The 57,671-nt window shown below is 59.1% G+C and carries 43 protein-coding genes and 4 pseudogenes (2 of these 47 only partly in view); 17 read left to right on the top strand and 30 right to left on the bottom strand.

Annotated features, from left to right (window positions below; translation table 11 throughout):
* From FHT28_RS29200 to FHT28_RS29185, 4 genes are all read right to left on the bottom strand, one after another.
* On the bottom strand, positions 1 to 557 hold the 5' end (the start) of the coding sequence (locus tag FHT28_RS29200) for a glycosyltransferase (RefSeq protein WP_246704975.1). It extends 667 nt beyond the left edge of the window; the window shows 557 of its 1,224 coding nt (coding positions 1-557); its start codon is at positions 555 to 557; its stop codon lies beyond the left edge, outside the window.
* A gap of 201 nt (positions 558 to 758) precedes the next feature.
* Complete coding sequence (locus FHT28_RS29195) at positions 759 to 2,120, bottom strand: O-antigen ligase family protein (protein ID WP_052212692.1); 1,362 nt, start codon at positions 2,118 to 2,120, stop codon at positions 759 to 761.
* Positions 2,121 to 2,375: 255 nt separating this feature from the next.
* Positions 2,376 to 3,683: an ATP-binding protein gene (locus FHT28_RS29190; RefSeq protein ID WP_246704977.1), complete on the bottom strand. Its 1,308-nt coding sequence runs from the start codon at positions 3,681 to 3,683 to the stop codon at positions 2,376 to 2,378.
* A gap of 2 nt (positions 3,684 to 3,685) precedes the next feature.
* On the bottom strand, positions 3,686 to 4,363 hold the full coding sequence (locus tag FHT28_RS29185; protein ID WP_037200454.1) for a response regulator transcription factor: 678 nt from the start codon (positions 4,361 to 4,363) through the stop codon (positions 3,686 to 3,688).
* Between the two features lie 740 nt (positions 4,364 to 5,103).
* On the opposite strand from FHT28_RS29185, the pseudogene FHT28_RS29180 reads away from it, so the two are divergent.
* Together FHT28_RS29180 and FHT28_RS29175 are read left to right on the top strand one after the other, a co-directional pair.
* Positions 5,104 to 5,967 (top strand): annotated as a pseudogene (locus FHT28_RS29180) (glycosyltransferase family 25 protein); the annotation flags it as partial.
* Positions 5,967 to 6,809 carry a glycosyltransferase family 25 protein gene (locus tag FHT28_RS29175; RefSeq protein WP_168598110.1) on the top strand — a complete coding sequence of 281 codons (843 nt, stop codon included), beginning with the start codon at positions 5,967 to 5,969 and terminating at the stop codon, positions 6,807 to 6,809. The pseudogene FHT28_RS29180 and the gene FHT28_RS29175, both read left to right, overlap by 1 nt.
* Before the next feature lie 608 nt (positions 6,810 to 7,417).
* Here the strand turns inward: FHT28_RS29175 and FHT28_RS29170 are convergent.
* The 3 genes from FHT28_RS29170 to FHT28_RS29160 all read right to left on the bottom strand — a co-directional run bounded on the left by FHT28_RS29170 (position 7,418) and on the right by FHT28_RS29160 (position 12,766).
* Positions 7,418 to 9,049 carry a hypothetical protein gene (locus FHT28_RS29170; RefSeq protein WP_168598109.1) on the bottom strand — a complete coding sequence of 544 codons (1,632 nt, stop codon included), beginning with the start codon at positions 9,047 to 9,049 and terminating at the stop codon, positions 7,418 to 7,420.
* 383 nt (positions 9,050 to 9,432) lie between these two features.
* Complete coding sequence (locus tag FHT28_RS29165) at positions 9,433 to 10,680, bottom strand: hypothetical protein (protein ID WP_168598108.1); 1,248 nt, start codon at positions 10,678 to 10,680, stop codon at positions 9,433 to 9,435.
* A gap of 28 nt (positions 10,681 to 10,708) precedes the next feature.
* Positions 10,709 to 12,766, bottom strand: coding sequence for a hypothetical protein (locus tag FHT28_RS29160; RefSeq protein ID WP_047640994.1), 2,058 nt, complete (start codon positions 12,764 to 12,766; stop codon positions 10,709 to 10,711).
* A gap of 891 nt (positions 12,767 to 13,657) precedes the next feature.
* Between FHT28_RS29160 and FHT28_RS29155 the strand changes: the two genes are divergently transcribed.
* Positions 13,658 to 19,537 carry an S-layer family protein gene (locus FHT28_RS29155; RefSeq protein WP_210255905.1) on the top strand — a complete coding sequence of 1,960 codons (5,880 nt, stop codon included), beginning with the start codon at positions 13,658 to 13,660 and terminating at the stop codon, positions 19,535 to 19,537.
* 156 nt (positions 19,538 to 19,693) lie between these two features.
* Here the strand turns inward: FHT28_RS29155 and FHT28_RS29150 are convergent, their stop codons facing one another.
* Positions 19,694 to 20,383 carry a gamma-glutamyl-gamma-aminobutyrate hydrolase family protein gene (locus FHT28_RS29150; RefSeq protein WP_168598107.1) on the bottom strand — a complete coding sequence of 230 codons (690 nt, stop codon included), beginning with the start codon at positions 20,381 to 20,383 and terminating at the stop codon, positions 19,694 to 19,696.
* Positions 20,384 to 20,617: 234 nt separating this feature from the next.
* Entirely contained in the window at positions 20,618 to 21,142 is a 525-nt protein-coding gene (locus FHT28_RS29145; RefSeq protein ID WP_168598106.1) for a DUF6428 family protein, read from the bottom strand.
* A 42-nt stretch (positions 21,143 to 21,184) separates the two neighbouring features.
* Between FHT28_RS29145 and FHT28_RS29140 the strand changes: the two genes are divergently transcribed.
* The 7 genes from FHT28_RS29140 to FHT28_RS29110 all read left to right on the top strand — a co-directional run bounded on the left by FHT28_RS29140 (position 21,185) and on the right by FHT28_RS29110 (position 25,747).
* Positions 21,185 to 21,541: a metalloregulator ArsR/SmtB family transcription factor gene (locus FHT28_RS29140; protein ID WP_047558914.1), complete on the top strand. Its 357-nt coding sequence runs from the start codon at positions 21,185 to 21,187 to the stop codon at positions 21,539 to 21,541.
* On the top strand, positions 21,538 to 22,068 hold the full coding sequence (locus tag FHT28_RS29135) for an arsenate reductase ArsC (RefSeq protein ID WP_112442871.1): 531 nt from the start codon (positions 21,538 to 21,540) through the stop codon (positions 22,066 to 22,068). The genes FHT28_RS29140 and FHT28_RS29135 overlap by 4 nt, the downstream gene beginning before the upstream one ends.
* Positions 22,068 to 22,763, top strand: a complete 696-nt coding sequence (locus FHT28_RS29130) for an MIP/aquaporin family protein (protein ID WP_037197594.1) — start codon at positions 22,068 to 22,070, stop codon at positions 22,761 to 22,763. Before FHT28_RS29135 ends, FHT28_RS29130 begins: the two co-directional genes overlap by 1 nt.
* Positions 22,760 to 23,182, top strand: coding sequence for an arsenate reductase (glutaredoxin) (gene arsC, locus FHT28_RS29125; protein WP_037197596.1), 423 nt, complete (start codon positions 22,760 to 22,762; stop codon positions 23,180 to 23,182). The genes FHT28_RS29130 and arsC overlap by 4 nt, the downstream gene beginning before the upstream one ends.
* Positions 23,157 to 23,882 (top strand): arsenical resistance protein ArsH, encoded by a 726-nt coding sequence (arsH, locus tag FHT28_RS29120; RefSeq protein ID WP_168598105.1) that lies wholly within the window; start codon positions 23,157 to 23,159, stop codon positions 23,880 to 23,882. Before arsC ends, arsH begins: the two co-directional genes overlap by 26 nt.
* A complete protein-coding gene (gene arsK, locus FHT28_RS29115) occupies positions 23,879 to 25,105 on the top strand; it encodes an arsenite efflux MFS transporter ArsK (RefSeq protein WP_168598104.1) in 1,227 nt (408 codons plus the stop codon). The genes arsH and arsK overlap by 4 nt, the downstream gene beginning before the upstream one ends.
* Before the next feature lie 219 nt (positions 25,106 to 25,324).
* Entirely contained in the window at positions 25,325 to 25,747 is a 423-nt protein-coding gene (locus FHT28_RS29110) for a DoxX family protein (RefSeq protein ID WP_173411522.1), read from the top strand.
* Positions 25,748 to 25,764: 17 nt separating this feature from the next.
* Here FHT28_RS29110 and FHT28_RS36445 read toward each other — a convergent pair.
* From FHT28_RS36445 to FHT28_RS29100, 3 genes and pseudogenes are all read right to left on the bottom strand, one after another.
* Positions 25,765 to 25,940 (bottom strand): annotated as a pseudogene (locus tag FHT28_RS36445) (ATP-dependent DNA ligase); the annotation flags it as partial.
* Positions 25,941 to 26,037: 97 nt separating this feature from the next.
* Positions 26,038 to 27,372 (bottom strand): FAD-binding oxidoreductase, encoded by a 1,335-nt coding sequence (locus tag FHT28_RS29105; RefSeq protein WP_168598103.1) that lies wholly within the window; start codon positions 27,370 to 27,372, stop codon positions 26,038 to 26,040.
* The gene (locus FHT28_RS29100; protein WP_162693776.1) at positions 27,362 to 28,378 is read right to left on the bottom strand and encodes a GntR family transcriptional regulator; all 1,017 of its coding nucleotides are present in this window, start codon (positions 28,376 to 28,378) and stop codon (positions 27,362 to 27,364) included. Before FHT28_RS29100 ends, FHT28_RS29105 begins: the two co-directional genes overlap by 11 nt.
* 274 nt (positions 28,379 to 28,652) lie before the next feature.
* Between FHT28_RS29100 and FHT28_RS29095 the strand changes: the two genes are divergently transcribed.
* Positions 28,653 to 29,585, top strand: a complete 933-nt coding sequence (locus FHT28_RS29095; RefSeq protein WP_037197600.1) for a M14 family metallopeptidase — start codon at positions 28,653 to 28,655, stop codon at positions 29,583 to 29,585.
* Between the two features lie 261 nt (positions 29,586 to 29,846).
* On the opposite strand, the gene FHT28_RS29090 is transcribed toward FHT28_RS29095, so the two are convergent.
* On the bottom strand, positions 29,847 to 30,632 hold the full coding sequence (locus FHT28_RS29090; RefSeq protein WP_047639972.1) for an AraC family transcriptional regulator: 786 nt from the start codon (positions 30,630 to 30,632) through the stop codon (positions 29,847 to 29,849).
* 400 nt (positions 30,633 to 31,032) lie between these two features.
* Here FHT28_RS29090 and FHT28_RS29085 point away from each other — a divergent pair, with 400 nt between their 5' ends.
* The 3 genes from FHT28_RS29085 (at position 31,033) to FHT28_RS29075 (ending at position 35,888) form a co-directional block, all read left to right on the top strand.
* Positions 31,033 to 32,400 carry an NCS2 family permease gene (locus FHT28_RS29085; RefSeq protein ID WP_168598102.1) on the top strand — a complete coding sequence of 456 codons (1,368 nt, stop codon included), beginning with the start codon at positions 31,033 to 31,035 and terminating at the stop codon, positions 32,398 to 32,400.
* Positions 32,401 to 32,412: 12 nt separating this feature from the next.
* A complete protein-coding gene (locus tag FHT28_RS29080; RefSeq protein WP_168598101.1) occupies positions 32,413 to 34,275 on the top strand; it encodes an adenine deaminase C-terminal domain-containing protein in 1,863 nt (620 codons plus the stop codon).
* A 410-nt stretch (positions 34,276 to 34,685) separates the two neighbouring features.
* Positions 34,686 to 35,888 (top strand): tetratricopeptide repeat-containing protein, encoded by a 1,203-nt coding sequence (locus FHT28_RS29075; protein WP_168598100.1) that lies wholly within the window; start codon positions 34,686 to 34,688, stop codon positions 35,886 to 35,888.
* A 167-nt stretch (positions 35,889 to 36,055) separates the two neighbouring features.
* Here the strand turns inward: FHT28_RS29075 and FHT28_RS36440 are convergent, their stop codons facing one another.
* Positions 36,056 to 36,322 carry a hypothetical protein gene (locus FHT28_RS36440; RefSeq protein ID WP_246704974.1) on the bottom strand — a complete coding sequence of 89 codons (267 nt, stop codon included), beginning with the start codon at positions 36,320 to 36,322 and terminating at the stop codon, positions 36,056 to 36,058.
* A gap of 482 nt (positions 36,323 to 36,804) precedes the next feature.
* Here FHT28_RS36440 and FHT28_RS29060 point away from each other — a divergent pair, with 482 nt between their 5' ends.
* Positions 36,805 to 37,488: a response regulator transcription factor gene (locus FHT28_RS29060; protein WP_047639995.1), complete on the top strand. Its 684-nt coding sequence runs from the start codon at positions 36,805 to 36,807 to the stop codon at positions 37,486 to 37,488.
* A complete protein-coding gene (locus FHT28_RS29055) occupies positions 37,481 to 38,824 on the top strand; it encodes a HAMP domain-containing sensor histidine kinase (RefSeq protein WP_168598099.1) in 1,344 nt (447 codons plus the stop codon). Before FHT28_RS29060 ends, FHT28_RS29055 begins: the two co-directional genes overlap by 8 nt.
* Here the strand turns inward: FHT28_RS29055 and FHT28_RS29050 are convergent.
* The 15 genes and pseudogenes from FHT28_RS29050 to FHT28_RS28980 all read right to left on the bottom strand — a co-directional run bounded on the left by FHT28_RS29050 (position 38,821) and on the right by FHT28_RS28980 (position 56,225).
* The gene (locus FHT28_RS29050) at positions 38,821 to 39,588 is read right to left on the bottom strand and encodes a cytochrome b/b6 domain-containing protein (protein ID WP_168598098.1); all 768 of its coding nucleotides are present in this window, start codon (positions 39,586 to 39,588) and stop codon (positions 38,821 to 38,823) included. The genes FHT28_RS29055 and FHT28_RS29050 overlap by 4 nt on opposite strands.
* 33 nt (positions 39,589 to 39,621) lie before the next feature.
* Positions 39,622 to 40,017, bottom strand: coding sequence for a cytochrome c (locus FHT28_RS29045; protein WP_168598097.1), 396 nt, complete (start codon positions 40,015 to 40,017; stop codon positions 39,622 to 39,624).
* Between the two features lie 314 nt (positions 40,018 to 40,331).
* Positions 40,332 to 40,570: pseudogene (locus FHT28_RS29040) on the bottom strand (transposase); the annotation flags it as partial.
* 70 nt (positions 40,571 to 40,640) lie between these two features.
* Entirely contained in the window at positions 40,641 to 41,723 is a 1,083-nt protein-coding gene (locus FHT28_RS29035) for an LLM class flavin-dependent oxidoreductase (protein WP_168598096.1), read from the bottom strand.
* The gene (locus FHT28_RS29030; protein WP_168598095.1) at positions 41,720 to 43,450 is read right to left on the bottom strand and encodes an ABC transporter ATP-binding protein; all 1,731 of its coding nucleotides are present in this window, start codon (positions 43,448 to 43,450) and stop codon (positions 41,720 to 41,722) included. Before FHT28_RS29030 ends, FHT28_RS29035 begins: the two co-directional genes overlap by 4 nt.
* Positions 43,429 to 44,277, bottom strand: coding sequence for an ABC transporter permease (locus FHT28_RS29025; protein WP_168598094.1), 849 nt, complete (start codon positions 44,275 to 44,277; stop codon positions 43,429 to 43,431). The genes FHT28_RS29030 and FHT28_RS29025 overlap by 22 nt, the downstream gene beginning before the upstream one ends.
* Entirely contained in the window at positions 44,274 to 45,284 is a 1,011-nt protein-coding gene (locus FHT28_RS29020; protein ID WP_168598093.1) for an ABC transporter permease, read from the bottom strand. The genes FHT28_RS29025 and FHT28_RS29020 overlap by 4 nt, the downstream gene beginning before the upstream one ends.
* A 39-nt stretch (positions 45,285 to 45,323) precedes the next feature.
* Positions 45,324 to 46,976, bottom strand: coding sequence for an ABC transporter substrate-binding protein (locus tag FHT28_RS29015; protein ID WP_168598092.1), 1,653 nt, complete (start codon positions 46,974 to 46,976; stop codon positions 45,324 to 45,326).
* A 194-nt stretch (positions 46,977 to 47,170) separates the two neighbouring features.
* The gene (locus FHT28_RS29010) at positions 47,171 to 49,495 is read right to left on the bottom strand and encodes a molybdopterin-dependent oxidoreductase (RefSeq protein ID WP_168598091.1); all 2,325 of its coding nucleotides are present in this window, start codon (positions 49,493 to 49,495) and stop codon (positions 47,171 to 47,173) included.
* Between the two features lie 231 nt (positions 49,496 to 49,726).
* Positions 49,727 to 50,329, bottom strand: a complete 603-nt coding sequence (locus FHT28_RS29005) for a DsbA family protein (protein ID WP_112442858.1) — start codon at positions 50,327 to 50,329, stop codon at positions 49,727 to 49,729.
* On the bottom strand, positions 50,313 to 50,906 hold the full coding sequence (locus FHT28_RS29000; RefSeq protein WP_168598090.1) for a TetR/AcrR family transcriptional regulator: 594 nt from the start codon (positions 50,904 to 50,906) through the stop codon (positions 50,313 to 50,315). The genes FHT28_RS29005 and FHT28_RS29000 overlap by 17 nt, the downstream gene beginning before the upstream one ends.
* 21 nt (positions 50,907 to 50,927) lie before the next feature.
* Positions 50,928 to 51,989, bottom strand: a complete 1,062-nt coding sequence (locus tag FHT28_RS28995; RefSeq protein WP_168598089.1) for a ketopantoate reductase family protein — start codon at positions 51,987 to 51,989, stop codon at positions 50,928 to 50,930.
* On the bottom strand, positions 51,986 to 53,230 hold the full coding sequence (locus FHT28_RS28990) for an acyl-CoA dehydrogenase family protein (protein ID WP_112442855.1): 1,245 nt from the start codon (positions 53,228 to 53,230) through the stop codon (positions 51,986 to 51,988). Before FHT28_RS28990 ends, FHT28_RS28995 begins: the two co-directional genes overlap by 4 nt.
* 115 nt (positions 53,231 to 53,345) lie before the next feature.
* A complete protein-coding gene (locus tag FHT28_RS28985) occupies positions 53,346 to 54,446 on the bottom strand; it encodes an LLM class flavin-dependent oxidoreductase (protein WP_037197622.1) in 1,101 nt (366 codons plus the stop codon).
* Positions 54,447 to 55,424: 978 nt separating this feature from the next.
* On the bottom strand, positions 55,425 to 56,225 hold the full coding sequence (locus FHT28_RS28980) for a CDP-diacylglycerol diphosphatase (protein WP_348645036.1): 801 nt from the start codon (positions 56,223 to 56,225) through the stop codon (positions 55,425 to 55,427).
* Between the two features lie 255 nt (positions 56,226 to 56,480).
* Between FHT28_RS28980 and FHT28_RS36435 the strand changes: the two are divergent.
* Positions 56,481 to 56,654 (top strand): annotated as a pseudogene (locus FHT28_RS36435) (IS6 family transposase); the annotation flags it as partial.
* Positions 56,655 to 56,750: 96 nt separating this feature from the next.
* Here the strand turns inward: FHT28_RS36435 and FHT28_RS28975 are convergent.
* On the bottom strand, positions 56,751 to 57,671 hold the 3' portion of the coding sequence (locus FHT28_RS28975; protein WP_168598088.1) for an SfnB family sulfur acquisition oxidoreductase. 297 nt of this gene lie beyond the right edge of the window; 921 of the gene's 1,218 nt are visible here — the last part of the coding sequence; its start codon lies off the right edge, out of view — the gene reads right to left on this strand; the stop codon is at positions 56,751 to 56,753.

The raw sequence follows: 57,671 nt of genomic DNA, 5'->3' as shown, positions 1-57,671 counted from the left end.
CTTCCGGCCTGGCGCAATCTGGTGAAGCCGTCAACATGCTGGGGTGGCTCGCTATATCGCGTTGCAACGACCAGATCTGCCGACGTGGTGCTTATCATACGAAACATCTTGGGCAAGCAGGTTTCGTCGTGTTGGAGATCGGCATCCATAACGGCGACAATGGGAGCGGAACTGGAAAGAATCCCTTCCAGGCATGCACCCGCCAGACCACGCCGGTTGACGCGTCTTATTCCCCGCACGCGACGGTCCTGCAGCGATATCCTGCGAATGATATCAATGGTATGATCTGCGGAATCGTCGTCAACGAAAATGACCTCCCATTCAATCCCAACAAGCGTTTCATGAAGGCGCCCCACCAAGGGGCGGATATTGTCCACTTCGTTGAACGTCGGGATAATGATCGACAGAGCAGGCGGGCTTGCATCCTCCTGCGCGTCTTTACGGACCGGCGGATCCTGGCTGAAGGGGGCATGCATCGTTTCTGGTTGTGACGAATTTATCCGCCTCGACCATTGTTCGCTTAGAGCAGGACACATGTCGTCGTTGAACCCGCTCAATGGCGTGCGCCTTGCAGACGGAACTGACTGGGTTGAAGCCAACCGGCTCCGGGCCGCCAAACAATGTGATGCATAAGGTTTCAAGCGCCCACGACTCTTTGTACTCGTGGAACTGACCATGAAAACCTTGACTTACGACAGGCTTATAGAACAGCGGCGAAAGCGAGGTTTGATTTTGTCGGAAAGGTGGCTCAGCGCCCTTCAAGCGATAGGGACTACCTCTCCGGATACGCCCAAAGGCGCGGTGCCCCCGTATGTTCGAATTTTTAACCGACATGCCAATGCAAAGGCGGCAGTCAAAATCGACAGGCTTTCCCCGCTGGCGAGCCGGTTATTCGAGTTGCTGAGGATGGTGAAGCTGAAAAAAAGGATGATCAGAAAGTAGGCATGCATCGCATGATTGGGGATAATCCTCAGGCTGGCCGCGCGCCGGACGTTAAAGCAAAAGCACGCCAGCATGACGCCTAAGAACGCCGCTCCGAAGAGCCCATATCGAATGAGGATTTCAAGATAGCCGTTGTGCATGAACGTATATCCCGCATTTGGATAATAGGTATGCGGCCAAAGCTCCAGCCACTCGCTCCCCCAACCGAAGATGGGTGCGGTGGAAAACAATTCCCAAGCATTTGCCCAGAGCTGAAGGCGCTGGTTCATGCCAATCGGCGTGGCGCCGCTGTCTATCGAATGAGAGACTGCGCTGCCGATCTGCTCGGTCGAGCCGGCGTCCTTGAGCATGGTGATAGTCGCAGCAATCGTCGGTCCGGCGGTGTGGACGACATTGTTCCTGACGATATACAAACCGCCGCCGAGCAACGCCACAAGGAGGAGCGCGACCGGGACCACCAACCGATGCTTCAAAGCACGCATAGCGATAAAACCGACTATGGGTAATACCGGAAGAAGCGAAAGCCAAACACCTTTCGATTTCGCCCCATATATCCCGAGAAGGCAGAGGGCGCAGATACAAGGAGACACGACGGAAGCATAAATCTTGATCGTGCGATTGCACGTATCCTCGGTAAGATAGTGTAGAAGCCAAAAGATGGCGCCAATGAGAATCACACCGCAGCAAACCGCTCCATGTATTTGATTATGCTGTATCAGGGGGATAACTGTCTCACCCTCAAGAATGGCGTTGAGGCGTAGGCTCAAGAGCAGAACTATGAGTGCAATGCCAAAATAGACAGCAACAAGCCTTTCGAGGTGAGACCAGCACCGGAATAGTACGAGCGCCAGCGGTGGAAACACCAATGGCATGAGAAAAAGCACATCATGGTCGCCAACCGGGTGGTCGGCTTGAAGCGCGAACTGTAGAACATATCGCAAAAATGCGTAGGTTCCCCATGCTAGGCAGAGCCAACCCTGCCAATCTATCGATGGTCTTGGCTTGGATCTCGCATACAGAATAAGCGACAATATCAACAGCAGCGTGCCGGCGTAGCGGTAAGCGTAGCTTTCGACCAGGGATGCTGACATGACAAAGAGCCAGAGCACATCTGCGGTATAGACCCATACTCTTGCAAAAGATGGGTTCGGACGGGAGGATTGGATGCGAACGTTCATGCTGTTACCTTGCAAATTCCCCTGCCGATCGGCGCTGCGTACGTTTCCGAACCATCATCATTCCGCTCGTTTAGTCAATTGAAGCTCGATCTCTGCTTTCGCGGAAATATACCAGGCGGCACTCCTCGTGAAGGTGGGCTTCGATAAGTTGCTGTGGCAACCGCCCAATTTGACGTTCATTGTCCCCGGCTTGGCATTGGACTTCGGCGATGCGAAAGCCGGGACGCTCCAATTCAATGGAGAAGGTATCGGCAACTAGAAGGCCATGGTTGCGACTGCTCCGCCAGACGGCAAGTTCGCCAGCACGATCCGTCCATCATGCGCGGCCATTGTCTCCCCGACAATGGAAAGACCGAGGCCTAAGCCATCTTCACGATCCGTCTTCCCCAACATTCCGATCTCTTCTCTTAGTCTCCCTTTCGTGAAGCCGGGACCTTGGTCGGCGACACTGATGCCGACGTTGAAGACTGTGATAGTGATCATTCCATTCTCAGGACTGTGATGCAGCGCGTTCTCGACCAGATTGCGAAGCGCTCGAAATATGAAGTCCTTGGCACCACTGACGAGAACGGGTCCGTTCTCGATCTTCAGCTCAATGTTGCGGCCGGCTCCCACGATCATGGGCGCCAGATAGCGGGCCACGTCGGTTGCTACTCCTCCCAGATCCACGATGTCGGCTGCTTCATAATGGAGTGTCCGCACGCGTACCCGATCAACCAGTTGTGTTATGACGCGTTCGACGTCTTCGAAATCCCTCTCTACTGCGCGTGCGATCTGATCCTGCGACAAGGATAAACGTGTCTTGGCGATGGCGAGCGGCGTGCGTAGTTCATGGGCCAATTGCCCAGAGAAGCGTTCCAGAGAAAGAAATCCGCCTTGAAGCCGGTCGAGGGCAGCATTTACCGATTTGACCAACGCCAGAACGTCGTTGGGCATACCACTCTCCGTTAGTCGTGTCGCAATGCTTGACGGGCCGATTTGTGCGGCCTCTTGTGCCGCTTTGCGCAATGGTCGTAGCGCAAAGCCCAGGACAGCGATGTTTGTCGCCAACAGCACCATCACGAACGGGATCCAGATCCAGGCAATATCGCGGACGAACTCTTCCAGGACACTGTCGAATGTGACGTGCGTTTTAGGGAAGGCAACCTGTATGGCCCCTACAGAGCCAGGCAACGCAATTGGAATGGATATGCCGAACAGCGTTTTCTGGTCGTCATGCGGTGGAAGTTCAAAATATTGAGCTCGATCACCAATATAAGGAATCAATGACTCCTGCAGGCCGGAAGAATCGATGATACGCCCGTCACGCCCCAAAACGGCATACTGACCGTGCAGCGCACGGATGCGCGCCTTGGCCGTCGTTGCACGGGAGCTCGAAAGTTTCGGGTCTACCGCCAGTTCCCGCCGCAGATCCTCTGCAAACGTTGAAAGCGTCTCCTCGCGGAACGTATCATTCGAGGCTTGAAAGCGGATGTACAGAAATACTACGCTTGCACAGATCGCGACGAAGGCAACAATCGACATTGCCAGGATCAACCGCTGCAGAAGTGTCAGACGCCACATCTTCAAGGACGCTTTTCCACAAGCATATAGCCGATGCCGCGCATGTTATGGATGTAGAGGACCGACCCAGCGCCTTGAAGCTTTTTGCGTAACCGATGCAGCAAAACCTCAATGGCGTTGGAGCTCAGTTCGTCGCCGAAGCCATAGATTGCCTCTTCGACCTCCGCCTTCGACAGCACATGATTGGGGCGTCGCAAAAAAAGATGCAGCGCGGCAAACTCGCGGCGGCTGAGGGCAAGCTGTGTCTTGCCGACGGAGGCGGAGTATTGGCTTGGATCGAAAGTAATGTCACCGTGCTGCAGGATGGTACCATGGCGGGGTTGGCCACGGCGCATAATCGCGCGCAGGCGAGAAATCAGCACTCCCATGACAAATGGCTTGCAAAGATAGTCGTCGGCGCCGCTGTCGAGCGCATCGATAATCGAGCTCGACGCATCGCGGGCGGTTAGAATCAGAAGCGGCGCCGACGGTGCCGTCCTTCGTAGCGGCTCGATCAGGGTCAGGCCATCGCGATCGGGCAGACCAAGGTCCAGTATGATGGAGTCGTAGTCGACCGTTGCGGCGGCCTCTTCGGCATCATGTGCGTTGGAGACGTGGTCGACGGTGAAGCCATAAGCGCGCATGGCATCATGGGTCACCGCGGCAAGTTTTGCATTGTCTTCGACCAATAATACACGCATGGCATGTCCTATCTATATTGCAACCGTGAGAACGGAGCGCCGTAAGGCAACAATGGTCCGGCAATAGGCCTGCTGCCTTTGGGCTTCGAGACCATTCAAGCGGTCCGGACTCTTATTGACCGCTGCACGTGACTCGCGGACGTCTCGCATGGCGCGACGGGTCAGCAGCGTTTTTCGCCTTATGAGCCCGGCGAAGCATTCGAATCTCAGGTTCGTCACGCCATCCGGAGCGTTCGAGCCAGGCAACCTGCCATTTGGGAAAGGGTGCGATTGTGGCGCGAGCGGCGCTTTAAAGCCCGCAGCGGGCGGCGATTGCGTAAACCGGCGGATCAAAGGCGATGTCGTGCCGGAAATCCCGGCGGGGACAATGTTCATCGATTGAATCATATGCCTGTGCGCTTTGTCTCAAAGAAGGTCGGCCGCTTTCCCGCAAGCTGCGTGCATGGAAATGACCTCGACAGCGCAACTCCTTCCTTTTGGGACGAAGCTTCGACCATCAGACCACGCGTTAGCTTAGAGTGCGTTACTGTCACCAGCCTGAAATGCTGCGGTTGCGATGCTGCTGGAGAAATGGTGACACTTGGAGCCACTCTCGTGGACAGGAATTCTGGGATGGGGTTGGCCAGTGAGTGAGGCCAGATTCCATCTTTTCGCCAGGATTTCGTAAGTGTCCCGTAAGTCGGGCTGAACATGGTCGCTTCCGATGCGGCGGTAATGCCGCTAGTTGGAGCGAATCTGGCATGATCGGTGCGAAGCCTGGGGAAGCGTCACTTAAGATATTTCTGATTAATCTCGATCGGGCAACCGATCGGCTGGTTGCGATGCAACAGAAGTTAGGGAGCATCGGCTTGTATTTCGAACGGGTGGCGGCGGTTGACGGCCGGGCCATCGAATTTCCGATACAGGGCTTCGACGAGTTTGCCTTTCGTTTCAAGCATGGCCGCAGGCGCAATCCAGCGGAAGTCGGCTGCTACTTGAGTCATATCGAATGTGCGAGACGTCTTCTCGCCTCGAACAGCAAGTTTGCTCTTATTCTGGAAGATGATCTCGAGTTTCCGGATGACTTCGTGGAGTTGCTGGATGCAGCGCTCGCACAGACCGAAAAATGGGATATTCTGCGCCTTTCCACGGTCAGCGACGGGCGAAAGTTCCGCTTCTCCCGGCTGACGGAAGGTAGAGATCTGGCGGTAGCATTAACCCGGGAGAAGGGTTCCGGTGCCTACATTATCAATCGTCGGGCTGCAGATTGGTTTGTCGACAGGCTCATGCCGATGCAACTGCCGTTCGACTTGGCGCTCGATCTTGAGTTCTTCGCCCAACTGAAATCGGCCTTCGTCGTTCCCATCCCGGTCAATCAGCAATTGGGCCTGCCTTCGCAGATCCAGGGACGGCGCCGAACCTATCACAGGTCCCGAGGGCACTATTTGACGGTAATGCCCTATCGGATCTTTATCGAGACCATGCGGTTATCGGCACGGCTCGCTCGATTGCTTGGCCATCTCACGAGTGCGCGGATGGAAGTTGCACTGCCCGGGACAGAAAAGGTCGAGGCAGGGGGAGTATCTCTTGTGAACAACCCTGCCAAGCAGGTTAGCGAGATGTGATGAAACTGGGGGTGTACGTCATCAATCTGGACAGGTCGGTCGATCGATGGGCTGTCGTGCATTCCAAAGCCGGTGAATGCGGCATAGACGTCATCAGGATGGCCGCCACGGATGGGCGCGAGCTGTCACAGAAGGATTTTCGGGACGTCGATTGGAAAGGCTTTGCTCGGCACGGCGGGCGAGCGCTCCTCCCGGGCGAATATGGCTGCTACCGCAGCCATATCGGATGCCTCTCCATTTTTCTCGAGAGCGATTTCGATGCGGCTCTGGTCATGGAGGACGACATCGACATCCCGGCCGATCTGGTGGAAAGGACGATCGCTATCCTTGAGGCTGTTCCAAATGCGGACGTCGTTAAACTCTTCAATCATCGAAGCAGCGGCTTTCTCGGTATCGCGACAAGCGTGTTTGGTGACGAGATGGGCCGTTGCCTGCATGGGCCGCAAGGTTCGGCCGCCTGTTACGTCATCACCAGCCGAGGCGCAGCCAAGGTTTTGCCGTTGCTGCGCATTATGAGCTTTCCCTTCGATGTCGCGCTTGAAAGAGGCTGGCACCACGGCGCGAATGTCTTGAGCGTCCGCCGCAACGTCGTGAGCTTGATGAACCACAGCCGTAACAGCCAGATCGGAAAAAGGGTGGACTACAACCGGGCCAAGTTCTTTGGTCCGAAGCGCTTGCCCACTCACCTTTTGCGGGCCGCCGAATATTGCCGTCGCGTTCGGTACGTGCTGGAGATTTGGGAGAGCCGATGGAGGCGGCCGTCTGCGGACAGTCATCGGCTTGACGCCCCGGCGCAATCCTCAGCGTTTGCCCGAAGTCAGCATCATCCCACGGATGCCTAGCGGCAAGCCGAGGCCCCTTCGAGACTGCGTCGGCTACTTTACGAAACTGTAAACTGTCGGACAGGAGTGGACGAGAATTGAACGTTAGCTCCGGCAAGGCCCGACACTAGAGCATTTCCAGGAAAAGTGCGAAGCGGTTTTCCATCTGGAATGCGTAAAGAAACAAAACGCTCTAAAGGCCCCAGCAAATGCCAATCATCGCGCTCGCGGCCGGTATTTATACGGCAAATGCGGCGCAGGCTGCGAGCGTGGTGCTGGTTGCCGAGCTGATCGGCCGCCGATGGGTATACTGCTGTCTGGAAAGATCGAATTTGGTTGGTCCGATTGCAGATCCGATTTCGGGCCCTGCCCAAGCGACTTATCCCTCCGGGCCTATTTTCGGCCCAGAGGGATAACAATTCCAGATAGCGCTCATGACGATTTCGGAGTCTTGTCGATGGGCAATCGCCTTCACGGAGGTCACGGCGGCGGATATCCGGCAGATCGTGCCAGCGACGGCGATGTCAACTTGCTCCAATCAGCACGTCCGCGGGCTGATTGGAATGGTCGCAGCTCATTTCTCGAAGGATCCTGCATAACCTTGATGAGTTGCTTAGATGACAAGCCCATCAGACAGCATGATACGCCGCGATGATTGCGCCAACCTGTCCCGAATCCAGCGCTTGCAACTGAGCAGTTGTGATCGCCAACAATTGATCACTCTTCAGGTTCGCGATATCCGTTGTCGACAACCCCGATAATGCCGTTCGATTAATGGCTGCGATATTGGCGGTCGACAATTCTGCAATATCTGCGGTCGTCAGGGCTGCGACCTGCGCCGAGCCAAAGGCTCTGACCTGTGCTGTGCCGAAAGCCCCAATCTGGCTGGAGCTCAAAGTGTCGATCTGGGCGGTGGTGAGCCCTGCCACGGACCTCGAGCTTAGGGCGGCGATCTGGCTGGTCGAGAGGGCTGCAATATTGTCGGTGGTCAGAGCCGCGACTTGCGCAGAGCCGAAAGCACCGATCTGGGCAGTGGTCAACGTAGTGACCTGGAGGGTGGTCAGCACTTTGACCTGGCTAGTCTTCAGGGCTGCGATTTGACCCGTCTTCAGGACGGCGACTTGGCCAGTAGAAAGTGCTGCGATGTTGGCCGCCGATAGTCCGGACATTGCTGCTGAAGTGATCGCTGCAATACTGGCGGTCGACAATTCGGCAATATCTGCAGTCGTCAGGGCCGCGACCTGCGCCGAGCCGAGGACTCCGACAAGTGCGGAGCCGAGAGCTTCAATCTGGCTGGAGCTCAAGGTGTCGATCTGGGCGGTGGTGAGCCCTGCCACGGACCTCGAGCTTAGAGCGGAGATCTGGCCGGTCGAGAGGGCTGCAATATTGTCGGTGGTCAGAGCCGCGACTTGCGCAGAGCCGAAAGCACCGATCTGGGCAGTGGTCAACGTAGTGACCTGGAGGGTGGTCAGCACTTTGACCTGGCTGGTTTTCAGGGCTGCGATCTGACCTGTCTTCAGCGCGGCGAACTGGCCAGTAGAAAGTGCGGCGACATTGGCCGCCGACAGTCCGGACATTGCTGTTGAAGTGATCGCTGCAATATCGGCGGTCGTCAATTCTGAAATATCGGCGGTGGTCAGGGCCGCGACCTGCACCGAGCTGAAAGCACCGATCTGGGCAGCGGTCAACGTGGTGATCTGGAGGGTGGTCAGCACTTTGACCTGGCTGGTCTTCAGGGCTGCGATCTGACCCGTCTTCAGGGCGGCGAGCTGGCCAGTAGAAAGCGCGGCGACATCGTCCGTCGACAGTCCGGACATTGCTGTTGGAGTGATCGCCGCAATATCGGCGGTCGATAATTCCGCGATATCGGCGGTCGACAAGGCCGCGACCTGCGCCGAGCCAAAGGCTCCAAATTGGGACGATGTCAAAGCCTCAATCTGTGAAGAATCCAAATCCTCGATTTGATTGGTGCTCAGGGCCGTGACTTGTGCCGTGCCAAGGCTCGCAATCCTGGTCGCGTCAAGAACGGCCAACTGGCTCAGACTGAGGCCCTTGATCGCGCTAACGGATATGGCACTGATCTGCCCGGTCGTCAGGATTGCGATATCATCGGTCCGCAAGGCAGCAATCTGAGCTGACGAAAGCGTCTTGACCTGCGTGGAGCTCAGCGCGGCCATGTCATTGGTGGTCAGAGACGCGATTACCGTGGTGGAAAGAGATCTGATCTGGTTGGCGGTCAGAGAAGAAATGATTGAGGTCATTAGCGTGTGGGCTCCGCAATATTAACCGATTTCAAATGTCACCTCTCCGCAACCGATGGTGTGAAGGGAGCACGCGGGTCTTTTGGCAACTGCCTTGGATGTGCTTGCTCCTGAAGTTCGCGTAACTGTTATGATCAGAAGCCGCTATTGGCATCGACCATTTGAGCGTCCCGTTAGACGGAAAGAGTGTTCCGGCGTCTAGGAATGCGAGTATCCCAAGAGTTGCAGCATCCGTTAATTTAAAATTTACCCTAGCGGGCTTCACGTTGATTCGCATTACATGGAGATTCTTTGGAGCGGAAATTTTAAAAGCCGCCAACATACCAACTGTGATGCCGCGCCGAGTGATCTGGGGTAGTTCAAGCACGCGAGAGGGGCGGGGGCTATTTTCTCCTTGCCTGCATCAAGGCACCGTAGGCATCGATCAGGCGGTCGACATCAAGTCCGTTTTCTTGCGGGCCGAAACTCAGATGGCTCACCATAAAGTCAGAATAGATAGCTGTAAGACGCCCCAGAAGCTCTGGTAAATCGATCGTCAACTGGGCCTCATCATCGCCCTTTGGCAGCGCCATATGCACCAAATCCTTCCCAAGCCAGGAAATAAAATTGATCGACTGGCGCCCTTTCCACTCAACAACCTGAGCAGGCAACGGCAGTCGCTTGTCATGGCTTTGCAAGAAGAAGTCATGGAGCTCAGTCGCGCGCTTCCCGCTCTGCCACAAGCTTCCACCAAATCCTCCCGGCGGATGTTCAAATTGGCCGAGCCGATCAGGAAGCGATCCTGCGACCTGCTGCCAGTACGCACACACTCCATTGTTCACGACATTGGCCGAAACGATGAAGTAGTTCGGGTTGCTCCGTCTAAATTCTATAAAGCCGTCGAGCTTATCGACGTCCACGTAGACAATGTCATCGTCACACTTCAAAAATACCGTATCCGAAAACCTCTGCAGCCTGGTTGCGTAGTAATTGTAGGCCTGCCAGTATGGGGGCCTCTCGTCCGGATTGCCGAGGAAACGCTGTATGCGTGAGCCGGAGTTGCCGAGCTCCAAACCGGCACCCCATCCTCCACGCACCATGATCGATGCGCCAAATGGCAAATTGATTTCCTGCCATTGGCCGACGAGCACGTGATTGACGTGTAGTTGAACACCGCCCGCGTCACTTTTGAGAACGATCTGATTAGGCATACCCGGAGAGAGAATACCAGGCGTTGACCTCGTCCATGTCGCCGAATCATTTGGACGTTCGGAATTCATCAATTCACTGCGCGGAAGTTTGCGCAGAGCCGTATACTGATTGTCCCAGCCGCCTATGACGATTTCGAAAAAGTGGTCGCTATCATCATGTGGCAAGATCGCAATATGAAGATCATTGGTGATCGACGCGCTCGCGCGGAACCAAGACTGGTTGGTAACGGCTCCCGCCAACTGATATTGGGCGCCGGATCCCATATAGCGCGCCGGGCCAAATTCGCGGCTGATCCATTCATGGTCGTTCTGTGAACGCGTGAAATCCCAAATATGCCACTCGTCTATTATTCCGCGATCCATCGCTTCGCGGATGTAGTCGTTCAGAATTTCCATTCTCTTCTGCCTGCCGGCAAATGTCACAAGTACAACAGGGGCCATACAATTCTCACTGCTTGAAATGAGTGCGTTAGTTACGGATTTGGAGTGGCAGCTCTGCCCACAGGCGGCCGTCGGGCGAGACTGGTGTATAGTCGTGCCGCTGGATCAACTTTTCGATGTATCGGTGCCTGTAAGTTCGGTCGTCTTGGAACTCCACATTCTCCAAAACGATCTCCGCCCCGATTTCGTAGTATAGGTCGAGATTACGCAAATCCGGCGTTGGAGTTTCACCACGCTCAGATTCGCCCTGCATTTGCCAGAACAACTGTTCAAGGCGCCGTGCCGTACCCGGCATGTCGCGCAAGGCGCTCGTGTCTCGCTGGCGTTGCAATGCTTCTCTGATCGCCCTTAACCGACCAGATTGCCGCGCAAGATCGATGGCCTTCGCCACATAATCATCCGGTCCGTGACAAATCAGTTCACCGACGCCCGCTGCAGAAACGATGCTGGCGCAGAAACGCGCGGCGAAGCCTCTCCCGGGAAAGGTAAGAACCGGCAAGCCCATCGTCAGAGCATCTGATGCCGTAGAGTGAGCGCCGTAAGGGAAGGTATCGAGGAAGAGGTCGGCCAACCCAATTCGAGCAAGATGGTCTGGGTTGGCAGCCTTAGGCGCGAAAATTAGGCGTTCGGCGGCAACGCCATGTTGCGCTGCTATTTGGCGCAGGCGCTGATTGACATCGTCATCGCCGCCAAGCAACCACAAAACGCTGTCGGGAACTGCCGAAAGTATCGTCATCCAGCGAGCAAAGCATGCGGCGGTGATTTTCTGCATGCCGTTAAAGCAGGCAAATATAAAATTATTCTCAGGCAGTCCTGCTTCCGGGCGGCTTGGCCGGGAGCCTATGAGCCGTTTGCGATCGACAGGTTGATCACACGCGATCCGCAGCACCTTTTCCGTGAAATAGATTTCATTTTCGGGCGGAATGATTTGGTCGTCCGCAATGATATATTGATGATAGGGGCTGCCCATGGAACCGGGGTAGCCGCAGAAATTGACGATCACCGGGGCTGGGCGGAAGGCAAAGATTCCCGTTCTCGCATGCTTTGTATAGCCGTTGACGTCGATGAGGATGTCGATTTCGTCCGCACCAATCTGTGCGGCCGCATCGATATCGCTGAGCCCGGTAATATCACGCCAAGAGTCGATGGCGATTTTGATCCGTTCCTGTGTCGCATCGTTCGTTCGCGGCTCACCGCAATAATAAGCGAAAACTTCGACGCTACGCTTGTCATGTAGCTCGAGAACCTCGCTGAGCGCGAAGCCCACAGCGTGATCCCGCAAATCTGACGATACATAGCCGACACGCAAGCGCTGTTCGGTTCCGGTTTTCATCCGTGGCTGCTTGCGTGGGAAGTTCTTAAGATCGGGTTGTCCGACCAGTTGCTTATTGTAGCGATAAGCTTTGGCAAGCTGAAACAAGGGATCGTCGACGTGGCAGGCAAGCGTCAACGGAGACATCGCGTCGAGCAATTGTCGTGTTGAAACATGATCCGAGCCAACCAATGTTGGCCATTTGCATTGGCGCTGCCGCAGTGACGTCCAATGCTGAGCTGATTCGGTTTTGTCCGGCCGCAACTCGATAGCTTGCCATAGCGCCGTTTCTGCCTTTTCGAAATGACCTGCGTTTTCGAGAACGCGGCCGACATGCTGCAGCATCATCAAACGATGACCTGCTCGTTCCGCCGTGATTTCATTCGTGGCATCCAGGTAACTGTACCATTGCTGGACTGCCTGGCCGGTTGAACCGCAATCTTCGAGTGCCCGACCAAGGTTGATGTGTGCCTGCCCGAATCGCGGATCAATTTTCAAACAGGCGCGCAGCGCGTGAATCGCTCCAGCCACATCCCCCAACTGCCGCAAAATGACGGAGTAATTGAAGTAGACAACGTGCAGCAACGGATGCGTGTCGTTGAACGCGATCCACGTTCTGTAAAGCTCTGACGCCAGCCGTGCTTGACCCGTCTCGCTGAGGCTCTCAACGAGTTGCAGTAACTCGGAAAGGGATAGGTGCTGATTTCGCGCCCTGTTCAGGAGCTCTACGAGCGGAGGCGGAACATCCGGGGCAACTGCATTGTTAACGAGCATATGCATCCTAGCAGTAAATGGTCTTCCGGTCGGGTTCGAAGCCGGAGGAAGTGGCATTGCTCTCGTGTATCGATGCTAGCTTGCTTTGAGCTTGTCACTATTTCGCGCATGTGCGGTCAATATTCGATTTTATTAATTAATTATTGTATCAATAACGAACAAATGATCTTATTGGGCGGCGCGATATGTATAACTCAGATAAACCAAGGAAATTTTTGCAATTAAAATGTGATATTTTTTATGCGTTATGTAAATATGTGAGATTTATAGAATTATTTTAATGTTATATGCCATATATTGCGGGATATAAACAGTTATATTGAAAAAGTAATGCGTATTTCCCAAAAGTTAATTTGAATTTGCCGTAATGATTGATTTCTTCGCGCGGAATACAGGAATTAAGCTTGTATGTCCGCAAGCTCTCTCGCGGATTGTGGATTAATATAAGTATATCCCCGGTTGTTTTTCGTGGCTTCTGGTAAAAGTTGTGCCACGTTAACCGTAAATTAAAGGCGGCCCATTAATTCTCTGGTTAAGACACGGGCTGATGACGCAACATTAGCGTGTGCTGAAGTCAAGATTTTGATCAAACGGCTCAGCGCTAGCGAGACGTTTATACGAAGGCGTTGGGATCAGGGTCGTTACGGACCCTGCGTGCATGAAGCCCTTCCAGCGCTTCGGCTTTCGCGAGCCATGTTTCTCACAACATTCTTTCCGTCCGGCAGGACACTTGAGTGGCAGGCGCAATAACCGCCTCTGACCACGTGGGTGTCGGGGTTTCGGCGCGACCTGCGTCCGAAGCCCCGGTCAAGAGACAGGCGCGCTCTTTTACGCTGTCGACGTCAGAGAAATGGCATCAGCTATAGGTTAACATTAGGGGCCCCCACACCAATGACCTCAATCATTTCTTCTTTGACCGTCAATCAGATCAAATCTCTTTCCACCACCGTCATCGCATCTCTCACGACCAGTGACGTGGCAGCATTGAGCACCACGCAAATCAAAGCGCTTTCCTCATCACAGATCAAAGCGCTGCAGACCGACGAGGTCGCAGCCCTGACGACCGATCAGATGAGCGCGGTATCCGCCAGCGCGATCAAGGGTCTCAGCCTGAGCCAATTGGCGGTTCTCGACACGACAAAAATAGAAAACCTGAGCACAGAGCAGGTCGCCGCCTTTAGCGCGGATCAGATTGGGGGATTTGGCTCGTCGCAGGCTGAGGCTTTGACCACCTCACAGGTCCACGTCTTGAGCTCCGCCCAGATCGGCGCCTTGTCGACGGATGACATTGCCGGCTTCTCGACCGCCGACATCGCCGCCATCACGACTGCCGCTCTTGCCGGTCTGTCGACGGCCAATGTCGCGGTCTTGTCGTCCGATCAGGCTGCCGCCTTGACCACGGCACAGGTTGCTGTGCTGAAAACCACTCAGATCCATGCTCTGACCTCGACCCAAGTCGGTGCGCTCAGCACCTCGCAGGTCGGAACTTTCAGTTCGACCCAGGTCGGTGCTCTCACCACGGACAATGTCGCGGGCCTGTCGACCACCCAGGTTGCAGCGCTTAGCGCCAAGTCGGTCGCCGGCTTCACCACGGCCCAGGTCGGTGCGCTCGGTTCCGACAAGGTTGCCGCCCTGACGACCGCTCAGGTCGGCGCGCTGAACTCTGCTCAGATCGGTGCTTTGAGCAGCGCCGAGATCGCTGGTCTGTCGACTGCTGACATCGCTGCCATCAACACCGCAGCACTGGGCAGCTTATCAACGGCCAATATCGCAATCCTGTCGTCCGATCAGGCTGCTGCCTTGACCACGGCCCAGGTCGCGACGCTCAAGACCACGCAGATCCATGCTCTGACATCGACCCAGGTCGGTGCGCTCAGCACCTCGCAGGTCGGAACTTTCAGTTCGACCCAGGTCGGTGCCCTCACGACCGACAACGTCGCCGGTCTTTCGACCACGCAGATTGGTGCTCTCACCTCAAAGTCTGTGACGGGTCTGTCCACCGCACAGGTCGGCGCGCTGAGTTCGACACAGGTCGAGGCGCTGAGCCCCGTCCTTATCGGTTCGTTGAATTCTGCCCAGATCGGTGCCTTGTCGACAGACGATATCGCCAGCTTCTCGACCGCCGACATCGCCGCCATCACGACTGCCGCTCTTGCCGGTCTGTCGACGGCCAATGTCGCGGTCTTGTCGTCCGATCAGGCTGCCGCTTTGACCACGGCACAGGTTGCTACGCTCAAGACCACGCAGATCCATGCTCTGACGTCGAGCCAGGTCGGTGCGCTCAGCACCTCTCAGGTCGGCACCTTGAGTGCCGCTCAGGTCGGTGCCCTCACGACCGACAATGTCGCCGGTCTTTCGACCACGCAGATTGGTGCTCTCACCTCAAAGTCCGTGACGGGTCTGTCGACCGCTCAGGTCGGTGCCCTAAGCTCGACACAGGTCGAGGCTTTGAGCCCCACGCTTGTCGGTTCGTTGAACTCCGCACAAATCGGGGCCTTGTCGACGGCTGACATCGCTACCTTCTCGACCGCCGACATCGCAGCGATCAACACCGCGGCGCTTGCCGGTCTGTCGACGGCCAATGTCGCGGCCCTGTCGTCTGATCAGGCTGCTGCCTTGACCACGGCTCAGGTTGCTACACTCAAGACCACGCAGGTCAGCGCTCTGACCTCGACCCAGGTCGGTGCGCTCAGCACCTCTCAGGTTGGCACTCTCAGCGCCGCTCAGGTCGGTGCTCTGACCACGGACAATGTCGCGGGCCTGTCGACCACGCAGGCCGCAGCCCTCAGCGCCAAGTCGATCACCGGTCTTACCACCGCTCAGGTCGGTGTACTTGGCTCGGCCAATGTCGCGGCACTCTCCACGGCTCAGGTCGGTGCCCTGAACTCCACTCAGATCGGTGCCTTGAGCAGCGCTGAGCTTGCCGGTCTGTCGACCGCCGATATCGCCGCCATCAACACCGCGGCGCTTGCCGGTCTGTCGACGGCCAATGTCGCGGTCCTGTCGTCTGACCAGGCTGCTGCCTTGACGACGGCACAGGTTGCTACGCTCAAGACCACGCAGATCCATGCTCTGACGTCGACCCAGGTCGGTGCGCTCAGCACCTCTCAGGTTGGAGCTTTCAGCGCAACCCAGGTCGGTGCTCTGACCACGGACAATGTCGCGGGCCTGTCGACCACGCAGGCCGCAGCGCTTAGCGCCAAGTCGATCACCGGTCTCACCACCGCTCAGGTCGGCGCACTCGGCTCGGCCAATGTCGCGGCACTCAGCACGGCTCAGGTCGGTGCCCTGAACTCCACTCAGATCGGCGCTCTGAGCAGCGCTGAGCTTGCTGGTCTGTCGACGGCGGATATCGCCGCCATCAACACCGCCGCTCTCGGAGGACTGTCGGAGGCCAATGTTGCAGCCCTGTCGTCTGATCAGGCTGCTGCGTTGACGACAGCACAGGTTGCTACGCTCAAGACCACGCAGATCCACGCCCTGACCTCGACCCAGGTCGGTGCGCTCAGCACCTCTCAGGTTGGAGCTTTCAGCGCAACCCAGGTCGGTGCTCTGACCACCGACAATGTCGCCGGCCTGTCGACCACGCAGGCCGCAGCCCTCAGCGCCAAGTCGATCACCGGTCTTACCACCGCTCAGGTCGGAGTTCTCGGCTCGGCCAATGTCGCGGCACTCTCCACGGCTCAGGTCGGTGCTCTGAACTCCACTCAGATCGGCGCTCTGAGCAGCGACGAAATCGCCGGTCTGTCGACGGCGGATATCGCCGCCATCAACACCGCCGCTCTCGGAGGACTGTCGACGGCCAATGTCGCGGTCTTGTCGTCCGACCAGGCAGCTGCCTTGACGACGGCACAGGTTGCTACACTGAAGACCACGCAGATCCATGCTCTGACGTCGAGCCAGGTCGGTGCGCTCAGCACCTCTCAGGTCGGCACTCTCAGCGCTGCCCAGGTCGGGGCCTTGACCACGGACAATGTCGCCGGTCTTTCGACCACGCAGATTGGTGCTCTCACCTCAAAGTCTGTGACAGGTCTGTCGACCGCTCAGGTCGGTGCCCTGAGCTCGACACAGGTCGAGGCTTTGAGCCCCGCGCTTGTCGGTTCGTTGAACTCCGCACAAATTGGTGCCTTGAGCAGCGCTGACATCGCCAGCTTCTCGACCGCCGACATCGCAGCGATCAACACCGCGGCGCTTGCCGGTCTGTCGACGGCCAATGTCGCAGCCCTGTCGTCCGATCAGGCTGCCGCCTTGACCACGGCGCAGGTTGCTACACTCAAGACCACGCAGGTCAACGCCCTGACCTCGACCCAGGTCGGTGCGCTCAGCACCTCTCAGGTTGGAGCTTTCAGCGCAACCCAGGTCGGTGCTCTGACCACCGACAATGTCGCCGGCCTGTCGACCACGCAGGCCGCAGCCCTCAGCGCCAAGTCGATCACCGGTCTCACCACCGCTCAGGTCGGCGCACTCGGCTCGGCCAATGTCGCGGCACTCTCCACGGCTCAGGTCGGTGCCCTGAACTCCACTCAGATCGGTGCCTTGAGCAGCGCAGAACTCGCTGGTCTGTCGACGGCGGATATCGCCGCCATCAACACCGCCGCTCTCGGAGGACTGTCGGAGGCCAATGTCGCAGCCCTGTCGTCTGATCAGGCTGCCGCCTTGACCACGGCTCAGGTCGCGACGCTCAAGACCACGCAGATCCACGCTCTGACGTCGAGCCAGGTCGGTGCGCTCAGCACCTCTCAGGTCGGCACTCTCAGCGCTGCCCAGGTCGGGGCCTTGACCACGGACAACGTCGCCGGTCTTTCGACCACGCAGATTGGTGCTCTCACCTCAAAGTCTGTGACGGGTCTGTCGACCGCTCAGGTCGGTGCCCTAAGCTCGACACAGGTCGAGGCTTTGAGCCCCACGCTTGTCGGTTCGTTGAACTCCGCACAAATCGGGGCCTTGTCGACGGCTGACATCGCTACCTTCTCGACCGCCGACATCGCAGCGATCAACACCGCGGCGCTTGCCGGTCTGTCGACGGCCAATGTCGCGGCCCTGTCGTCCGATCAGGCTGCCGCTTTGACGACGGCGCAGGTTGCTACACTCAAGACCACGCAGGTCAACGCCCTGACCTCGACCCAGGTCGGTGCGCTCAGCACCTCTCAGGTTGGAGCTTTCAGCGCAACCCAGGTCGGTGCTCTGACCACCGACAATGTCGCCGGCCTGTCGACCACGCAGGCCGCAGCCCTCAGCGCCAAGTCGATCACCGGTCTTACCACCGCTCAGGTCGGTGTACTTGGCTCGGCCAATGTCGCGGCACTCAGCACGGCTCAGGTCGGTGCCCTGAACTCCACTCAGATCGGCGCTCTGAGCAGCGCTGAGCTTGCTGGTCTGTCGACGGCGGATATCGCCGCCATCAACACCGCCGCTCTCGGAGGACTGTCGGAGGCCAATGTTGCAGCCCTGTCGTCTGATCAGGCTGCTGCGTTGACCACGGCTCAGGTCGCGACGCTCAAGACCACGCAGATCCATGCTCTGACGTCGACCCAGGTCGGTGCGCTCAGCACCTCTCAGGTTGGCACTCTCAGCGCTGCCCAGGTCGGGGCCTTGACCACGGACAATGTTGCGGGCCTGTCGACCACGCAGGCCTCGGCCCTCAGCGCCAAGTCGATCACCGGTCTCACCACCGCTCAGGTCGGTGTACTTGGCTCGGCCAATGTCGCGGCACTCAGCACGGCTCAGGTCGGTGCCCTGAACTCCACTCAGATCGGTGCCTTGAGCAGCGCTGAGCTTGCTGGTCTGTCGACGGCGGATATCGCCGCCATCAACACCGCCGCTCTCGGAGGACTGTCGGAGGCCAATGTTGCAGCCCTGTCGTCTGATCAGGCTGCTGCCTTGACGACGGCTCAGGTCGCGACGCTCAAGACCACGCAGATCCATGCTCTGACGTCGACCCAGGTCGGTGCGCTCAGCACCTCTCAGGTTGGAGCTTTCAGTTCGACCCAGGTCGGTGCTCTGACTACCGACAATGTCGCCGGCCTGTCGACCACGCAGGCCGCGGCCCTCAGCTCCAAGTCGATCACCGGTCTCACCACCGCTCAGGTCGGCGCACTCGGCTCGGCCAATGTCGCGGCACTCTCCACGGCTCAGGTCGGTGCTCTGAACTCCACTCAGATCGGTGCCTTGAGCAGCGCTGAGCTTGCTGGTCTGTCGACGGCGGATATCGCCGCCATCAACACCGCCGCTCTCGGAGGACTGTCGGAGACCAACGTTGCGACACTATCGTCTGATCAGGCTGCCGCCTTGACCACGGCTCAGGTCGCGACGCTCAAGACCACGCAGATCCATGCTCTGACCTCGACCCAGGTCGGTGCGCTCAGCACCTCTCAGGTTGGCACTCTCAGCGCTGCCCAGGTCGGTGCACTGACCACGGACAACGTCGCCGGTCTTTCGACCACGCAGATTGGTGCTCTCAGCACAAAGTCTGTGACGGGTCTGTCCACCGCCCAGGTCGGCGCACTGAGCTCGACACAGGTCGAGGCTTTGAGCTCGACACAGACCGCAGCCTTGACTTCAAGTCAGATAGGTGCGCTGTCGACGGCCGATATTGCGGTCTTCTCAACCGATGATATCGCGGCTATCACCACCACAGCCCTTGCCGGTCTGTCGACGACGGATATCGGAAGCTTGTCGAGCGGTCAGTTGCAAGCGATCACGACAACACAGCTGCAGGCTATGAACACTGATCAGGTAGCAGCCGTCATTGCGGCTTATCACGCCGCCTAATCCAATCGCACAGCGATTGCGGTGCGATTAGTCTCGAACGACACGAAAATATTCACGGCGCCTATAAGGCGCCGTGAACTTTTTATCGGCTATGTGGCGGAAGCCCAGCGAGCGGTTGCAAAAAGCGTCAGTCTCAACCGTTGATGCGGCCACAGTTTATGAGGCCGCGTCTACGAAGCCACGAAAAACGCGGTTTCCCGGATGGTCCGTTCCGGCAAATAGCTCCTGGTGCCATTGAAGGCCAATCGCAAACGCGTTGGATACGATTTCGATGGCCTCCACGATACCATCTTCTGCGCAGGCACTCGCAATCACGGCGGGCGAAAGCTGCACGACCGCTTCGCGGTGAAAAGTGTTCACCTCAATGCGCAGCGTGCCAATAATGTCCGCCAGCCGCGAGCCTGGAAGGATATCGACGAAATGCAGTTGCCCTCGCTTATCGTGCTCGGATGCAGCAGGAACGGATGCGCGTAGGTCGGGTGTGAGGCGACATCCGCTCAGGCAGGCAAGCATCTGCATCCCCGCGCAAATGCCGAGGACGGGCTTGTTCCTCTCAAGGTAGCCCTCAACCATGGCTCTTTCGACATCGAGGCGTTCCGATGGTGGGGCTTTGGAGACTTCGCCGGGGATATACCAATCGTCGGGATAAGCGAACCGGCCGCCCACAGACACCAGGCCATCAAACTCGTTCAAAACAACATCCACAACTTCAGGCAGATAGGGGATGCCGAAAGGTAGGCCTCCCGCATCCCGAACAGCCTGAAAATATCCCTTCGCCCCTTCGTAGCGGGTGCCGCCCGTGCTCGTGTTCTCATCGAGAATGATGGCAATGCGGGGCTGACGCATGAAGTCCGGTCCTCCAACCTTTGCTCGTTTCAACATAGATTCCCCTACGTCAAAATGAGCAGCCTTTAAACAAGTACAGGCGTCTGTATAAACTCGGATCTAAATCGAGCGCAATTTCGTTGGGCTCTCGGCATTCACACTGGGCTGTCGACCTTCCAATTAAAGCGATGGGACGACCGATACCCTGCGGGCAAGAGCATAAGCTGGGCTCCGTCGATACGGTCTTTCTCACTTTTATCCGCAGCAGGCGCTCTTTTGCGATGAAGGACCGCAGCAGGTAACGCCTTTTCCAGTTTCCTCAGCAAGCCAGCGATCGCGGGGCTTGCAGCTTGCCGGCCGTGCTGCAAGCTCGATATGGACCTGACCAGCGCGAAGGTTAGGGTAGGCTGCCTGGTAAAGCTGCATCGGCTGCACGCCATCGCTCACCTCAAAGGTCAGCTTGGCCGAGCCGTCGAGTTTCACATGTTCGGACACTTTGCGAATGATCGCCGCGAACTTGCCGGCGGGCATATGGGTGCGATCATCCTCGTCAATATCCCAGAGCTGCACGAAAATCTCCGTCCAGGCTTCCGGGTTGGCGCCGCAGTCGAGCGCGGCGAACTGGCCGGCTTTGACCTCGGTCACATGATAGCCACCCTTCACAGGCCGACCGTCGTAGTGGAACACCAGTGGCAGATCCTTCGCTGTCGCCAGCGTTTCGAGAAGCAAACCAAGGCTGATATCGGTGCGCTGAATTTTCGAGTTGTCGATCGCATTCATTTGCGGTAGTCCTCGTTTCAATGATTCAAGGATGATTGAAATATGGACCAGCGTCAAGCCCTCGGCGCCTTCGCCGCCCTTTCTCAGGAGACCCGCCTGCAGATCGTGCGCCTGCTCGTTGTTGCCGGTCCGGAGGGCATGGCTGCCGGCACCTTGGCCGAGAAGGTCGAGGTCTCCCCGTCGAACATCTCCTTCCATCTGAAGGAGCTCGAGCATTCCGGGCTGATTGCCGCGCAACGACAATCCCGCTCGATCATCTACACCGCCCACTATGAATCCCTGGGCGGCCTGGTCCGCTTCCTGATGGAAGATTGCTGCTCCGGTCACCCCGAAATTTGTGCACCCGCCGCGGAGGTCGTGGCCTGCTGCACTCCTAAAATGGAGGAGAAACTGCGATGACCACCGACCGCGTTTACAATGTTCTCTTTCTCTGCACCGGCAATTCCGCCCGCTCGATCCTGGCGGAGTCGATCCTCAACACCGAAGGGAAGGGCCGTTTCAAGGCCTATTCGGCCGGCAGCCAGCCGAAAGGCGAGGTCAATCCGCACGCATTGAAGGAACTCGAAGCACTGGGCTATCCGTCTACGGGCTTCCGTTCGAAGGGCTGGGACGAGTTCGCCGAGCCGGGCGCACCGGAAATGGACTTCATCTTCACGGTCTGCGACAGCGCCGCCGGCGAGGCCTGCCCGGTCTGGATCGGCCATCCGATGACTGCCCACTGGGGAATCGAGGATCCCGCCGCCGTCGAAGGCAACGAAGTCGAGAAGGCTCGTGCCTTTGCTCAGGCCGCAAGATACCTGAAAAACCGTATATCGCTGTTCGTGAACCTGCCGCTCGCTACGATCGACAAGCTCGCATTGGAAACGCACCTGCGTCAGATCGGCGCGACGGAAGGCGCCAGCCAAAAGCAGACCGAGGCAAACTGATGGCCGGGTTCGATCTGACGCGCCGGCTGGTCGCCGAGACCCTTGGCACCGCGATGCTGGTCGCGACCGTGGTCGGATCGGGCATCATGGCAACGTCGCTGACGCAGGACGTCGGGCTCGCGCTACTCGGCAACACTTTGGCGACGGGCGCCATCCTCGTCGTGCTGATCACCGTGCTCGGACCGATCTCCGGCGCCCACTTCAATCCGGCGGTATCGCTGGTCTTCGCAATGTCGCGCGTACTGCCGAAGCGCGATTTTGGCGGGTATGTCCTGGCACAGATTGCTGGAGGGGTGGTCGGCACGCTGGCTGCGCATCTGATGTTCGACCTGCCGCTGATCGAGCTGTCGAGCAGGGTTCGCACCGGTGGCGCGCAATGGTTCTCGGAAGGCGTTGCAACCTTCGGGCTGGTGGCGACCATCCTTGCCGGCATCAAGTTCGAACAGAAGGCGGTGCCGTGGTTGGTCGGACTTTACATCACCGCCGCCTACTGGTTCACCGCCTCGACCTCTTTCGCCAATCCGGCAGTGGCCTTGGCCCGCTCGCTGACCAATACCTTCTCCGGCATTCGCCCGGTCGATCTTCCGGGCTTCTGGGTGGCGGAGATCGCCGGCGCGGTCGCAGCCCTTATCCTGTTCACTTGGCTGCTGCAGCCACGTGCGTCATCAACCGTATCGTCAGAGGCAAAGCTATGAACGTCACCATCTATCACAATCCGGCCTGCGGCACCTCGCGCAATACGCTGGCGATGATCCGTAATGCTGGCATCGACCCGACCGTCATTGAATATCTCAAGACGCCGCCATCGCGTGAAGAGCTCGCCAAGATGATCGCCGACGCACGCCTCAGCGTGCGTGAAGCCATTCGTCAGAAGGATACGCCCTACGCCGAGCTCGGTCTCGACAATCCTGCCTTGACCGACGATCAGCTGCTCGATGCAATGTTGAAGGACCCGATCCTGATCAACCGGCCGTTCGTGATCACACCGCTCGGCACGCGCCTGTCCAGGCCATCGGAGGTCGTGCTCGAGATCCTGCCGGAAACGCACAAGGGCGCCTTCACCAAGGAAGACGGCGAGAAGGTGCTCGATGCCGAGGGCAAGCGCATTGTCTGATCTGCCAGCCGCTTCGCCGGCACATCTGTGCCACATTGACTTGGAGACGTTGCGGCCGCCGTTCTCCACGCACAAGCCCCGCATCCTGATCCTCTACGGCTCGCTGCGCGCCATCTCCTACAGCCGTTTCCTCGCGCATGAGGCCGGCCGGTTGCTCGAGCACTTCGGCTGCGAGGTGCGGATATTCAATCCGGAAGGTCTGCCGCTACCCGACGGCGCGCCGGTCAGCCATCCGAAGGTGCAGGAACTGCGCGAGTTGTCAGCATGGTCCGAGGGTCAGGTCTGGGTCAGCCCGGAACGCCATGGTGCGATGACTGGCATCATGAAGGCACAGATCGACTGGATACCGCTCTCGGTCGGCTCCGTGCGGCCAACGCAGGGCAAGACACTGGCAGTGATGCAGGTGTCGGGCGGCTCACAATCGTTTAACGCCGTCAATCAGTTGCGGATTCTCGGGCGCTGGATGCGGATGATCACCATCCCGAACCAATCGTCGGTCGCCAAGGCCTTCCAGGAGTTCGACGCCGACGGCCGGATGAAACCATCCTCCTTTTACGACAGGGTCGTCGACGTCTGCGAGGAACTGGTCAAATTCACCTGGCTGACGCGTGACGCATCAGATTACCTCACCGATCGTTACAGCGAGCGGAAGGAAGAAGCAGAAAAGCTCGAACAGCGTGTGAGCCTGAAATCCATATGACCACCAGCAACGAACGGCCACCCATCGCCGCAATACTCGCCCTCGGTCTCACGCAGATCATCGGCTACGGAACGCTCTATTACAGCTTCAGCATCCTCGCGCCGGCTATGGCGCGGGATTTGAACTGGTCGTCGGAATGGATTTTTGGTGCGCTATCAGCGGCTCTCCTGATCGGCGGTCTCGCCGCGCCAACGATGGGCAAGTGGATCGATCGCTTTGGCGCCGGCAGGATCATGACGGTCGGCTCGGCGATCGCGGCTGCGGCACTTACCGCCTGCGCGTTTGCTCCCGGCAAGGTCGCCTTCGTTGCCGCGCTGATCGCGATCGAGACTGCATCCAACCTGGTGCAATATGGGGCGGCTTTCGCATTGCTCGTCCAGATCAGGCCGAAGGTTGCCCAGCGCAGCATTACCTATCTGACGCTGATCGCCGGCTTTGCTTCGACGATCTTCTGGCCGATCACGACGGCGTTGCATACGCATCTCTCCTGGCAAAACGTCTATCTGATCTTCGCGGCGATCAATCTTCTGGTCTGCCTTCCCATTCATGCGTGGTTGTCGCACAGCGTCAGCGAAATTCGCAAACGGGAGAAGAACGAAGCGCCAAGGCATGTCGAACCAAGCCTTCCGCCGTCGATCCGGACGCCGGCCTTCATCCTGATGGTCATGGGGTTTGCCTTGGAGAGCTTCGTCAACGCAGCACTGCTGGTCCATATGGTTCCCGTGCTGTCCGGACTTGGGCTTGGAGCCATGGCCGTGATGGTCGGCATGCTTTTTGGCCCGTCGCAGGTGCTGAGCCGCTTCACCAACATGGTCTTCGGGGGTGGTCTATCGCAACTGACGCTCGCGCTTATCTCCGCTGTGTTGTTGCCGGCAGCTCTTGTCGTTTTGATAGTCACTGCGCCGTCGGTGCTGGGCGCACTGGCGTTTGCCGTCGTCTTCGGTCTTGGGTCGGGGCTGAACAGCATCGTGCAGGGGACTTTGCCACTGGCACTATTTGGAAGTGAGGGCTACGGAAAGCGGCAGGGACAAGTCTTAGCCATTCGTCTGATGATCTCATCGACCGCACCGTTTATTCTGGCGTTCATGATGGAAAACATCGGCGTATCCTGGTCTCTGTCTGTCGCCGCCGTACTCGGCACTGTCGCCGTTGCCGCGTTCTTCGGCATCATGCGGCTGATGCGGCCATTGACCAGACCCCAACCTCTTCTAAACGGACGGTAACCTTCCAACTGGAAGGAGATGGCAGCGCCTCTGCATCTGAGAATGAAATCACGCAGGCCTCTGTTTTCGGCGCGGTCTTTTCCATAGCGGCAGATGACGTGAAGATGGGCTCCCCCGGTGCAGGCGATCGCTCCCGGCAAAAAATTTCCCGGCCTCTGTCGGAACCCCCTTCTGTTGGCCGTCCTTGGAGCATCAAACGCTTCAACCCGGAGGGATATCGTGGAAAACGCTCAATCGACTTGGCAGACCGCCGCCATTCTCATCGCCCGCCTAATCTTCGCTGCCGTCTTTCTGATGGCCGTCTCATTCAAATTCATGGATATGGGCGCCACTGCCAGCTATATCGCCGCCGCCGGCTTCCCGTTCTCGCCGTTGTTGGCCTGGTGTGCAGCGATCCTCGAAGTGCTGCTGGTCATTGCCTTCTTGACTGGCGCCTTCTTCACCCCGGCTGCGATCGTTGCTGCCGTTTATGTGATCTTCCTCGGATTCTCATTCCATGGCCCGTCGCACTGGGCCGGCAACCAGGCGGAGTTCGGCTTCTTCGTCGACCACTTTACCTTTGTAGCCGGTCTGTTCTTTGCCGCCGTGCACGGGCCGGGGAGCGTGCTTGCCGTCAGGGCAGGTTGGCCTGGCGGGGCGTGAGCGTCCGGCTTTACATGGACTGAAGCCGGATCCTGAACCGCACATAGACCCTTATACGACGAGCGGCGCAGATTGCCGGCGTTGGTCCAACCACGAAATTCGATCTCGCAATCGGTGTTGGTTGGGCGAAGACCAGGCTTTTGCCCTTAAGCGGCACCACCGGTTGTTTTGTCTTGGGCCTGTCCAGCGTCTGTATGTTCAATCATGACTTCGGCGGTGGTCCCATCAAATTCACCCTGGATCCGGTGTCCGATCGACAGCAACTTATCGTTGCGTGATCGGTGAACGGTTCACATCATCTCAGCTGGTCGGATAGCCGAGCCGTCACTGAAACGGCTCAATCTGTAGGGCGCCGGATCGACGAAAGGGTCTTCGTCAAGAGCCAATTCGCTTGCGAGGCGTCCGGCGCCTGGTCCGATGCCGAAGCCGTGGCCACTGAAACTGGAAGCGATGACGAGGCCTGCCACCTTGTCGACCTTCGATATGACCGGGATCAGATCCGGCGACGTATCGATCATTCCGCCCCAGGAGCGGGCTACACCGATGCCTCCAAGAGCCGGAAACTCCTTTACGGCAGTTATCAAGGCTTGCTTGACCAGTTGGGCGTCCGGCGCCGGGTCCAGGATCCGTATTTTCTCGAACGGCGATACCTGATCATTGTCCCAGCCGCCCCAAGCCTCGGGGCCATTCCAGAAACTGCCATTGAGCCTATATTTGAGTTTCTTTGCGATCTTGCTGCGATACATCTGATAGAATTTGGTAGCGTAGCGCATGCCTTGTGGGGCGATGCTGACCGTCCCGCGGCCGGGAATGGCAAGCGTATAGGTTCCATCGATGCGTCGCCGCAGCGCCAGATCCGAAACGTGGGCGCAGCCCGCACCGAGGACATCGGGAGCAGCCGTCGTCTGCAAGGCCGTGCCGCCAATGTTTGCGGCCGGAAGATCGATACCGTGATGGCGGCAGAAGCGGGAGGTCCAGGCACCACCGGCGCAAACAACCGCGCTCGCCTTGATCAGGCCGTGTTCGGTCCAAACCCCTGCCACTCGCCCGTTGGTAATCTCCAGGCCGCGAGCGGCGCAATTCTGATGCAGCGAGACGCCGATCTGCTTGGCGCCTTCGGCGATGGCTGGAGCGGCCAAGCTTGGCTCGGCCTTGCCATCGGTGGGCGACCACACGCCTCCGAGCCAGGACGAACTGCTGAGGGGCGAGCGCTTCTTCATTTCGGACGCGGTGAGGATTTGGCTGTGGAATCCCTGTTCCCGCGCCGCTGCGCCCCATTTCTCCCAGCGATCCAGGTCAGCCTGATGGCGGGTGCAGTATAGGATGCCGGCACGGCGGAAACCGAGGTCGCGGCCGAGCTCTGGACCGAGCTGCTCCCATCGCTGTAAGCTATACATGGCCAGCGCCAACTCATACGGGTCGCGGTTCTGCTGCCGGACCCATCCCCAATTGCGGCTCGATTGCTCGCCGCCGACGATACCCTTGTCGATCAGCGCCACGGACACTCCCTTGCGGGCAAGCTCATAGGCAGTGGATACGCCAACGATACCTGCTCCGATCACGACGACATCCACTTCGCTGGGGAAGCCTGGGCTGTCGGAAACTGCTTCGACGTCAGTCGGCATGGCTTTCGGGTTCCTTTCCGGAAGTACGGGGACGAGCGATGGGGCCAGCGCCTTCGAGCAGGGGTCGAAGAAGCCGCTCGATGTCGCCGGGGTCGGGGGTGTGGCGATATTCGATGGCGGGCATGCCTGGTGGAAGCAACTCCAAGACGGCTTCGGCACCGGAAGAATAGACAACGACGTCGTTGTCAGTGAGCGCCGCCCCCAACTCATCGCTGTCGACCATCGCCGCATTGAGCACTGCGACATGAGGTGCGAACCGGCGGACGCCGGAGCTCAAAATCGGCAGAAAGTCCGGGAAGAGCGACACGGCGATAACCCGGGCGCGGGGATCGATCGACGCGAGCGCGCGGCGCGTATCCTCTGATGGGATCAGGCCGATCGCGACGACGCGCTGCCCCGGAAGCAGAGCAGACACCTCCCGCTGGAGCACGAGCGAGGCCACGACAAAGTCGGCAGCGGCGGCCCGGTGAAGCGCGCCTTCGTCCTTGGTGAGTGCGTCGAAGGTGACAGGCTCGATCATCACGCCCGATCCGAGTATCGAGGTGGCCACTCGAGCATAGGCTGCGGTAGTATGGGCAAAGTTGCCGACCATCACCAGCTGCCAGGTTCTCCCGCCGGCGCTCCTCGCGGTCAAGCGCGTCGCGATCAGTCCTGCGATGTCGCTGTTGCTCAGGCCCAGAGCCAGGCCCTGATCCAGGACTGCGTCCACACGCCTGTGAAAGTCCTGGAGGCGCTGGTCGATTGGGTCCGCGGGGCGAGCGACAAACGTGCCAGAGCCCACCCGCCCCTCGATGAGCCCGGCCTCTTTTATCTCGCGGTAGACCTGGACGATCGTCATCGGCGCCACGCCGGTCTCGTCCGCCAGATCGCGGACGGACGGAAGGCGGTCGCCCGGTTTCAGGTCGCCAGACGAAATTCCCCATTGAATCAAGCCCCGCAATTGGACGCCGAGGGGCACCGGCAGGGCGCGGTCGAGCACGAGGCGGATTGGATTCTGCGTTTTCATTGTTACACAGTAATAGAACAATATTAGGCTCGTCAATGACGAAGCGTCCAGAAACACAGCATGCGTGCGTTATGTTTCTTTGGTCGCGTGCGTTGACAGATCAGCAATTGATACATAATCGTTATATAAAACTATAACAAAAGAGAGCCCTTCCAGGATGACAAATTCCTTCAAGCCGCTGCCGCCGCGGAGAATTTTGCCCGGGCCGCCGCTATCGCTGTCAGGCTGCCGTCACCTCATCGATTTCTGCATATCCGCCAGCTAGGAGACCAGCATGCAAAACCTACCTGAACTTAAGACCGGGCGCCCACGCATCGAGCAGGGATTCCTGCGTCCGATACCCGAGATCGAGATTCCCTTCGGCCTTGTTGAAGGGGCTAAGCCGGGACCGTGCCTCATCGTCACTGCAGGCGTGCACGCTTCGGAATATTGTTCAATCGAGGCTGCTGTCCGTCTGATGCATACGGACCCGCAGAAGCTCTGCGGGACCCTTCTTGTTCTCCCGATCCTCAATGTCACGGGGTTCCGGGCGCGCAGCATCTACGTGATGCCGGAAGACGGCAACAACCTGAACCGCATGTTTCCCGGACAGCCGGACGGCAGCGCGGGCCAGCGGCTTGCACACTGGCTCGTAACCGAGGTATTCCCGAAGGCGGACGCCTATCTCGACCTGCACGGCGGTGACATGAGCGAGAGCCTGACGCCTTTCACGATCTATCCCGGCGGCCACGCGCCGTCCGAAGCGCTGGCCGCTGCCTTCGGCCTGCCGATTTCGGTTGGATCGCAATCGAAGAGCAACACGATCAGCGCGGCCGGCGCGCTTGGTATACCGAGCGTGCTTGTCGAGATCGGCTGCAACGGTCTTTGGGACGAGGCCAGCGTTACCGCCATGATGGATGGAATCGGGCGCATTATGCATCACATGCACATGACCGAAGGCGCCACCAACCCAGTCATTGCCCCGCGGCTCATGACGATGAGCGTGCCGCTCGCACCCGTGTCCGGCCTTTGGTACAGCGCGAAACGCCTGTCCGATCCAATCGCCATCGGCGACAGACTCGGCGAAATTCGCGACGTGTTCGGGACCGTGCTGGCGACAATCGTGGCCGAAAAGCCAGGCGAAGTCCTTTACCAACTCACCACTCTGGCTGTGAACGCCGGCGAGGCGCTTGTCGGCATCGGTATTCCGGTCGAGACGACGTCCTGACGGGAAGCAGCGGCCATCGGCATGCCCCGCCCGTCGACAACGATATCACGCCCGGAGCATGCGATCCGCCGTACGCCGGGGGGGAATTTGCATATGCCAAGGGAGCCGCGCGTGAAGCCGGCGGCGCCGCCGCCGCAATAGGGTGATCCGCTGAGCGACATCCTTCTCCCTGTGTCCCCTCGCGGCGCCGGATAGCTGAGCCGCCCATGCCTTGTCGCAAGCTGTTGCTTGCAGAAAGCCGAATGCAAGAGAATGCCACCACTATCGGAAACGGCTTGGTGGAGCGCCGTTCCTGTCCTTGACCCGTCGTGAAAAATGCGCCGGGCTCCGGAATCCGCAGCGATGGGATATCTCGTCGATTGTCAGGCTGGTGGACTGCAGCATGTGGATACCCGCATCCAGTCTTCTCTCCCACAAATAATGCATCGGCGGCACGCCGAGATAGGTCTTGAAAAGATGAATGAGGTAGTTCGCGTTTGTCCCGGCGAGGCTCGCGAGCTTTGCAACCGTCCACGATCGTGAATATTCACTGTCGAGCGCCTTTTTTGCCACGCTAACCGCCTTCGGCAATGGCCTCGTTCGCCCCGCAAGCTGGGTGCCTCGAATATATTCCGCAAGGATCGTCCGGCCGAGCGAATTGCGCATGTGGTTGGTGACATCATGCTCGGGCGGGGAATCGGATTCCTGCTGCAAGGAAAGAGCGCCGGCGAAGAGCGATGGCATCAAGGGAGGAATCGGCTGGGCGGCCGGCAAATTTTCCAGTACCGACCAGTCGTCCTCCGACAGCGCATCCGGGGAGAAGTGGCACCACATTGTCTGAACCTTTTGGTCGGTGTTCGACAGCGCGTGGAGATCGACGTGATACGCCTGCAATGTGGCGCAGGGCGCATGCACAACACGCACACGGCCGTCGACGATGAACCGCACCGACCCCTTCATAATGAGCGACACCTCGACACGTGGTTCGCCGAAATAGGTGCCGGCAGGATTGTTGTCGCTTGTCGCCTTATGAAAGTGAAAATTATAGTCTCGACTTAAAATCTCCATAACTCGATCCTTCCTCCAGAACAGCCCGCATCCGATGCGTAGAACCCAATTGCACTCGGTCGGCTGCGGGTTGGTGTGAGAACCTCGGCCTTTGCCAGTTTACGACGGCGTTCCATGTCGATAACAAGCAATATTCGTGCCTAACTCATCGCATTCTATGTGAACGCTGACCCGCCTGTCTCACTGCGGTTAGGGCATTCGTGCCAAGCCCAAAAGTAATCCCTATGCAGCGACCGAAGCCTCTCGGGTGTCCGAATGCGCATATCTTCCTGAGTTCCAATCAACTTCACGAAGCCGCAGTCATGGCGCCCGCCTTTTCATGACGATATCCAGTTTCATCGCGCTCGATAGACAGCAAGAAGCTGCCAACGCGACGTCAAAAGCAGGGGAACGATAGGCGATGACAGGCAATGTTTTTTCGGATCAGGAGGGCTCAAAACTATCGGCCCTCAATCGATATTTTCGCATCGAGGAGCGGAATTCGTCGATATCGCGCGAGGTCGTAGCCGGTCTCACGACCTTCGGCGCGATGAGCTACATCATCGTGGTCAATCCGGCGATCCTGTCGGCCGCGGGCATGAATATGCATTCGCTCATCATCGCCACGGCCCTCGCTTCGATGGTGGGAACCTTGATCATGGCGCTTTGGGCCAATCTGCCGATCGCGCTCGCCCCGGGTATGGGATCGAACGTGATCTTCGCACAAGTTGTCGTGCTGCAGATGGGAGTAACCTACCAGACTGCCTTCACCATGGTCCTGATCGGCGGGATCCTGTTTACGATCCTGTCGCTCACCCGATGGCGCGAGCGGATTGTCCGCGGTTTTCCCGAGCCGATCCGGCTGGGCATACAATGCGGCCTCGGTCTTTTCATCGCCTATCTCGGCCTTAAAAACGCCGGCTTGGTGTCTCTGGCCCACGACCGTCTTTCCTTCGGCAATATCGCCGAACCGGCCGTCATGCTGTCGCTCGTCGGCGTGCTGGCGACGCCTATGCTGCTCGCATTGCGGATACCGGCCGCCTTCCTGATCTCTATCGCCGCTCTGAGTGTCATCGGCCTGTTCATCACAGCGCATGGAGCGCCACTGACCGCCTTTCCTGATCGCATCGTCGATTTTCCGATCATCCCGAAAGAGCTCTTCTTCGCCTTCGATTTCCATGAGTTTTTCACGCACTTCTGGCTCGTTCTGCCGATCACGCTCTACTTCTTCATATCCGATTTCTTCTCCGCGACAGCCACGCTGATCGGTGTGACGCGCCGCGGCAAGATCATGGATGAGGACGGCAACATTCCGAGCGCCCGGCAGGCCTACACCGCTGACGGCTTTGCCTCGATTATCGGTGCTGCTTTAGGCACATCGACCGTCGTGGCTTACGTGGAATCGGCGGCGGGCGTCGAAGCAGGCGGCCGTACGGGCCTGACCGGCATCGTCGTCGCAGTTCTCTTCGGCGTCTCGCTGTTCTTCTGGCCGCTCATCGGCATCATTCCGGCCCAGGCAACGGCTCCCGCCCTGGTGATGGTCGGCGTTCTGATGATGGAAGGCATTCGCGACCTGGACACGTCGCTGCCGGAGAATGCCATTCCGCCTATCCTGATCCTCCTGATCACGGTCGTAACCACCGATCTGATGATGGGATTGGCGATCGGTTGCTTCGTCTACTCGCTGATCGTTCTGGCGACGCGTCAGTGGCAGAAACTCACCGCGATGCTCGTAACCCTCGATGTCATCTTCATCATCTACATCATTATCGCCCATCGGGCTTTTTGAGGAGCGCGCACGATGAGCCTTCCAAACGACCTCATCCTCAGCGCAAAGGACGATATCGCCATCCGCCAGGATCTCGTCCTCGTGGCCTTGGGCAAAAGACCGGCGGATCTGGCGATCCGCGTGGGCCGCCTGCTGAATGTTCATACGCGCATGTGGGCTCTTGACCAGGAGATCGTCGTCAAGGGACGGCGCATCGCCTGGGTCGGCCCTGCCGGCCAATACAAGGGAGAGGTTGCCGGCCGAGTACACTATCCGGACCTGTCGGCCGTTCCCGGCTTCGGCGAAGTGCACAAGCACATCGAAAGCACGCACCTGACGCCCGAATATGAGGCAGCCCTTGTCCTGCCGAGAGGCAACACCTGGACATGCGAGGCGAGCCACGAATTCGCAAATGTCGACGGCCTCAACAATACGGCCTTCTGGAAGACGGCCCGCAGCCATGGCGTACCACACAAGGTCTTCATCCAGCCCGGCTCCGCAGTGCCTCCGAGCGGATGGGAGAGCACCGGCGGCCATTACGGCTATGAGGAGCAGCGCGGCTTCCTGACGGAAGACCTGTCCGTGGTCAGTCTCGACGAGGTCATGGATTGGCCGGCGGTCTGGGATCCGCAAAACCCCGCCTATGAGCGGACATGGGGAATGATCCGCGCTACGGTCGAACAGCGCGGCGTTGTCGAGGGGCATGGTGCAGGTCTTGTCGAGGCGCATGAAACCAGTGCCTTCGCCGCGTCCGGCATCTCTTCCGACCACGAGATCTGGAGTTTCGAGGACGGGTGGGAGAAAATAAACCGTGGCATCTTCATCGAGATCCGCCCCTATAATTTCCCCGAGGTCTTGCCGGGCTTCCTTGAGCGCGGCCTTCCCGATTGGTCCAATATCGCCTTTACCACGGATGACCGCAGCGCCTCGGAAACACTGAGAATAGGTGCAAGCGACTACAATCTTCGGTCCGCGATCGAGCACGGCGTCCCGCCCGAAACCGCCATTCAATGCGTCACGCTCAACCCGGCCAGACATATGCGCATCGACGCATGGGTGGGCAGTATTACACCAGGCCGCTACGCGGATCTCGTGCTGCTCGACGATGTGGGGTCCGTTTCCATCTCAGTCGTTTACGCAGACGGCTTGCTCGTTTCCGAAGGCAAGCAATATCTCGGACCGCAACCCGACATTTCCTGGCCGGAATGGGCGAGCGAAACGCTGAACATCGGACGCCTCCTGACTGCTGCGGATTTTGCCGTTCGGGCTCCCAGCGACCGCCACAGCGTACAAGCCGCCCTCCTGCGTCCCTTTCACTGGAATCAGGATTTTCTGACCACGGAACTGAAGGTTGAAAACGGTGAGGTCCAGCGGGACACGGCGCGGAAGATTACGAAATTCGCAATCATCGACCGCTATAGCGGCAACGGAAAGCTCGCATCGATGTTCTGGCTGGGCTGCGGTCCAGCGGATCCGGACACTGCGCTTGCTTGCTCCGTCGCCCATGATTCACACAATGTCTGGACGGTGGGCTCCTCCGACCGTGCGATGGCGATGGCCGTAAATCGCCTGCAGGAAATAGCCGGCGGATGGGTGCTGGTGCATCGGGGTGAGATCGTAGCAGAGGTCCGCTACGAGATCGGCGGCCTGATGACGGCGCGCCCGGCCGAGGAACTTGATCGAGAAATGCAGCAGCTATACTCAGCCGCGGAAAAGATCGAGTGGATGTACGAGCCTTCCGCTACCAAGATCTGGAAACCGGGCTTTCCGGAAACGCTGATATTCGCCACCCTGACTTGCCTGCCCTGGCGCTGGGTATTCGTCGCGCCGAGCGATGAGGTGCCGTCAGGACTTGTCAACGTCAACACAGGCCAATCGCATCCCGTCGTCTGGTGAACCGAACGGCGAGTATCGACCTGGGTCGAGTTGTCGATGGTTTGCAAGGTCCTCTGGCTCAAATCGATATAGCCCAGATCATAGTGCATGGAGCTGACGGAGCTTCGTGACGATCTCTTCCGCTTTATGTCGCTGCCATTTCAATGCGCTCCTGAGGCCCATAAGCCATACCTCAAAAAGGATCGCTTTTCAGCGGCAGACCAGGTTTCAGAAACGTGAAGAGCTGGTCCGAGTTCAGTGTCCCGTCAGTGAAGGGTGATAGCCATGACTGTCAGTTGGTTATGCTCAAAAGGAACCAGCGCGTTTATGAGATTTGCCAATAGGATAGACGGGAGAATATTTCCCGCGAGCTAAAGCGAATGATGGAAATCTTGCCGAACGAGCCGACGCCTGACTCAAGAACGCCAGGCATGGTCGACATCATTGGCAAGGCAAAAATTATCCGCTCGATCTACGAGGGTCGTGACATCGTGCCCCTGTGGAACGACCTCCTTGCCCGGGTAACGGCCGATCATTCCGATGCAGCAGCTTTGTTTGACCTGTCGATCATTATGAATTCGGTAGGCCAAAAAAGCGAGGCCGCGATCGCCCAAAGGGCTGCGCTTCGGCTTTCGAAGACCTACCGGCTGACATTCGGTCGTGGCACCGGCCTCAACGTCCTCGTCTTCGTCGCAAAAGGCGACTTCACGGCTAACGCGCCGATCGAGCTCCTGCTGGAAGAATCAAACGTCAACGTCCTACTCCACTATGTCGATGCCAATACGCCCAACCTCGATGACATCCCGAACCATGACATCGCCTTTGTTGCCGTTGCCGAATCGACCGACAATCTGCCTGTGCTACTCAATCTCGAAAGATTGCTGCGGGACTGGCGCGGCCCAATAATGAACAATGCGCCGCGCGTTGTCATGGGCTTGTCTCGCGACGGCGTCGCCGAGTCGCTCCGGGAAGCAGTTGCCGTCGTGACACCAGCCATTGCGCGAATTCCCAGAAACGTGCTTCAGGACATCGCCGACGGTGTGTTGGGCCCGGAGGCTGCCGCCGGTATCGCCAGCTACCCGTTCATCGTCCGCCCGCTCGACACCCATGCCGGCCACGGCATGGAAAAGATCGTTGACCCCCGGCAGTTGCTCGGCTTCTTGGAAGCGCATCCCGACCCGTTATTTTATATTGCTTCATTCATCGATTACAGCAGCGAGGACGGCAAGTTCCGCAAGCAGCGCATAGCCTTTATCGACGGCAATGCCTATGCCAGCCATATGGCTGTCTCCGAGCATTGGATGGTGCATTACCAGAACGCCGGCATGTCGCATTTCGAGGACAGGCGCGCTGAGGAAGCCGCCTGGATGACGAGGTTCGACGAGGACTTCGCTATCCGCCACGCAAACGCCTTCGCCGAGCTCGGTCGGTGTTTCGGACTGGACTATTTTGCCATCGACTGCGCCGAATTGCCCGACGGCCGCCTGCTGGTGTTCGAGGCCGATGTTGGGATGTACGTCCATTGCATGGATTCGGCGGAGCTGTTTCCCTACAAAGGGCAGGTGATGAAGAAGTTATTTCAAGCGTTTGAAGCTGCCCTGGAACAGCGCGCTCGGCAACGCGACCAATATTAGAAACATGAGCCGCCAGTTCTGACAAATTCGGCACGAGCTATCTTGAGCCGCGCTGGACACTCTGTTGCAGGGTGGCCGAAGCGGAAAAAAGACGAGTCATCGCAAGCGAAGCCCAGCAGCCGTCACGCCGCAGGCGAGGTAGACCCGCGCATTCGCACCCGGTCCCGTCATGCCTCATCCACCGACCGGATCAGCGCCTTCATCGTACCGAGACAATAGGCGGTGACGATCGTGCCGCTCGGGCCGACTTTGCGATAGTCGATGTTCATCTCCACGTTGAACACAACCGCGGGATCAATGGCGACTGTCATTTCGATGCCGACAGCAGTGAAAGAAAGAGCAGCGAGCCGGCTCTGGAAGCCCGCTTTGGCAAACCCCTCGGCGGTTGCGAAACCCATGCCTGGGCCGGAGCCAATACCCAGAAATCCCTTCATCTTTGAATTCCTCGTAGTTGCGATGCTGCATATATTTACCGAGCGGGAGATGGATAATCAGGTTGTTGGACATTAGATTTATGCAAGAAAAGCGGAATACCGCGAACGCGAGGGATTGGAGGGAACGGAAGACGATGGAGGCATCACAGATTTCGGACACTCAAAAGGCCTTCATCCTGAACCAAGTGGATGAAGGTGCGTCGGTCGCGGAGACCTGCCGGAAGGCGGCGAGTCAAGCGTCCATATTGCGATATCGCGCGGCGTGCCAAGCGTAGATCGGGATGCATTCATGCGTGCGAAGGGGAAGCGGGTAGCGAATAGCTTCCGCCGCGCAGGGTCCCGATCCGCATTAGGTGTTCTTGCAAAATCCCGTTCAAATCGTATGGTTCATCAGTCTCGATTGAACGCTAGTCCAGCGGGAAGTAGTGCTGACAATGTGTTGTTGCGGTGCGTGACCACTATGATTGCAGATCGAGGTGCGTATGCGCTTGTTACTAGTCGAGGATAGTGCGCGTCTACGCGATTTGCTGGCCGAAAGCGTCCATCGGGCCGGTTGGCGCCTGGATAGTGCGGCGACGGTTGGCGCCGCACTCCTGGCAACACAAACTGTCAGCTATGACCTGCTCTTGGTGGACTTGGGCTTACCCGATGGCGACGGTTTGGATCTCATACGGGAGCTACGCCGCGACGGCTTTATCCCGCCCATTCTCGTCGTTACCGCGCGCAGTTCGATCGAGGATCGCGTGGCCGCCCTCGATGGCGGCGCCGATGACTATCTCGTCAAACCGTTCAATCACATCGAATTGCTCGCGCGCTGCCGCGCCCTTCTGCGCCGCAGAGCGCCGCACTACATTGAATCCATCGTCGTCGGCGGCCTATCTTTCGATCCCACAAATGGTGTCGTGGCGGCAGGTGGCGAACCGCTCGCAGTCGCACCGCGCGAACGGTCCGTTTTGGAACTGCTGCTTCGAAACGCCGGTCGGGTCACTCCTAAGCAAATAATCGAAAGTAAGCTCTCCGAATTTGGCGACGACATCTCGACCAATGCCGTGGAACTGGCGATTTCGCGCTTGCGCCGCCGCCTCGCCCCGTTCGATTTGCCCATCAGCATCGAAACGATACGCGGCATCGGCTATTTGCTGCGGGAAAAGCGGCAAGATGGTTGATCGGTCTGTCCGGCCGCCCACGCTGATCCGCATCATCACGCTGCGCATCGCGCTTTTTGCGGCGCTCGCCATGGCGATCCAGGCCGCACTCGTCTTTGCCGATTATTATTTCGACAACAAGCAGTTGGCGACGTTGATGATCGAACGTGAAACCGCAGAGCTGTCGAAGGGTTTCGAACGCCGCCATGACGAGGCGCCCTACAAGCTGCCGCACGACCTCCACCGCTACGGCATCCGGGGTGGCTTCTATATCACCCGTATCCGCACACCCTCCGGTCAGATTCTCTATACAAACTGCGATGCGCGCTGCGACAATCACCTTCTGCCGCAGGAGGTCAATCCGCCGGACCTCTGGTCTCGTATGCTGAGCGACGGCAAACCGCTCGCCGTCGCCGGCGGCAAGACCTATGAAATCCATGGAGACAAGATTTTTGTCGAGATTGCGATCCTGCACGACAGCGATGGCATCATGTGGGCGGTGATCGGGCGTGAGTTTGCGGACCATCTCGCCACCCCGATGGCGATCATGCTGTTTTTCGTTCTCGGTGGCACGTTATTGTCAATTCGCCAGGCTCTGCGCCCCGTCGCAAAAGCGGCGCAAGAGGCCGGCCATCTCGATCCACTCGACCCCAGCCATCTGATCAACCAGACCAGCATGCCCCGCGAAATTGCCGATCTTGCTGCTGCCGTGAACCGGAGCCTTGCGCGCATTGGTGCGCTCATGAAGTCGCAGCGTCTGTTCACCACGGCTGTTGCTCATGAAATCCGCACGCCGCTGGCGATGATGAAGCTGGAGCTTGGCAATATCGAACATCCGCGAGCTCGAAAAATCGAAGCCGACCTGGATGCACTGGCGGATTTTGTCGGTCAGATCACGGCGCTAGGGCGGCTCGAAAGCGCTGACCGTGCGGTGTTCCAGCAGGTCGACCTGGCAAAGCTAGCCGATTGGGTTGTCGCCGATATCGCCCCCCTGGTCTACGACCGTGATCATACCATCGCCTATAGCAATTTAGGCGCGGGCTCAATCGAAGGCCATGCGCCGCTGCTTGCCGACGCGCTGCGCAACCTTGTCGAAAACGCCACCAAACATACCCCTGATGGCACCACCATCGAAGTCGTTGCAGGTCCTGGCCCGCGTCTGACGGTCAAGGATGATGCTGGTATTTTTGACGCACCAGCCGAGCCCCCGTTTGGCGATCTCAAGGCCGACCATATGGGTATCGGCCTTGAGATCGTGCGCCGGATCACGGCGCTGCATGGCGGGCGGATGGAGATTGAGGTGGATCCTGGCCGTTGCACCGCCACGACCCTCCTGTTTGACCAGCCAAAATCCTAGATTGAGGCGAAGAAACTGCCGCCAAACAGCGTCACTGTGCCATAAACCAGGCCAAAGGCTGTCAGAAGACAGACAGCCGCTACGGGCAGAGATCCACCCGTCGCTTCCTTATGATCGACATAGGCTTCGCGCCTTTTGCGGCCGGTGATCATGGCGCCGATGAGGTTTTCACGCTTGACGAACTGGTAGTAGAAGTTCGCGACGATATGCAGCCCGGCCAAGGCAAGGATGGCGAAATAGAACCACGCAGCATGGATCGAAGCAGCCCAACTAGAAACCGTATCACCCACCAGTCCAGCAAATGGTCCTGAAGCGGTCACTCCGTCGCTGGAGAACATCCCAAGCAGAACTTGCACACCGCAAACGACGATGAGACCGATAACCATCAGACCACCCGCGGGATTGTGGCCGAGATAGCGCCCCGCACGGTTTAGCCGCAGTGCCTTCAGGTAAGTCCATACGGCGGGGGGAGAACGCACGAAACCGGAAAAACGAGCCGTTGAACTCCCGAAAACACCCCAAAGGGCGCGATAGACCACCAGCACGAGAACGCCGTAACCGGCCGCTTTGTGAACGGTCATATCCGGATCGTTGAAACCGCTCGAGACCCAGGCCACCAGGATTAAAGCGACGAGCGACCATTTGAACAGACGCGTGGGAAGGTCCCACGCACGAACGACATCACCCTTGGCGGATGAAGTCTTGCCGCTGTGTTCGGCGGGTGGCTGGGAGTAAGGTTTATAGGCTGATCTTTGTTCGCTCATACGGAGTGTCCTGTTCGGAGAAATTTGCAGCGGCTATTTGTAAGTCGCGTGGCAGGACTTGCACTCGGTTGCCACCGCCGCGAATGCCTTGCGGAACGAGGCTTTATCTTGCGCCTGCTGGCTCACGGTGTTGGCAATCATGGCCATCTTGCTGAAGCGGGCATGGAGATCCTTCTCCTTGGCGCTGCCCTGGTTGGCAAACATGGCGTCGGCGGCCTCGGCATCCGCCGCGTAGCGCCGCAGGACCTGCTCGGCGGCTTTGCCGTCGAAGTTGGCAAGGACCGCCTTGGCCGAAGTCGTGTTATCGCCCATGCTGCCCATGATGCTCTTAAGTGAAGCGGCAACGGCCGGCACCGCCAGTACGGCGAGAACAAGTCCGGCACAGATGTAACGATTCAGCTTGGAGAATGATTTTTGCGATTTTGTCATGACGCTCGATTTTTGTTGATTTCCAAATGGGGGTACTTTTGGCCGGAACCGGATGATTGACGGCAACGACCAAACTGCAGCTCTCAAGAGCCCTGACATCTAGGGGAGCAATTGCGGCGAAATGCGCGATCACACCTCTTCAGCAGACCGCTTTCATCGTCCTATGACAGGCTTTTGACAGGTTCGCCTGTTGCGATCCGTTGATTGGAAGACCTGACGTCGCGTGGCACTTGGACCTAAGAATGCGACCGTTTGGATTTCGTTTGGCAGACAATTTGAGATTCGCGATGAAGAGAATCTCACATTAAATGGGCATTATCCTGTCTTGCTCGACGGATCACCGCCGTGGCCCCGACAACGAGTAGGCGCCGAGTATAGCTGTCGCCCCGCTGATGCCGACAAGCGTCTCCTTGCCGCCACTGCTATGCGAGCGCGGTGTCAGGCCAGGACACGCTGCAAAGGAACGGCCCGAGGAAAACAGTGATGCATCGGGTGCCGCCGCAACGATAGCGCTTGCCGTGATCGGGCCGATGCCGGGATGCCCCGCCAGCCGCCACAAAGAGTTGCGGGCAACGCGTTGAAGGCGAGATAGCGAACCCGTCAAGGCATAGGGTTATGCGTGGTCACGCGGCAGGCGTCCAGCCCAGGCTTGGGGCCACCGTCTTCACGAGGTCGGTCAGCAGCCGTACGTTCTCGGCGAGACCGAAGGCGGGCGGAAGGAAGAGCACAATCTCGTCTGCGGCGGCGAGGCCGGGGTCGTTGAGGACCGCCTCAAGCACCTCGTCGGGGGAGCCATGGAAGACCGGGGAAATCTGAGCCCCAGGCGGCTGATTGGCCGGCGCAAGCGCGCCCTTGGGACGGGACGCCGCGATTCCCTGGGTGCGGCGCTCAAGGTCGTAGGCGGCGTACTTCTCCCGGAGCTCGGCAGTGGTGCCGACCAGGATCGAGGCGGCGACGGCGACCGACGGCGGCTCAGTGCCCCACGTCTCGCGCCAGGTGGAACGGAAAGCCTCGATGCTGCGGGCCTGGTACTCTCCGAAGGTCTCGCCCTCGGCGTGGTCGTGTTGTACGGTTCCGGAGATGAGCCCGATCCCGAGCTCGGCAGCCTGCACCGCGGAGCCCAGGCTGGCGGAGCCCTGCCGAATCCGAGACCGCAGGGTCGGGCTGTGCGGCGTCACGCGCAGCTCGGCGCCCTCTGGGGCACCCTGGCCCGCCCCGGCGACGGTGTGGAGGACCTCGCCCGCGATCGCGGCGAGGAAGCGCGACTGGCGGCGCTTGGCCTCCGTCCGGGCATCGGTGTCGACTGTACCGAAGACGGCGTCGAAGGCCGCATTGGCGCCGGTCGAGATGGCCAGCTCCAAGCGCCCACCGATCAACAGGTCGGTCGTGCCAGCGGCCTCGGCGAGCAGGATAGGGTCCTGGTAGCGCATCGGGATAACAGCCGAGCCGAGTGTGATATGCTTGGTGTGCTGGCCGGCCGCGGCGAAGAACGGAAGCGGTGAAGACAGGTAGTGGTCGAAGTGTCGCTGGTAGGCCCAGCCCGACTGATAACCCAACCGCTCCGCGGCCTTGAACAGCTCGATCCCGTCGCGCAGCCCCTGTGCCGGCCCGGCGTCATCGTTGAAGGACACCCGAGTGTTGAAACCGAGTCGCGTCTTCGGTCGGAACGATGTGGACAGCGTTATGGCGGGCGCAATCACGTTCATGCGATTTTTTCCTCGTTGAAGATCCGCCGGGGTTGCGGTTGTGGCACGCGGGCGATGCGAGCGGCGCCGGACGGAATCGACGCCAGCAGCGACCGGGTGTAGGGCTGCTGGGGGTTTTCGAAGATGTCGGTGACGGTCCCGTGTTCGACGATACGCCCGCGCTGCATCACCGAGACGGTGTGGGCGAGTTGGCGCACCAGGGCCAAATCGTGGGAGACGAACACATAGGTCAGGCCAAGCTTGGCTTGCAGCGAAAGCAGCACCTCGACAATGTCGGCCTGGACGCTGACGTCGAGCGCCGAGGTCGGCTCATCGAGCACGATCACATCCGGCTTGAGGACCAGCGACCGCGCGATGGCCACGCGCTGGCGTTGGCCACCTGACAAGGCTTCCGGCTTGCGTAAGAGCAGGTGCTCGCCGAGCCCGACATTGGCCAGCGCTTCGCGGACCTGTGCGACCCGCTCCTCGCGGGTTCCAATCTTGAATCGGTCGAGCGGTTCGCCCACCAGTTGCTCGACTTTCCAGGTCGGGTCCAGTGAGGTGAACGGGTTCTGGTAGACGAGCTGAAGGTGGCGCCATACCGCGCGCAGCGACTCGTGCGAGCGACCGTTGAGCTGTTCGTCGGCGACGGTGATGTTTCCGATGTCGGGTTGCTCGAGCCCAAGCAACAGCCGGATTGCCGTCGTCTTGCCCGAACCTGATTCGCCGACAAGCGCGTGTGTGGTGCCAGCCTGGACGGCAAACGACACGTCATCGACGGCCGTTAACACCTTGCCGTCGACCGTGAAGGTCTTCGTGACGCCGCTGACCTCGATCTTCGGCGCCTTGTCAGCCTTGGCCCCGATGAAGCGGAAGGCGGGGTCGCGCAGTGCACGATAGCGATCGGGGTTGAGGGCCGGAACGTCGGCGTGCAGCTTCTTCGCGTATGCCGAAGCAGGCGAGGAGAAGACGGCCGCGGTGTTGCCGGCTTCCTGGATGACGCCGTCCTTGAGCACCACCAGCGAGTCCGCCCGTTCGGAGGCGATCGCCAGATCGTGGGTGATGAGGAGCAGGCTGATTTCCAACTCGTGCTGCAACTTGGAAAGCAAGTCGAGGATGCGCTTCTGGATCGTGACGTCGAGCGCGGAGGTCGGCTCGTCTGCGACCAGCAGCAACGGCCGTGGAAGAACTGCAAGGCCAATCAGCACACGCTGCAGCATGCCGCCGGACAGTTGATGCGGGTAGGAGTCATAAACTCGCTGGGGATTGTCGAGCCCAACCTGAGCGAATGTCTCCAAGATCAGCGCCTTGCGGAGTGTTTTATTGGGCTCGTCGATGAGCGCGGCAGCCTCCATCGCCTGGGCGCCGATCGTCCGCACCGGGTTGAGCGAGTTGCCTGGGTCTTGCGGGACGAACCCGATAGCACGTCCCCGCAACGGCCGGAAACGCCACTCCGAGAGCCCCAGCACCTCTTGGCCGTCGAACTCGACGCGGCCGGTAGCGTGCCCACCGGTGGGAAGCAGTCGCAGCACGGCTCGGGCAATCGTCGATTTGCCCGAGCCCGACTCGCCGATGAGAGCGAGGCTCTTACCGCGGCCCAGTTCAAACCCGACGTCGCTGACGACTTGGTGCGGTCCGTAGGAAACCGACAACCCGTCGATCCGGAGCAGTGGGGCCGATCGCTGCGGCGTCGACCGGGTGGTGTCAGTGCGAGTGAAAAGCTCAGTCAGTCTGTCTTGCGGAGCCATCGGCTGATCCTGTTTACAGAGAGGACGGTCGCGATTGTGACAAAAGCGGGCGCGTAAACGAGCCACGGCCATTTGAGGTAGTCCTTGCCGATCGAGATCAGCAGGCCCCAATCGGAGGCGGGCGGCGGGTCGCCGTAACCGAGAAAAGCGAGACTGGCGATTATCAGGATCGAGTCGCCGAACTGCAGCACTGCCAGCGGCAGCACCGAGCGCGATGCGTTTGGCAGCACGTGGCGCCACAGGATGTGCCAGCGCGACCCGCCCAGCAGAAAGGAAGACTCGACGAACGTCGCCTGCCGGGTCTTGATGACCTCGGAGCGCATCACCCGGGCGAAGAGGGCCACCGCCGAAACGCCCGTTGCGATAGCGGCGTTCGTGGTGTCGAAGCCGATGGCTGTGACGACGATGACGGCCAGCAGGAATTTTGGAATTGCAAGCAATACGTCGACCAGGCGGGCGAACACGGTGTCCACCCAGCCGCCGAAGAAGCCGGCCAGCAGGCCGATGAGGCCGCCAGCGGCAACGCCGATGACTACGGCGATCAGCGCGCTCGCCACCGAGGAGGCTGTGCCATAGACGACACGGGTGAAGAGGTCGCGACCGAGGTGATCGGTGCCGAACCAGTGCGCCGCGCTGGGGCCGAGCAGTTTTTGAGCAGGAATGCCGTTGATAGGGTCGTAGCTCGTGAACAGGCTTGGGGCGACCGACCAGGCGATCGCGATCGCGACGATTGCGAAAGAGAGCGCGACGGCCGGCGGCATACGGAGGGTTGTCAGCCGGCTGATCGCCGTGACACGCGAGGTCGAGTAGGCAGAGGCGAGGGTCATGATGTCACCGCCTTGGAAATGCTGACGGCGCCTTCATCAGCCGTGGTTGGACGACGCTCGGGAGCGCCGAGGAGCTTTACGCGCGGGTCGAGCAGCGGGTAGGCGAGATCGGCGATCAGGTTGACGATCACGAAGACCACCGCTGCCAGCGAGACAACCGCCTGAAGGACGGGCAGGTCCTGAGTGCTCACCGAACGCTGCACCAAGCTACCAAGCCCGGTGCGTCCAAAGACCGTCTCGGTGATCAGCGAGCCCCCGAGCAGTTCGCCGATAGTCAGCGCGATGACGGTGACGACCGGGAGCGAGGACGGCTTAAGCAGGTGCTTGACGAACAGGCGCATTTGCCCGAGGCCACGGCCCCGCGCGACAGCGGCGTATTCCTGCCCGGATTCATGGTCGAGGTTCGCGATAAGTACTTCGGCGATCTGCGCGGAGATGGGGATACCGAGGGCGATCGCCGCAAAAAGGGTCGCCCAGACGCTGTTGGGCTCAATTACGCGAAAGACGCCAAGCTGGAAACCGAAGAGGTGGATCAGCACCAGGCCGATCACGAAGTTTGGCACTGACAGGAACAATGACGGGAAGCCTCGCAGCAGGCCCTGGCCAAACCGTTTCGGAACAAACTGTGTGCCATACGCGATCACCGCCGCCAGCAGAAGCGCGACGATGAGGCCTGCGGAAGCAAGGACCAGCGTCGACGGGAGGACCTCCGCGATCAGGGTCGTCACAGGCCGATTGGTCCGCATCGACAGGCCCAGATCGCCGGTCACGAAGCCGGAAAAGGATGTCCATAGCTGCACCGGGATCGGCTTATCCAGACCCTGAGCGGCGATAATCTCCTTGATCTCCTCTTGCGTGAACCCATTCTGAGGATTGTTCAAGACATTGGTGATGGGGTCGCCGGGCAGGATGCTGACAACGACGAAGGTGAAGACATAAGCCAACAGGATTACGACGATCGCCTGCACGAGGCGCTTTGCGCCGTAGTTTAGGTAGGCTTTGCTCATTGCCGGTCACCTTCTTGCGTTGCTCGGTTGAACTGCGGGTTACGCGCTTTTCGTGGCCGTGTAGTAGCTGGCGTAGGCGACGCCGTTGTAGACCGCGCCCTTCAGCTTGGGAGACTGAACGTAGATCCGCTGGACGATCTGTGTGCGCGGGATGAAGTAGCCCTGATCGAGGATGTATTTCTGCAGCTCGTCCAGGAGCGGTTTTCGGGTTTCGGTAGAACCAGCGCTGGCGATCTTGTCGCGCAGCTCGTTGAGCGTCTTGTCGCTCTCGTCGAGCGCAAACCAGTTCTCGCCGTTGTTGGCGTTTGTCAGGATACTGGCGACGGTGCCTGCGTCGATGAAGCTGCGCGTCACCTCGTAGGCCGGCACAGTCGCACCGCCGTATTTGACCTTCTGGCCGAATGTGACGACATCGTAGGCACGGATTGAGACTTTCCAGCCAATCTTGCCGAGTTGCTGGGCGATGAGTTCGTCGACCGATTTGGATGTTGCGAGGTAGGGGTTGGAATACAGCGTCAGCAACAGCGGCTCGCCATTCTTGGTGCGGATGCCGCCGGCACCCTTTATCCAGCCCGCCTCGTCGAGGAGCTTTTCGGCTCTATCGGGGTTATAGGCCAGCAGGTTGCTTTGGTCGGTCGCTCCCGGCACGTTGCTCTGGATGAAGGACGTCGCAAGCTTCCAGTCCGGCGTGTAGACGGTGTCGATGATTTCCTGGCGATTGATGCCGGCCTGGAGGGCCTGGCGTACCTTCACGTCATCGTATGGCGCAAGCTTGGTGTTGATCGCCCAGCCGTTCACAAAGCCAAGATAACGTGGCGTCGCGATGGTGAAGCCCTCTGCCTTGAGAGACTCCAACTCCTGTGGCGAGGCGTTGTAGGCGACGTCCGCCTGGCCGGACTGGACAGCGGCGACTCGCAGCGAGGGCTCGGACACCAGTTTATAGGTGATTGTGTCGAGATAGGCTGGACCGGTATGACCGACCGCCGCGGGACCCCAGTTGTAATCCTTGCGTTTGACCAGCTTGACGAAATCGCCTTCCTTCCAGGAATCGACCACGTAGGGGCCGCTGCCGGAGGTTTTGCTGAGGTCAGCCTGCTGCGCGGCCGGCTGCGCGATGGTCTTGGGGGAGATCAGGATGGAGCCGTGATAGCCGAGGGTCGGAATGAAGCCGAGCGTCGGCTTTTTGAAGAAGACCTTCACCGTGGTCGCGTCAACCGCCTCGGCATGGTCGTAGGTTTTGGGGAAGAGACCAATCGGGTTGATCCCCTCGTTCTTGCGGCCGGCATACCAGATGTCGAGGTTGGCGACGACGGCCGACGCATCGAGCGAGGTACCGTCGGAGAACGTCACGCCGGTCTTGAGGTGGAGGGTGAACTCGGTAGCGCTGTCGTTCTGCTCCCACCGCTCGGCGATCCAGGGGCTGACATTGCCGTCGGCGTCGACGTAGAGAAGCTTGTCGGTCACATGTCCCCAGATGTGGCCTTGAAAACTGGAGATCGCACTGTTGTTCGGGATCCAGGTATCGCCCAATGAGTCGATGAGGAAGGTGATGTCCCCGCCATTGGTCGGCTCGCCGGCACTTAGAGCCGGAGTGAGGCCTGCCATTGTCACCAGAGCGCCGGTTGCCACGGCGGAAGTGGTGATCAGCAGACGACGCCGAGAGAGGAACAACGAAAAAAGGCGTTCGGTCATGGAGAGATCCTGATGGTCGGGTTCTGAGAATTCGTGAAACAGAGCCTATGCAGGCAGACCCAAAGGAGAAAGACCAGTTGTTCTTTTTCTACTAATTTTATAGATTATTTTGTCCGATTTTAGCATGCGCAAGGGTCAGCTTTTTTCAGCGCGTGTCCGCGAGGGGGCTGCGGGTTCAAAACCCTCCTTGGCGATCAGGGTATCGGTACTGATCCTATTGGAATCGGTTTTTGTACCTTGGGCCCGTCGAATATCCGCACCGGCGGCGCCTCGCCAACGAAGCGTTCGACCTCCACCCTTGTAAGCTGTCCGGTCGAGCCCTGGGCCAACTGAGAGGTCCCAACATCGTGGGTAAGGATGTTGGGATTGCCGTGAATGCACATTGCGTTGTCGGCGGTCGGGTCGTCCGGCTCGAACCATGCGCCTGTCGCCAACTGCATGACCCCCTTACGCACGTCCTCGCTTATCACCGCTGCGGCGAGGCAACTACCGCGAGCATTGAACAACCTTACGATCCCGCCATCCGCGATACCGCGCGCGGCCGCGTCGGCGGGGTTGATGCGAACCGGCTCCCGACCCTTGATTTTGGTGGAACGGCTGAAATCTCCATAGTCCAACTGGCTATGTAGCCGTGAATGTGGCTGGTTGCAGACCAGATGCAGAGGATAGCTCTCGTCCGCCTTGGTCTCCGCCCTGGGAGGATACCATCGCGGATGGCCACGGCAGTCGTCGTAGCCGAAGCCCTCGATCGTCTGCGAAAAGATCTCGATCTTTCCGGATGGCGTCTGCAGCGGGGATCCGGACGGATCATTGCGAAAGGCGCGGGCCGGGCCGCCATCGTCGGGCTTGAGCGGCAGGCGAATTTCTCCGCGTTTCCAGAACACCTCGAAATCGGGAGCCTCGTGTCCACCGGCTGCTAGCGCCGAGCGCGTGGTCTCGAACAGGAAGGCGAGCCAATCCCGGCTGGTGCGGTTTTCGGTGAACTCTTCGAATTTTCCGAGACGGCGCGCTATCTCGGAGAAGATCTCATAATCGTCTCGCGCTTCCCCAACCGGCTCGATCAGCTTCTTCATCGCGATCATCAGAGGATCACGGTCCGCTGCGCCGATATCGTCACGCTCAAGCGTGGTGGTCGCAGGCAGCACGATATCCGCGTGACGCGCGGAGGACGTCCAGGCCGTCTCATGCACGATGATGGTCTCTGGTCTCTTGAACGCCGCGCGCAGCCTGTTGAGATCCTGATGGTGATGAAAGGGGTTGCCGCCTGCCCAATAGACGAGGCGGATATCGGGATAGCGCATCGCATGGCCGTTGTAATTGAATTCGTCGCCGGGATTGAGGAGCATGTCGGCGACACGGGCGACGGGAATGAAATCCGGCACCGGATTTTTGAACTGGCCAAGGGTCGGCAGTGGAACGGCAAGCTGGGCCTTGCCGATATTGCCCAACGCACCGAGGGAATAGGCGTAGCCGCCGCCCTCCAGTCCGATCTGCCCGAGCATTGCGGCCAGCACGATGCCCATCCACACAGGCTGCTCGCCATAGTCGGCGCGCTGGAGAGAATGGCTGACGGTGATCAGCGTCCTTGCGTGTGCCATGGCACGTGCGAGGTTCTTGATATCGTCGACGCCGATGCCGCAGATGCCCGCGGCCCATTCCGGGCTCTTTTCGACACCATCGGCGCGGCCGAGTAGATAATCCTCGAAACGCTCGTAACCGACCGTGTAGCGATCAAGAAATTCGCGGTCGTGCAATCCCTCACTGACGAGCGCATGCGCGATGCCGAGCATCAGTGCGACATCTGTGCCTGGTACGATCGGCAGCCACTGCGCATTCAGCTCAGCGGGAAAATCGTCCCTCAATGGGCTGACGAGGACAAAACGCGCACCGCGCGCCCGCGCACCGTTCAGTGTCTGGCGCACGATATGCGCGCTGATGCCGCCGCCATGCACGTCCGTGTTCTTGAGTGCCATTCCGCCGAAGGCGACGATCAGCTCGCTGCTCCGTTCGATGGCATCCCAGGTGACGCTCTTGCGGTCGAAATGGTCGTACGGCCCCAAGACATGCGGAATGATGACCATTGCAGCACCGGAGCTGTAAGTATTGACGGATCGCACATATCCGCCGAGCACATTCAAGAAGCGATGGATCTGGCTCTGTGCATGATGGAAGCGTCCCGCGCTCGACCAGCCGTAGGAACCGCCGAATATGGCCTGGGCTCCAAAGTCTCCGTAAACGCGCCGAAGCTCCTTCGCAACGAGGTCAAGCGCTTGTGGCCAGCTGACTTCCACATACTCATCCGCGCCGCGATCCTCGGCATTACCTTTCTTGCCATCAAGCCAGCCGCGTCTTACGGCCGGACGGCGTATGCGCGCGGGGCTATGGGCGACCGCCGGCAGATTGCCCAGCAAGGGGGAGGGATGCGGGTCGGCCGGATGGGCGCGGATTTGGAGCTTCCCGTCCTCGTAGCGGCCCGAAAAGGCGCCCCAATGGGAGCTATGGGTTTGAAACGAATTCATCTGCAAGCTCCATGCTATCAAGGCGTTTCAACAGGCCACCGATGTCACTCAGGCAGGACATACCGCGCCATCATCCTGTTGATGGTGCCGACCTCATCGAGTTCGGCGCAGTTTTCCGAACGCACCAGTCCTACCGAGATCTCGCGCTAGGGCAGGATACCGAAAGTGTGCGTGGTTTTCGCGCGACATCGCGCCCTGACTTTTTGATTGGAGACGGCCGGAGGATTTCGGTCAGGCCACCAGTTTTTCACCCGACAGATGGCGCTCCAGAAAGGGAAGGCTATCCTGCCCCCAATAGAGCTCGCCTTCATAGCGGAAGGTCGGAAGGCCGAAGACGCCTGCCTCCTTTGCAACTTCGCGATTGTTGCTCCAGAGTTCGGAGATGTCGGGAAATGCCGCGCGAGCTTCGAGCGCCGCACCGTCAAACCCTGCACCATTGGCAATTGCCTTTCGCACATCGGCGTTGCCGATATCCGCACCGTTGCTCCAGAATGCTTGTTGCAGCGCCCGGGTGAGTGCGACCCAATCCATCCCTTCGAGCTGGGCTGCCAAAACAAGAAAGCCGGCAGGGGTTGGGTCAGTGAGCGCGGATCGATTGGTGAAGTCGAGTGTTTTGCCGCGAATTGCGGCCCAGCGCTGGAGATCCTTCACCCAATATGCGCGCCGCGCGTCCGGCCGTTCACGCGAGTAGATGGCACCGTTTTCGACGATCAGCGGAATAAGGTAGGGGTGAACCTTGGCGCCGAACCGCGCCGCAAGATCGATAAACGGATCGAGACCTATGTACGACCACGGCGATCCGATCCCGAAAAAATAGTCAATGGTTTTGGTCATAAGGTTTCTCTCCAGAGGAAATAGATTGGCCTGTAGCCATATCGAAGACGGACAGCGCGCAGTCACGCGCCACCAGAACGGCTTGGGGATCACGGCCGACGGCGACTGTCGCCAGCGCCCCTTCGTAAAGCAACGACATGTGGGCAGCACTCTGTTCCGTCGAACGCTTGGCAGCCGCCATGATGGCGCGGAAGATGTTGCGCACGGCATTCTTATGCTCGCGGGCGACAGATACGACGCGCTCGGAATCGCCGTGTTCGGCGACCGCCAAGGCAAATGCGCAACCGCGGAACTCGGGACTATCGGCCTTTTCGAACAGGCGCTCGAAAATCAGGGCAATCTGGTCCCGCGGCAATAGCGTGGCGGTGGAAGTCACCTCTCTCAGAGAAAGAAGCACGCGTTCGTGACGCGCCTCGAGATAGGCTGCGACAAGATGATCCTTGGAGGGAAAGTGTCTGTAGAGGGTCGCTTTGGCGACGTTGGCCTCGTCGACGATACGGTCTATGCCCACGGCGCGGATGCCTTCCCTGTAGAAGAGGGCGCCAGCGGTGGTCAGGATATGCTCGGATATTTTCATCGTGTTGGTCCGGATGCCTTCTCACGCAAAACCCCGGGATCCACTCGTCTGATGTGCTTTCGGTCTCGAATGGGTAAGGGTGGAGAAAGAAAGGTGGTTCTCGGCAAGCCGGCGCAGATTAGCGAAAGGAAGGAGCGCCGTGAAGCCACCTTGTCGTGCCGCCGATCCGGCAATCTCCTGGGCGGCACGGTTATAGGGCGTAACTATCCCATGCAGGCGTCCGAGAAGGACGATCTCTCCGTTTAGGTAGTCGACTTCGCTCGACGCGCCGCGCGTGAAACTCTGCCAGGTCGACTGCTGGCCGGCCCGAATGCCGGAGTTTTCGGCGATCTTCCAGTGCGCTATGCTGACTGTACGCTCCGAGTGTGACGCGAAAGTATGGCCCGCCGCCTTGAGAACCGTCTCGGTCTCCTGGACAAGGGCCGCACTGAATGCTGCTCGCTCATCTTCGGCGCCGTCGAAGAGCTCCAGCACATTGCGTACATTGTGAAGAAGCTTCGCCGCTTTCCATCGCTGAATATCACTGGTCGTCTCGGCAATGTAGTCGGACCGGCCGAGGTCTGCGACGAGCTTGGCAGCCGTTTCATCCGTTCCATGCGGATAACGGCCAATGGTGACGACGGCCACCTGGGGGTCGCCGCCGACTACGACCCGACCGGTCTCGGTGAACCGGGCAGGGGTCAGGATGCTGGCGCCGTAGACGTTCGGAAAAAGTCTGAGAGCGGCTGCTTCCGTTGCCAGGCCATTTTGAAACGTGACGATTGGCAGATCGGATGCTGTCAGCTCCTGCGAACATTCGATTGCCCGCCAGGCCCAGAAGGCAAGAGCTTCCGCAACGTCCTGCGATTTCACCGTCAGCAGCAGGATATCGTCTTGCCGCAGCGATGGTGGCTGGGCAGTATCGAAGGCCTTCAACCGGATCTGCCGCGTCCCGGCGGGCCGCTGGTAGGCAAGGCCATGATCGATGATATGTCTTATCTGGGCACCACGGCCGACAAGGGCATAGTCGAGGCCCGAAAGCTCGAACTGCGCGGCAAGGCTGGCACCGACAGCGCCTGCTCCGATGATGATGTAGCGCGTCATGCTTGTCTTCCAGGAATGGCGTTCAGGAGTTCTCGTGTGTTTTGGGTTTGCGAGGAGCCGGAGATTGAATCGGGAGTTTTTTCCTCGGTGAAGACGGGCTGTTTCTCCTCGTTTTTTCGGTTCCACAGGACGCATGATGAGCGCCCGAGAATCGAAACCGCGGTGTCTTCCTGGGGCGCGTGCACGAGAACCGATTGGACGTCGCGGAAATGCCGCTCGATTCCCAGATCACCGTTGAGGCCGGGATTGCCAAGCGTGCGAACGGCAAGTTGAACCGCGTCGCGTATGTTGCGCGCCGCAAGAAGGCGCGCCCTGATGAGAGTTTCCGGTTCATCCAGTGAATGGTCGAGCGCGTTGAACAGGATTTGTCTTGCTCCGCCCACGAGCAGGTCGATCTCGCCGGCCGCAGAAACGAACCTGTCCGTTCTTGCAATCGGAAAGCCGAGATTGGCGGGTATCCGTTCGTGACCGAAGCGGATGAACGCCTCCTGGGCAGCTTCTGCCGTTCCGAGATATATGGCGGTCAGCGCGACGGAAGCGGCGGCATGGGCACGATTGTCCTGCGCGCCAATGGAGACGTCGACCAGATCGACGACATCTTCGAGCGGCACCTCGACATCCTTGAACTCTACGTCGTGCGAGCCGCTGGCCCGCATTCCCAGGCTCTTCCAGTTCTCGATCACCTCGATGCCGGAAAGTTTCGATGGAACGACGAAAGTGCCGACCCGTTGCGGTGTTTCATCGGTGCGAGCCCAGACGAGGAAATGGGTCAGGCCGAGAGCACCCGTGACGAAACGTTTGCGACCGGAGATCGCCCACCCACTGGCGGTGCGGCGTGCCAATGTGTCGGGAAGTCCGCCGCGAGCGGGGGAGCCAAGGTCAGGCTCTACCCGCGCGGCGTTCAACAGGATGGGACGATCCCGGGCGTCTTCCAGCAAACGTCGGTAAAGCGGCTCCGGCCACCGGCTGGCTGCTGCCTGCCCGAGATGAGTGAATATGGTCATCGCACTAATCAAGGCGACGGAAGGATCACCCCGGCCAAGCGCCGCAAGGATCCGTCCAACGTCGGCAATGCTCGCGCCCTTCCCGCCGAAGCGTGTCGCCACCGTGCTTTCGAGAAGACCGGCAGCATGAACAGCTTCAATGCCGGGCCAGGGAAAGGCGCCCGAGGCGTCCGCCGCGGGTGCTGCGGCGGCAAGCTTGCTGGTTACTTCCGCCAGATCGATGGTGCTATAAGACACTTTGCATCAGCCTCTTTGAAGCAGCGAGGAATGCCGTCGCGCGGCGCTCACCGCGCGATGGCTGATCTTCGCTGGCATAATCCGAGTGGTGTTTGTTGGTGTCTGTGACGACGGATCAGGCGACCGCTTGCTGCGGCGCCTCTCGCTCCGCCAGACCCGCCCTGACGAGTGGCAAGACATAGCGGCCGTAGTCGATGGCATCGTTCAGATTGTCATAACCGCGGATCGAAATCAGATCGGCGCCGAGATCGACATAGTCGAGGATCGAGTCCGCGATCGTTCTTGGCGAGCCGACCAAGGCAGTGGACGCACCGCGCGCATTCGTCGCCGTCACCGTCGGGTACCAAAGAGCCCGATCGTGCACATCGCCACGGGACGCAATTTCCAGAAGGCGCTGCGAGCCGACATTCTGCGGGGAAGGGGCGGTCGGCGGAACCTTGCCAAGACCTTTGGCACGATTTTCCTTCAGCAAGTCGAGTGTGCGATGAGCCTTGGCCCAGGCAAGCTCATCCGTTTCCGCAATAATTGGACGGAAGGTGACCCAGATCCTCGGGCGATCCTTACGTCCGACCCGTGCCGCTTCGGCGTAGACGCGATCGATTTGCTGCTTGGTCTCCGCCAGCGGTTCGCCCCACAGTCCGAAGATATCCGCAAGCTCGCCGCCGATGCGGTAGGCCTCGTCCGAGGACCCGCCGACTGACACCGGGATGGTGCCGTTGACCGGACGCACTCGGCTATGAAACTGCTTGAATTGATAATACCGCCCATCGAAGTCGAAAGGTTCGCTCGCCCCCCAGGCGCGACGCAGGATGCGGATATACTCCTCCTGCCGTTCATAGCGCTGATGTTTGTCGAGGAAATCGCCTTCCTTGGCCTGTTCCTCATCGCTCCCGCCGGCAATGAAGTGGACAACCACGCGGCCGCCGCTGAGCTGATCGAGCGTCGCGAGCGATTTTGCCGCAACCGTCGGATAGATAGTATTCGGGCGAAGGGCGATGATGATCTTGATGTTCTTCGTGTGCGCCGCGACAGTTGCACCAATGGTGAAGGGATCGAAAGAGGCGGTATCATAGGGGATGAGGGTGTAGTTGAAGCCGTAATCGTCGAGCGAACGGGCATAGCGCGCGAGATATTGCGGATCGAGTGCGGGGTTCTCGAGAGGACTTATCTCGGTCGACGCGTTTGGAAACGTGATGCTGATGAATTCGGTCGGCATATGATTATCCCCATGTTTGGCTCATCGGATCGTGTGTGGATGCTAACGCGACCTCGCAGTCGCAGAAAGACAAGTCATTCTTTTTCTATAGAAATAGTAGAATTTTATCCCGCCTAGGCAGGGTTGATGAGTTGCGGGCAGCCTTGAGTAAGTCGATTTCAGACATCGAGATTCTGTCTCAACGTCTCGTGCCGGTAGTTCCCGATCATACAACGCTTAGCCGGAAGGCACTGATGTGGAGACCTTCTGCCGGATGCCATGACAAGGAGGTCCTCAATCGTATGTTGGCCTGTGCCCGCCCGAAATCTGTTCGCTGCAAGACGAAGGCGAAATGATCGGCGCCATCAAAGACTGAATTGTGGTCAGCAATGGATCCGTGCACCAATGCTGTGGCAGTTTAGTGCCCAATGATTGGGAGGAAGGGCATAAGCCTTTTCAACGAAAGGCTTGCGAAAACGCTCTCGGTTGCCGTTGCGGATATAGCGCTGGGACGGGGACAGCAATGCCGCGATAAAGGCCCGATATCATCGGGTACCCCGGTGCGCCCGAGAGCTTTCTGCGACGCGATGAAAGCATTCACCTCAGGTATGTTTCGTGTCCGAGCCGACCCAATTCGCTGCGCAGAGAGGCGGCGAAGGCGTCGAAAGAACCGACGTCAGCGGTATCAAGCGTACGGCGACCGCTTTCCGGCCGAGACCGCGGCTACCGCCGGTCACAAGAGTAATCTTGGGTGAGGAGTTTTGACTGGACATGATGGCTTTCTTTCCGATTTTTTGGAGAGAATAGCGATCATGCCGGCGTCGCCCATGACCCCGTTTATGTTCCGATTTTCCTGTCGATTTCAAATTGTTGCAGGGGATCTCAACGGGGTCGTTGTGCAGAGCCGGTTCACACCGTGTGCGCATACGAGGTTGCCCTTATCCATGCGCGAAGTCTGCGGCATGCCGGCTAGGAACATGCGATCTCCATATGACCGCCCTAGAGTTGGCATTTAGGATCAATCATATCCTCCGCGGACCCGCCGTGGGATTTGTTTGCTCCGATTATTCTCGCCAGAATATAGAAGCCATGCTGCCCGTCCGGCAACGTGGAGCCAAAAACGCCAACGACCACGTTTTCCATATTTGAGCGGGCTCCATCAACACCGTCTGCGACAGCCGTCAACGGGTTCAAATTTGAGAGGTCATCGGCCGCATGGAATGTTGCCCACCAACCGGCATTGGTCCTCAAGTTTGTAAACCGGACACTTCCAATCTCTGCCGCATGGGTCTTCAGCAACGCGCGAAAGCGAGGTGTCTCGCATCCCATGTGTACATGAAGGCGATCTTGTGTACGCCAACTGGCGGGGTTTATCGCTAGCGCAAAATCCTGCGGCGAAGCCTTCCCTGCGCGCAGGCTTATTGCGGCTGTTCGCTCTTTCCACGCTGCGTCAAAATAGTTCGGCGCTCCCGCGGCCAGAAGGCGCGGGTCTTCGCTACCGGGCACATCGGCTAGCGGCGCAAGAATGGTTCGCTCTTTGTCAGCCGGCTCGCGAAGAACGACGTAGGCGGACAATGGATCCTGCGCCTGAACTACTTTGAGGCACGGATATGGCGATCCCGTCAGGGTAGAGTTGATCTCGCAGGCTTCAACGACCAGCCCCAAGGCAGAGCGGCTGGCAAATGAGCTCATAATGATGACTGCAATAACGAGAGAAATAGAGAGAACGACAGGACGATATTTCATACGTGATTTCGAATTTCTGCTGATGAGCCAGTCATGCCCGAAGACATGGCTCACGATAGCCTATCTTGAATCCCTTGCGATAGACGCGGAAGAACCACGGACCGCCAGAATTCGGCGGAGATTTCCATTCCGCTGTCGAAACATTGATATTTCCAGAATCTTTGTCTGGCAAGGCAGGAAGGGGTCATTTGCAGGAGGGGGCAATTTACTAAGGAGCTGCACGGGCGATATCAGCAATGCCGGTTTGGATGATGGGACGCGGCGCATTCGCATTCGTTCGATCAGCTGTAAATGTCACCGTTTTCCGCGGGCTATGTCCTCGGCGAGATTGTGCAAATTCGCCGGGGCACAAAAGCCGCGAAGTGGCTGCAGAATCTGCTCCTGTGCAAACAAGGCTGTTCGCCTAAGCGGATCATAACCGACAAGCTTTGCTCGTGCGCTGCCGCAAAGCGCAAGGTGATGCCCAAGGTCGAACACTCCCACGGAAATAAGCGTGGCCTTTACAGCCGATCATGAATGAACCGAACAACGAAAAGCCCGTTGCCCGACTTGGCTACGGGGCTTTTCTTTGTGTCTTCGTCAGAGCGCGCCGTTCTTCGGCGGGATGACGTCGTTCAGGTGATAGTTGCCGACGACGTGGTATTTCCAGCGGACCGGGTCGTGCAGCGTATGGGTGCGGGCGTTGCGCCAGTGGCGGTCGAGATTGAGGTCCAGTTTGACCGATGCGGTCCCGGCAAGCTCGAACAGCGTGTTCGTCGCCTCGATGGCGATTTCCGTCGTCAGCACTTTGGCTGCCGCGACCGCCAGCGTTGCCTCCACGACCTTCTTTTCCGTGGTTTCGACCTGCGCCGCGTCGACCTTTCTGCCGGCGCGCTCGAGGGTCGCGGTTGCGGCCTCCAATCGAATGGCGATCTGTCCAATCCTGGCAATCGTCAGCGGATCGTCTGATGCGCGCTCGACGCCGCTGTCCATCCAGGGGCGCGACTTGGTTCTCACGAAATCCAGCGTTTCGGCGAATGCGGCCCTGGCAATGCCGAGATCGATGCCGGCATGGATGATCTGGCCAACCGAGCCGATCGTCGTCGGCCGCTCGAAGCCTTTGTGATGGAAAACGGCACAGTCGGCATTGACGTAGACATTGTTGAGTACAGTGGTGCCGCTGCCGGTCGTACGCTGTCCGAAGCCGTCCCAGTCGTCGATGACCTCAACGCCCTCGGTGCCCTTCGGAACGAAGGCCATCACCAGCTTGTCGTTCTCGTCGAGCGCGAAGACCGTGACCCAATCGGCAAAGAGAACGCCTGTCGAATAGAATTTGCGCCCATTGATGCGGTAGCCCGGGCCGTCGCGGGTGATGCGGGTATTATAATGTCTGACCGTCTTCGTGCCGCGTTCCGACAAGGCGTTGCCGAAGCGGTCGCCGGCCAGAACGCGGCCGAAAAAGTAACGCTTCTGCTCCTCCGAGCCGTCGACGCGCAATGCTTCCAGGATATAGAAATGGTT

Origin of the sequence: Rhizobium sp. SG570 (assembly GCF_012275345.1) — a bacterium.
GTDB classification, from domain to species: domain Bacteria; phylum Pseudomonadota; class Alphaproteobacteria; order Rhizobiales; family Rhizobiaceae; genus Rhizobium; species Rhizobium lusitanum.
The sequence above is the reverse complement of the archived record's forward strand: the minus strand, read 5'-3'. Positions and strand labels throughout refer to the sequence as shown.

Excerpts from the sequence above, each read along its gene's own strand:
- FHT28_RS29195 (WP_052212692.1), bottom strand. The coding sequence starts at position 2,120 with ATGAACGTTCGCATCCAATCCTCCCGTCCGAACCCATCTTTTGCAAGA.
- FHT28_RS29190 (WP_246704977.1), bottom strand. The coding sequence starts at position 3,683 with ATGTGGCGTCTGACACTTCTGCAGCGGTTGATCCTGGCAATGTCGATT.
- FHT28_RS29185 (WP_037200454.1), bottom strand. The coding sequence starts at position 4,363 with ATGCGTGTATTATTGGTCGAAGACAATGCAAAACTTGCCGCGGTGACC.
- FHT28_RS29175 (WP_168598110.1), top strand. The coding sequence starts at position 5,967 with ATGAAACTGGGGGTGTACGTCATCAATCTGGACAGGTCGGTCGATCGA.
- FHT28_RS29170 (WP_168598109.1), bottom strand. The coding sequence starts at position 9,049 with ATGACCTCAATCATTTCTTCTCTGACCGCCAACCAGATCAGATCTCTT.
- FHT28_RS29165 (WP_168598108.1), bottom strand. The coding sequence starts at position 10,680 with ATGGCCCCTGTTGTACTTGTGACATTTGCCGGCAGGCAGAAGAGAATG.
- FHT28_RS29160 (WP_047640994.1), bottom strand. The coding sequence starts at position 12,766 with ATGCTCGTTAACAATGCAGTTGCCCCGGATGTTCCGCCTCCGCTCGTA.
- FHT28_RS29155 (WP_210255905.1), top strand. The coding sequence starts at position 13,658 with ATGACCTCAATCATTTCTTCTTTGACCGTCAATCAGATCAAATCTCTT.
- FHT28_RS29150 (WP_168598107.1), bottom strand. The coding sequence starts at position 20,383 with ATGCGTCAGCCCCGCATTGCCATCATTCTCGATGAGAACACGAGCACG.
- FHT28_RS29145 (WP_168598106.1), bottom strand. The coding sequence starts at position 21,142 with ATGAATGCGATCGACAACTCGAAAATTCAGCGCACCGATATCAGCCTT.
- FHT28_RS29140 (WP_047558914.1), top strand. The coding sequence starts at position 21,185 with ATGGACCAGCGTCAAGCCCTCGGCGCCTTCGCCGCCCTTTCTCAGGAG.
- FHT28_RS29135 (WP_112442871.1), top strand. The coding sequence starts at position 21,538 with ATGACCACCGACCGCGTTTACAATGTTCTCTTTCTCTGCACCGGCAAT.
- FHT28_RS29130 (WP_037197594.1), top strand. The coding sequence starts at position 22,068 with ATGGCCGGGTTCGATCTGACGCGCCGGCTGGTCGCCGAGACCCTTGGC.
- arsC (WP_037197596.1), top strand. The coding sequence starts at position 22,760 with ATGAACGTCACCATCTATCACAATCCGGCCTGCGGCACCTCGCGCAAT.
- arsH (WP_168598105.1), top strand. The coding sequence starts at position 23,157 with ATGCCGAGGGCAAGCGCATTGTCTGATCTGCCAGCCGCTTCGCCGGCA.
- arsK (WP_168598104.1), top strand. The coding sequence starts at position 23,879 with ATGACCACCAGCAACGAACGGCCACCCATCGCCGCAATACTCGCCCTC.
- FHT28_RS29105 (WP_168598103.1), bottom strand. The coding sequence starts at position 27,372 with ATGCCGACTGACGTCGAAGCAGTTTCCGACAGCCCAGGCTTCCCCAGC.
- FHT28_RS29100 (WP_162693776.1), bottom strand. The coding sequence starts at position 28,378 with ATGAAAACGCAGAATCCAATCCGCCTCGTGCTCGACCGCGCCCTGCCG.
- FHT28_RS29095 (WP_037197600.1), top strand. The coding sequence starts at position 28,653 with ATGCAAAACCTACCTGAACTTAAGACCGGGCGCCCACGCATCGAGCAG.
- FHT28_RS29090 (WP_047639972.1), bottom strand. The coding sequence starts at position 30,632 with ATGGAGATTTTAAGTCGAGACTATAATTTTCACTTTCATAAGGCGACA.
- FHT28_RS29085 (WP_168598102.1), top strand. The coding sequence starts at position 31,033 with ATGACAGGCAATGTTTTTTCGGATCAGGAGGGCTCAAAACTATCGGCC.
- FHT28_RS29080 (WP_168598101.1), top strand. The coding sequence starts at position 32,413 with ATGAGCCTTCCAAACGACCTCATCCTCAGCGCAAAGGACGATATCGCC.
- FHT28_RS29075 (WP_168598100.1), top strand. The coding sequence starts at position 34,686 with ATGGTCGACATCATTGGCAAGGCAAAAATTATCCGCTCGATCTACGAG.
- FHT28_RS36440 (WP_246704974.1), bottom strand. The coding sequence starts at position 36,322 with ATGAAGGGATTTCTGGGTATTGGCTCCGGCCCAGGCATGGGTTTCGCA.
- FHT28_RS29060 (WP_047639995.1), top strand. The coding sequence starts at position 36,805 with ATGCGCTTGTTACTAGTCGAGGATAGTGCGCGTCTACGCGATTTGCTG.
- FHT28_RS29055 (WP_168598099.1), top strand. The coding sequence starts at position 37,481 with ATGGTTGATCGGTCTGTCCGGCCGCCCACGCTGATCCGCATCATCACG.
- FHT28_RS29050 (WP_168598098.1), bottom strand. The coding sequence starts at position 39,588 with ATGAGCGAACAAAGATCAGCCTATAAACCTTACTCCCAGCCACCCGCC.
- FHT28_RS29045 (WP_168598097.1), bottom strand. The coding sequence starts at position 40,017 with ATGACAAAATCGCAAAAATCATTCTCCAAGCTGAATCGTTACATCTGT.
- FHT28_RS29035 (WP_168598096.1), bottom strand. The coding sequence starts at position 41,723 with ATGAACGTGATTGCGCCCGCCATAACGCTGTCCACATCGTTCCGACCG.
- FHT28_RS29030 (WP_168598095.1), bottom strand. The coding sequence starts at position 43,450 with ATGGCTCCGCAAGACAGACTGACTGAGCTTTTCACTCGCACTGACACC.
- FHT28_RS29025 (WP_168598094.1), bottom strand. The coding sequence starts at position 44,277 with ATGACCCTCGCCTCTGCCTACTCGACCTCGCGTGTCACGGCGATCAGC.
- FHT28_RS29020 (WP_168598093.1), bottom strand. The coding sequence starts at position 45,284 with ATGAGCAAAGCCTACCTAAACTACGGCGCAAAGCGCCTCGTGCAGGCG.
- FHT28_RS29015 (WP_168598092.1), bottom strand. The coding sequence starts at position 46,976 with ATGACCGAACGCCTTTTTTCGTTGTTCCTCTCTCGGCGTCGTCTGCTG.
- FHT28_RS29010 (WP_168598091.1), bottom strand. The coding sequence starts at position 49,495 with ATGAATTCGTTTCAAACCCATAGCTCCCATTGGGGCGCCTTTTCGGGC.
- FHT28_RS29005 (WP_112442858.1), bottom strand. The coding sequence starts at position 50,329 with ATGACCAAAACCATTGACTATTTTTTCGGGATCGGATCGCCGTGGTCG.
- FHT28_RS29000 (WP_168598090.1), bottom strand. The coding sequence starts at position 50,906 with ATGAAAATATCCGAGCATATCCTGACCACCGCTGGCGCCCTCTTCTAC.
- FHT28_RS28995 (WP_168598089.1), bottom strand. The coding sequence starts at position 51,989 with ATGACGCGCTACATCATCATCGGAGCAGGCGCTGTCGGTGCCAGCCTT.
- FHT28_RS28985 (WP_037197622.1), bottom strand. The coding sequence starts at position 54,446 with ATGCCGACCGAATTCATCAGCATCACGTTTCCAAACGCGTCGACCGAG.